Here is a 57,671-nt window from a genome sequence, read left to right as displayed (position 1 = left end):
CAGCGCGCTGGCCACGGACCGCATCGCGGCGTAGGGGCTCAAGACCGTGCACCACCGTAGAAGGCCTTGCTGTGCCAATTGCGCATCTTCGAGTTCCTTAAACCGCAGCGCGTGGACCTTGTTCGAATACGCATCGCGGAACAGGCGCCGTTTGGCGTTCGCGCCAAACGGCAGGTCTTCGAGGCGGGCCACCCGGTATTCGGCCAGCAGGTGTGCATCGAAAGCTCCGAGCCGCGCTGCGGCTGCGCCGTCTCCGGGCAGACCCTTCTCGATACTGTCGTGGATTCCCGACCAGAATTGTTCGCCCGTCGGGAGGGGGGCGATGTGCTCCACCCACGATGCCGCCAACCGGGGAACGATGAAGACAGCCGCGATCCAGAACGCGATCATGACCAGCAGCGCCGCGCGGGAGCTGGTGCAAAAAGCCGAGACGAGCACAGTGCCCGCGGCCCAGGTCGCGTAATAGGGCAAGAGGGCTGCACCAAGGGACGCCGCCGCCGCCATGCCACGCGGGTCCGCCATCATGCCCCAGGCACCCACAATCAGGGCCGGGGCGAGCACCAGGGCCAATCCGGCACACAACCCCAGCCACTTGCCCAGAAGCAACGGGGTCGCGCGTGCGCCACAGGCATGCAACATGCGCAGCGTGCCGAGTTCGCGCTCTTGCGTTACGGTGCTGTGCCCCAATACCGCGATGAGCAGCGGCACCAGCGCGAGCAGAACGAAGGCGGGCGTGAAGGCACCCAGTCCCAGCGCGGGCGCTGCATCGGCCGCAGGCGTGAACATCGCCATGTTGCGCTTGTGCGGCTCCAGCCACAGGGCCTGGCCTGTCTGTGCATCCACGCCCGGTTCTACGCTCGAAAGTGCGCTCCTGGGCTTGAACGCATAGAGGCCGAAATGGGCAGCGCGGTGCGGGTTCTTGTCGCCCTGGTGGTCCCACTGGTCGCGGACCGCATGTTCTACCGCGCTGCGCTCCTGTTCGGCCTTGTCGCGCCGATCGACTGCCGTGAACAGCATCGCGATGAAGAGCAGCGCCAACGTCAGGCCCAGGCTCCACAGCCGACCGTCCCGGAGCAGTGCCAGCGTTTCCTTGCGCGCGATCGAGGCCATCATCGCGCCATCGCTTCCGGCGTGCCCCGCGCATGCGCCAGGTAGATGCGCTCGAGTTCGGCGTGGGCGACATCTGCGGTTTCGAACTCTGCGACCAACCGACCCTCGCACAGGATGCCGATATGGTCGGCGACCTGGAGCGCGTTGAAGAGATCGTGCGTCGCCATCAAAATGGCCATGCCCCCTGCCTTGGCTGCAAGGATGCCTTGTGCGAACTCGTTGGATGCCGACGGGTCAAGGCCCGAGGTCGGCTCGTCGAGGAGCATCGCCGTGGCCCTGCGGGCCCGGGCAATGGCCAGGCCGACCTTTTGCCGCATGCCCTTGGAGTAAACCGCCACCCGGCGGTCGTGCGCGTCGCCGGCCAGGCCGCTGCCGTCGAGCAGGGCCCTGGCCTGCGGCTTGGTCAGCGCGATTTCCGACAGCGCGCAGAAATACCGCAGGTTCTCCACGCCTGACAGATAGGGATACAACGCGACGTTTTCGGGCAAGTACGCCAGGCGCGCACGCGCCGCTTCGGGGTGCTGCGACGCATCGATCCCGTCCACCAGAGCGCAGCCCTGCGATGCCGGAACAAAGCCCAGAAAGGCGTTCAGCGTCGTGGTCTTCCCTGCACCGTTGCCGCCGAGGAGCGCATACACGCGGCCTGCGGGAATGCGCAAGTCCAGCGCGACGAGCGTGTCTTTGCCACCCCGGCGAACGGTGAGCTTGCGCGCCTGAAGCGTCGCGTCCTCGCCCATCAGAAGAAATAACGCAGCGTGGCACCGACCGTGGTTTTCGGAACCGGCGAAACCAACAGCCCTGCCGCCGTGCCGTAGGCGATTTCCGATCCGTAACGTTGGGGTTGGAACGTCGCGTACAGCGAGAACTGGGCGGGACCGTAGTCGTAGGTCGACCTGACGTCGTAGCGTGTGTAGAGTGGCATGGTTCGCTCCTGCGTCGTGGGTGTACCGACGTAGTAGGGGATATCGTCGATCAGGTAGGCGTCGGCATTGAGCGTCATCTGGCCCGCGCCGAGGCCGAACTTGTGCTGGGCACCGGCCTTGAACTGCACGCCGGGAACGGAGAGCTTCGCACCGGTATTGGCGGCCGGATTGTTGACCTTGGCCTCCAGGATGCGGCCGACGCTCGCATACACGCTTGATGCGGTGCCGAGCTGCCAGCGCGTCTCCAGTTCCACACCCTTGCGCGTGGTATCGCCGACTGACCTGAACGAGCCGTCGGCCTGCGAGACGATCTCGTCGCTGTTGAGGATGTCGTAGGCGGATCCCGAAACCATCACGTCCGTCGTGGGATTCGCGGTGAATCCCATGTCGTAGGAACGCACCTTGCTCGGCTTGACCTGGCTGATGACGCCGCCGGACGCCCCGAGCGGTCCGGTCGCGCCGCTGCTGCTGATTTGCTCGGTGGCCGGCGACCGCATCCCCTCGGCGACGTTGGCGAAGAGCTCCAGCCGCGGCAGCACCGTCCAAGAAGCGCCCAGCTTGGGCGTCAAGACGCCTTTCCGGTACCCCGTGCTGGCCGCCGGAAGTTTCAGGTTGGCGATGTCGTAGTCGAAGCGGTCGTACCGGGCGCCGGCGCTCAGTTTGAGATCGCGTGTCGCCCTCCACTGCCCCTGCGCGAAAAAGCCGTAGGTGACCAAATCGAGGTCGACGTCGTTCGCGTAGTTCGCGGACGGCAGCCGGTTCACGTAGATGCGGCGGAAGGCGCTGCCCGAGTCTTTGCGCAGTTCCGTTCCCACCGCCAGGCTGGCGTCGCCGAAGACGGTGTTGTGGTAGACGCGGGCGCCATACATGTCGCGGTCGTCCTCGCCCAGGAGATGTCGGGTTGCACTCGTCGCGACGGCGCGCTGGCGGTAGAGGCTCTCGCCGTAGGCAGTCGCGTACCAGCCCTCTTCGCCGGCTGTCGGCGCCCGATTCACGACCACGCTGGTGCGCCGCGCGGCCCCGAAGCCCGGGTTGTTGAATTGGGTCGAACGCGGGTCCAGGCCTTTCTGCAGGTCGGAGAGCGCCAAGTAGCCAGCGGCCTGGAAATCGGACACATAGCGTGTCAGGCGCAGGCTGTATTTTCCGCTGTCCTGTTGCGTGGACAGCTTCCAGGAGAGGCTCTCCCGGTCGGTATTGGATGCATAGCGATAGCCATCGTTGCGGGACAGGTCGGCAACCAGGAGGGAGTCGACTTGCGAGAGCTTGTTGGACAGCACCAGGGCCGTGCGCCTGAGCCCGTAGCGCTCCGCGCTGACGCTCACGCTCGACGGGGTCGCGTCGCCGCCGTCGCGGGTACGGATGTCGACCGCGCCGGCCCGGTTCTGGTCGCCATAGAGTGCCGAGACGGGGCCCTTGATGACGTCGATGCCGCCGATTAGCTCGGGCGGCAGCCATTCGAGGAACACCGCGCCGTGGCTAGCGATGCTCTGGATCGACGGGATGTTCTGCGGAACACCATCCACGTACACGGCCGTGTCGGCTCCGTGCGTGCCCTGGGTCGCGAAGCCGCGCATCCGGAAACCGTTGCCGGTGTCCCCCTGGTCGATGTTGTTGGCCAGGACCCCCGGCACCCGGCGAAAGATATTCGAAACGTCGCGACCGACATTGGTGTTGGCGATGTCTTCCTGACCGATGTGCTGCACGGTGGTGGGCAGGGCCTGCGGGTTGAGGGTGATCTCTGAGCGGTCGCCGACTTGGCGGGAGTCGCTGTCGGAATCGCCGAGTACCCGCACCGAGGGCAGCGTGCTGGCCGACGCAGTGGTGGTCGATGGCGCGGTGGCACCCGCGCTCTGGGCGTGAGCAGTAAGAGCAGTGCCCATCGTCGCCGTCAACGCGGCGAAGGCGAGTAGGGGGCGGAACAACGGCTGCGGCGATGGGCTGTTAGCGAGGAAACTGTTTTTCATGGGATTATAAATAATTTGTCCTGCGGCCATTTTTATAAATGCCCGCGCAATTTAGTGACCAAGGTGACGGCAATTGCTACTGCAAGCCCGACTTTAAGAGTAAATCGGGAATATATGCACCACAAAAACCGTTTAATTATAAAGATTTCTGGCGACCTCAGCAACAACCTCAAACTGACCCACCGTGATCGCTCATCAGCAAATGAGTCGTCCCTGCAAAACCCCGCTACCCGGCATGAACACAGGGTAGCAGGGGCGCCGATCCCCCCACTTGGTCTATCAGCATCTGATTCCCTGGAGTTTTGCCGATGGTCCACACCCAGAACGCCGACTTCTTCCGCCCGCCATGGGCCGAAATGATCGATCCGCGCCACCGGCTGGCAGTGCTGGCCAGGCGGCTGCCCTGGGCGCAGATCCAAGCCGCTCTGGCGCTGCACGTTGTCCGCAAGGTGCGCGCAGGACGCTCTGTTCGGTCCCTCGGTGCAGGTCGCCGGCGTTGGTATTGCCGCTGCTGGTCGCCCACGCCTGATGGCCAGCCTGGCGTACATGAAGCACGCCGACAAGCTCAGCGGCGAGGAACGGGTGCAGCGCTTGGCCGAGAACGTGGTCTGGCAGCACGTCAGCGGCATGGTGTTCTATGCGCCGCGCCTGCCCTGCGATGCCATGCAGGTCGGGCGTTTTCGCGCTGCCATCGGTGAGGCCGGGGGCGAGGAATGGCTCAAGGCCACCATCGACACCGCGGTGTCCTCGCTGTCACTGGGGGCCGGGGTTTTTCAGGAGCGAATACTGCGCCTGCGCCAAGCCCAGCAGCAGGGTGGGATCGTCGCGATACAGGGAATCAGTGGCTGCGAGCGGCCATGGTGGGATTCTCAGCGGCCTTCGTAGGCGCCGTAGCTGCGCAGGCGCTCATAGCGCTGCTGCAACAAGGTCTCCAGTGGCACCTTCTCCAGCGCGTCGAGCTCGTTGAGCAGCACGGCCTTGAGCCGCTTGCCCATCTGCTGCGGATTGCGATGGGCGCCACCGGTGGGCTCGCGGATGACCTTGTCGACTAGGCTGAGATCCTTCAGACGGCGGGCGGTCAGTCCCAGTTGTTCGGCGGCGTCCTTGGCTTTGCCGGCGTCCTTCCACAGGATCGAGGCGCAGCCTTCCGGCGAGATCACCGAATAGGTGCCGTATTCCAGCATCAGGGTGCGGTCCCCCACGCCGATCGCCAGTGCGCCGCCGGAGCCGCCTTCGCCGATGACGGTGCAGATCACCGGAATTTTCAGCTCGGCCATTTCCAGCAGATTGCGCGCAATCGCCTCGGACTGGCCGCGCTCTTCGGCGCCGATGCCCGGGTAGGCGCCGGGGGTGTCGATAAAGGTCAGCAGCGGCAGCCGGAAGCGCTCGGCCAGCTTCATCAGGCGCAGCGCCTTGCGGTAACCCTCCGGGCGCGGCATCCCGAAGTTGCGCGCCACCTTGGTCTTGGTGTCGCGGCCCTTCTGGTGGCCGATGATCACCACCGGGCGGCCGTCGATACGGCCCAGGCCACCGACGATGGCCTTGTCGTCGGCATAGGCGCGGTCGCCGGCCAGCTCCTGGAATTCGTCGCAGATGGTGTTGATGTAGTCCAGCGTATACGGGCGTTGCGGATGGCGCGCAAGCTGGGAAACCTGCCAGGCCGACAGATCGCGGAAGATCTGCGCGGTGCGCACGCGCAGCTTGTCGCGCAGCGCACGCACTTCGGTCTCCACGTTGACCGCAGGCCCGGTACTGGCCTTGCGCAGTTCCTGGATCTTTGCTTCCAGATCGGCGATGGGTTGCTCGAAGTCGAGGTAGTTAGGATTCATGCAATGGCGTCGTCAACATAAGAAGGGGAGTGTAGCTGAAGCGGTGTGGCTGGCCCGTACGCAGCCGTGCGGTTGCACGGCAGGGATTGGGGATTCGCAACGGCGGTCTGTTGCAGCGTGAAGTCGCAGTGCTGCTTTTACGAATCCCTGATCCCGAATGCCCAATCCCGGCCCCTCACGCCCACGGTGGGCTGTACTTGATCTTCAACGTCCGCACCGCGGGGTCGGCGCGCAGGCTGTCCATGAGCTGCTGGTCGATGCGCACCGAGTGGCTGCCGTTGAGGTCGAGCATGCCGGCCACGCCACCGCTCTGGGCACGTAGCAACAGGTCCAGGCGCAAGGGAGTCTTGCCGGGGCGGTGCTTGGCCAGCAGCGCGTCGATGCGCTTGAAGGCCTGTTTTTCGCGCAGATCCAGACGCAGCGACAGGCGCTGCGCGTGGTCGGCGCAGATCTGCTCGTAGTCCCAGCACTGGCGGATGCGCAGGCTGTAGCCGCCGTTGAATTCGTCCTCGCGCAGGCCGCCCTTGACGATCAGGATGCGGTCGCGGGTCAGCAGGTGGCCGAACTCGGCCATCGCATCGGAGAACGCGCTGCATTCGACCCGGCCACGGCCGTCTTCCAATTGCACGAACACCTGGCTGTCGCCCTTGCGGCGCACGCCGATCACCTGGCCGGCAAGAATGGCGCTCACTTCAGGACGCCAGGCGCGTTTTTCGCCATCGCCGCCGCCCCCACCGGCGCCACGTTGTTGCGACGCGAGGATCTTTTCCAGCGCGCCCAGGTCGCAGCCGACCAGCTCGCGCACTTCTTCGCGGTGCGGGTCGAACGGGTGGCCGCTGAGGTAGAAGCCCAGCGTTTCGCGCTCGCTGGTGAGCAGCTGGCCCAGCGGCCATTCCTTGCTTTCGGGCAGGTCCAGGCGCATTGCCGGCGCGCTCGGGTCCGGACCGCCGAACAGCGAGTTCTGCCCCGAGGCGCGTTCGCGCGCCATCTGCTCGGTGGCCTTCATCACTTCGGGCAACTGCAGCATCAGCGAAGCGCGGTTCTTGCCCAGCCCATCCATCGCGCCGGCATTGATCATCGCTTCCAGCGTGCGCCGATTGAGCTTGGTGGTGCCCACGCGCGTGCAGAAATCCAGCAGCGTGGTGTAGGGGCCACCGCGCTGGCGTTCTTCGACGATCGCCTCGCACGCGCCCTGGCCGACGCCCTTGATCGCGCCCAGGCCGTATTGAATGGTGTCCGGGCTGGCCGCCTCGAACATGTAGGCCGATTCGTTGACGCGTGGCGGCTTGACGGTGAGGCCGAGGTTGCGTACCTCATCGAGAAAGCCGACCACCTTGTCGGTGTTGTCCATGTCCGAGGACAGCGTCGCGGCCATGAATTCGGCCGGGTAATGCCGTTTCAGCCATGCGGTCTGATAGCTGACCAGCGCATAGGCGGCCGCGTGCGACTTGTTGAAGCCGTAGCCGGCGAACTTCTCCATCAAGTCGAAGATTTCGTCGGCCTTGGCCGCGCTGACGCCGCCCTTGGCCGCACCTTCGCGGAAGATTTCGCGGTGCTTGGCCATTTCGGCCGGCACCTTCTTGCCCATTGCACGACGCAACAGGTCGGCGCCGCCCAGCGAGTAATCGCCGACGATCTGCGCCATCTGCATCACCTGCTCCTGATACACCATGATGCCGTAGGTGTCTTTCAGGATGACTTCGGTGCGCGGGTCGGGATAGACGATCTCCTGCTGGCCATGCTTGCGCGCGTTGAAGTCCGGGATCAGGTCCATCGGGCCGGGGCGGTACAGCGACACCAGCGCGATCAGGTCTTCGAAGCGGTCCGGGCGCGCGTCCTTGAGCAGGCGGCGCATGCCCGAGGATTCGAACTGGAACACCGCGCCGGTGTTGCCCAAGGCGAACACGCCCTTGTAGGTGGGCACGTCGTCGAGCGGAATGGTGGTGATGTCGACCGGGTCGATGCCGGCGCGTGCGTGGCGCACGTTGATCGCCTTGACCGCCCAATCGATGATGGTCAGCGTGCGCAGGCCGAGGAAGTCGAACTTCACCAGGCCCACCGCTTCGACGTCGTCCTTGTCGAACTGGGTGACCGGATTCTTGCCGCGGCCGTCTTCGTCGTGTTCGGCGAACAGCGGGCAGAATTCGCTCAGCGGCTCGGGCGCGATCACCACGCCGCCGGCGTGCTTGCCGGCGTTGCGGGTGAGGTCTTCGAGCTGGCGAGCCAGGTCCATCAGGTCGCGCACGTCGTCTTCGACCTGGTAGCGCTGGATCAGTTCCGGCGAGGCCATCTCCGAATCCTTGCCTTCGCCCATCGCATCCTTGAGCGTGATGCCCAGGATGTTGGGGATCAGCTTGGCGACGCTGTCGACCAGACCATAGGTGAAACCGAGTACGCGCCCGGCATCGCGCACCACCGCCTTGGCGGCCATGGTGCCGTAGGTGATGATCTGGCTGACGCGCTCGCGGCCGTACTTGCGTGCCACGTAGTCGATGACTTCGTCGCGGCGGTCCATGCAGAAGTCGATGTCGAAGTCGGGCATCGACACGCGCTCGGGGTTCAAGAAGCGCTCGAACAGCAGGTTGTACGGCAGCGGGTCCAGATCGGTGATCTGCAGCGCCCAGGCCACCAGCGAGCCGGCACCGGAGCCACGCCCTGGGCCGATCGGAATGCCCTGGTTCTTGCCCCACTGGATGAAGTCGGCCACGATCAGAAAGTAGCCAGGGAAGCCCATGTTGATGATGGTGTCCAGCTCGAATTCGAGCCGGTCCACGTAGTCCTGGCGCGTCTTGCCCGGTGCAATCGGGCTTTTTTCCAGACGTGCGGCCAGACCGTCGCGCGATTGGCTGCGGATCCAGCTGTCCAGCGTCTCGTCGTCCGGCACCGGGTAGGCGGGCAGGAAGTAGGTGCCCAGGCGCATCTCGATGTTGCAGCGTTGCGCCAGCGCGTGGGTGTTGTCGATCGCGTCGGGGATGTCGGCGAACAATGCCGCCATCTCCTCGCTGGATTTCAGGTACTGCTGGTCGCTGTAGTCGCGCGGGCGCTTGGGGTCGTCGAGCACGCGGCCCGAGGAAATGCACACGCGCGCTTCGTGTGCGTTGAAGTCGCTTGCATATAAAAACCGCACGTCATTACTGGCCACGACCGGCAGCCCGCGTACGCCCGCTGCGTTGAGCGCGAACTGGTTGAAGCGTTCTTCGCACTCGCGACCGGTGCGGGTGAGTTCCAGGTGCAGGCCGTCGCCGAACACGCGCTGCCAGTCGGCCAGTTGTTGCTCGGCCAGGTCGGCGCGGCCTTCGCTGAACAAACGCCCGGCCAAGCTGTCGCGGCCGGCCAGCGCAAACAGGTTGGCGTGGCCGGCCTGCAGCCATTCCGGATGGATCGCCACGCCGCCTTCCGGGCGGTGGCCTTCCATCCAGGCGCGGGTGAGCAGCCGCGACAGGCTCAGGTAGCCCTCCCGGTCGCGGCACAGCAGGGTCATGCGCCAGGGCGTCATGTCCGGTGTGGCGATCATCACGTCGGCGCCGGCGATCGGCTTGATGCCCACGCCTTCGGCGGCCTTGTAGAACTTGACCAGTGCGAACAGGTTGTTGAGGTCGGTGACCGCCAACGCGGGCATGTCGATTTCGACGGCCCGGCTCAGCAGGTTGGCCTGCTTGGCCTTTTTCGGGTCAGCCTGATCCGGTTTCTCGGGCACACGGATAGTGGAATCCGCCAGCGAGAACTCGGTGTGGACGTGCAGATGGACGAAGCGGGAAGTGGACATGCGAGACCGGAATAATGCGCTGTCAGGGTACCGGCGGGGGCGGGGACGGACAAGGCTTGACAGCTGGGGCGGCGGGAGCGGGCCGACACCCCGGAGCCGAGAGCGTGGTGCCAACATCTGGGTAAATCGCTTGACGCCCGGGCTCTGAGATACCGCTGTGGGCCTGCGTCCGGGCGTGTCTGTGAATGTCGGGCCGGTGCGGGTGGAACGGTGCGTGCCTTCAACGGCGCGGTGCCTTGCCCGACTTACGGCTGTTATCGCTCCCGACTGCAACAGGCAGTTTGCGGGGGGCAAGCGATCCGTTTTCGCCGGTCTTGGCGGATTGCGCGGCCGGCGGCCTTCTGCGTCCTGACAGGCAGGTCCGGTGCGCAACACTGCCTCGCAACGGTCTAACCAGCACCTTCAGCTGTCAGAGCCCGCCGGCAGCCAACCACTTCGAATAAGGACCCCGCGCGTTTTACAGCGGCGCAACCAGCTGCGCGACCTGCAACTGCTCTGGGTCGCCGATCGCGGCCGATCCCTGCTCACGGCCTTCCAGCGCCAAGCGGACCGGCGCAAAACTGCGTCGATGCTGCGGGCATGGCCCGTGGGTCTGCAATGCAGCCAGGTGCATCGGCGTGCTGTAGCCCTTGTGCTGGTCGAAGCGATACTCTGGATGTTGCGCGTGCAGTTCGTGCATCAGCCGGTCGCGGGTGACCTTGGCCACGATCGAGGCGGCCATGATGGCGCGGTCCAGCGCGTCGCCGCCGATCAGCGCCTCGGCCGGGCAGGGCAGCCCCTTGGGCACGCGGTTGCCATCGATGCGCGCGAATCCGGCCACATGCGCCACGCCTTCCACCGCGCGCCGCATGCCGAGCATGGTGGCCTGGTAGATATTGATGCGGTCGATCTCCTCGCTGTCGATCAACACCACCGACCACGACAGCGCCCGATCGACGATGCGCGCATACAACTGCTCGCGCCGCTCGGCGGTAAGCTGCTTGGAATCGTCCAGCCCATTGATGCGCGGCTTGTTCGGGTCGAACACCACGGCGGCGACGGCGACGGGGCCAGCGAGCGGCCCGCGGCCCGCTTCATCGACGCCGGCGACCAAGAGCCGGGATTCGGCATTCGGGATTGGGGATTGGCTGAACAAGAGCGACTGGCGCGCCTCGGTGTTGGAGCTATCGGCCTGGGCGTTCGCAGCGAGAATCTTCATATGTTTGCTCCTGACCAATCCCGGCCCTGAAGCAGCCCAGCCACCGCCTCCGCTGCCCGCGCCGACGCATCGCGGCGCAACGCTGCATGCAGTGCCAGATAACGCGGCTGCAGCGCAGCGACCTTGGCGGGATGCTTCAACCAGTCCAGCAGCGCCACGCACAGTCGCTCGGGCATGCAGTCGTCCTGCATCAGCTCGGGCGCGAGATCGTCATTGGCCAGGATATTGGGCAGGGCGTAGCGGTTGACCTTGATCAGCCCCAGCAGCTTGACGATGCGGTAGGTGAGCGGGGCGACCTTGTAGCCGACCACCATCGGGCGCTTGACCAGCATCGCTTCCAGCGTGGCGGTGCCGGAGGCCAACAGCACGACGTCGGCGGCCAACATCGCGGTGCGCGCCTGGCCGTTGATCAGGTGCGATCGCATCACTGGCAGCGACGAGCGCGAGAGCTGCTCGGCCAGCAGTTGCTTGCAGCCCGCGTTGGCTGCCGGTACCAGTACGTGCAGGTTAGGGATGTGTTCGCACACCAGCCAGGCAGCCTGGAGAAACGTGTCGCCGAGCCGGCTGATTTCGCCATGCCGGCTGCCGGGCAGCACTGCCAGCACGGTACTGGAGGCGGACAACCCCAGCGTGGCGCGCGCAGCATCGCGGTCGGCCTGGTAAGCGATATCGTCGGCCATCGGATGGCCGACGAAGCGCGCGTCCACGCCGTGTTTGGCGTAAATCGGCGGCTCCATCGGGAACAGGCACAACACCAGATCGGCGCTGACGGCGATCTTTTCGGCACGCTTCTCGCGCCACGCCCACACCGAGGGGCTGACGTAGTGCACGGTCTTGATCCCGCGCTGCTTGAGCCAGCGCTCCACCGGTAGATTGAAATCGGGTGCGTCGATGCCGATGAACACGTCCGGCTTCCACGCCAGCACGCGCTCGCGGAATGCGCTGCGCAGCTTGAGCAGGCGCGGCAAATGCCGCAGCACTTCGGTCAGACCCATCACCGCCAATTCGCTGGCATCGAACCAGGTCTGGCAACCGGCCCCACGCATCGCATCGCCACCGATACCGACGAATTCGGCATTCGGATAGCGCAGCCGCAATTGCGCAATCAACCCCGCGCCGAGGATGTCGCCAGAGGCCTCGCCGGCAATCAATGCGAAGCGGGGAGGGCGCGCATGCGCGCCGGGAATGGGGAGTGGGGAATGGGAAATCGGCAGAGCCGTGGGCTCGCCGTCTGCAGGCGCGCGATCATGCACGCCTGTCTCGATTCCCGACGTCTGATTCCCGATTCCCGTCATCGCAATAACGACCGTTCTGCAGCTTCGATGAACTCCAGCATCCCGCGCACATCGTCGCTGCTCTTGGCCTGTTCGGCCAGCTGCAGTTTGGCGTCGGTCAGCGGCAGGCCGGCGACGTACAGCGTGCGGTAGGCGCGCTTGATCGCGGTGATGCGTTCGGCGTCGAAACCGCGGCGCTTTAGCCCTTCGCTGTTGATGCCGCGCGGACGGCCCAGCGATTCCCTGCCGACCATGGTGAACGGCGGGACATCCCCGTTGGTCAGCGCGCCCATGCCCAGGAAGGCGTGCGCGCCGATCCGGCAGAACTGATGCGCGCCGGCAAAGCCGCTGATGATCACGTAGTCGCCCACGGTGACGTGGCCGGCCAACGTGGTGTTATTCGAAAACACGCAGTGGTTGCCCACATGGCAGTCGTGCGCCACATGCGTGTAGGCCAGCATCCAGTTGTCGTTGCCGACCGTGGTGATGCCGCCGCCACCGCGGGTGCCGCGGTTGATGGTGACGAATTCGCGAATCACGTTGTCGTCGCCGATCACCAGTTCGGTGCGCTCGCCGGCATACTTCTTGTCCTGCGGTTCGCCGCCGATTGCAGCGTGGCCGATGAAGCGGTTGTTGCGACCGATCCGGGTTGGGCCGTGGATCGAGCAATGCGGCCCCACCTCGGTGCCCGCGCCGATGTGCACATCGGCGCCGATCAGCGAGAAGGCGCCGACGCGCACGTCGCTGGCCAGTTGCGCCGACGGGTCGATGACGGCGGTGGGATGAATCAAGGGTGCTTGATCACGCATCGTGTCTCACCTCCAAAAGCGGGTTATTCCCTCGCGGCGGCGCACATGATTTCGGCACTGGCAACGATTTCGCCGTTGACCTTGGCCTCGCCGTAATAGCATCCCATGTTGCGGATCAGGCGCTTCATCTGCACCTCCAGGATCAGCACATCGCCCGGCACCACCTGCTTGTTGAAGCGGGCGTTGTCTACCTTGACCATGTAGAACAGCTTGGACAGCGCATCGCGGCCCAGACCGAGCTGGGTCATCACGCCGCCGGCCTGCGCCAGCGCTTCGATGATCAACACACCCGGCATCACCGGACGGGTCGGGAAGTGGCCCTGAAAGAACGGCTCGTTGATGCTGACGTTCTTCTGCCCGACGATGCGCTTGGCTTCCAGGTCCAGCTCGATGACCCGGTCGATCAACAGGAACGGATAGCGGTGCGGGATTAGCGCCTGGATCTGGTTGACGTCGATCGGCAGTTCGTAAGCGGGGTGGCTCATTCTTTTTCCTTGCCAACAGCCAGGATGCGCCTAGCGAGCACATCGAGCTGTTTGAAGCGCGCGGCATTCTTGCGCCACGTGCGATTGTCGGTGAGAGGGGTGCCGGACGAATACTCGCCCGGCTCATGGATGGAATTACGCACGACGGACTTGCCGGTGATCACCACCTTGTCGCAGATCTCCAGATGGCCGACCACGCCGACATGCCCGCCGAGCAGGCAGTAACGGCCGATCTTTGCGCTACCGGCAATGCCGGAGCAGCCGGCAATGGCACTGTGTGCGCCGATGCGGCAGTTGTGGGCGATCTGCACCAGGTTGTCCACGCGCACGTCTTCTTCCAGCACGGTGTCTTCCAGCGCGCCGCGGTCGATGCAGGTGTTGGCACCGATTTCGCAATCGTCGCCGATCACCACGCCGCCGAGCTGCGGCACCTTGATCCAGTGGCCGGCATCCATGGCCAGGCCGAAGCCGTCGGCGCCGATCACCGCGCCGGGGTGGATGCGCACGCGCTTGCCCAGCCGCACGCGGGTCACCAGGGTGACGCGGGCGAGCAGTTCGCTGCCGTCGTCCACCACGCAGTCCGCGCCGATGAGGCTGCCGGTGCCGATCACGCAGCCATCGCCCACGCGGCTACGCGCACCGATGCTGACGAACGGACCGACATGCGCGCCAGGCGACACCTGCGCGGTCGGGTCGATGACCGCAGACGGATGAATACCCGGTTCGCATACCGGCGCTACGTCGAACAGCGCGGCGATCTTGGCGAACGCGGTATACGGATCCTTGGCGACCAGCGCGGTGCCCTTGGCGGCTTCGGCATCGTCGGCACGCAACACCACCACTGCGGCCTGGGAGTCGGCCAGCTGCGGGCGATAGCGCGGGTTGGACAGAAAACTCAGCTGTCCCGCGCCGGCATGGGCCAGGGTGGCGACGCCGCTGACTTCGGTGCTGCCGTCACCAAGAACGGTCAACCCAAATTGTCCGGCAATCGCACTGGCGGTCAAGCGCATCAGGGTAAATCTCGCGTAAACGGTAAAGTGCTGATTTTATAGGAAAAACGTCGCAAAAAGTTGGCTAAACAGTCGGGCGTATTTCTTGCGGGGCCGCAACGACGCGGCGAACCGAAGGAAGAAGCCTATGAAAACTGTCCTCTCCATTTTCGGTGCGTGATCCTACTGGGGGCGATCACCATAGTGCATCGGCCGATGATTTCTCGCGCAACAGCGCGCCGACGCGCAGAGCTTCTGGGACCAGCAGGTGCAATGCGTCAACTCGTCCGACTGGGGCGCCACCGCCACCTGCCTGGGCAACGTCTGGAACACGTACTTCTAAGTCTGTTTCACACCAGGGTGTTCAAACAAACAATGGCGGCCCGAGTATCCGGGCCGCCATTGTGTTGTGTGCCAATCTTAGAACTGACTGCCGAAGGTGAACTGCAGACGCTCGATCTGGTCGTTGTCTTCCTTCTTCAGCGGGAACGCGTAGCTGATCGAAATCGGGCCGACCGGGGCGCGCCACAACAGCGCCACACCGGTGGACGCACGCAGCTCGTTGGCCTTGAAGTTGTCCACGCCGTTGTACACGTTACCGAAGTCGAAGAACGCCGAAATGCGCGCCGATGGGCTATCGAACAGCTTGGGGAAATACATTTCCACCGAGCCCACCGTCTTGAACGAACCACCCAGCGGCTGGCCGCGGCTGTAGTTGAGGTTGCGCTCCGAACGTGGACCTAAGGTGTTGTCTTCGAAGCCGCGCACCGAGTTGGTGCCGCCAGCGTAGAAGTTCTCGTAGAACGGCAGGCCGCTGGCGGTAACGGTCCGGGTCGAGCCATCCGGGTTGGTGAACACGCGGGTGGTGTCGCTGCCGTAGCTATCGCCATAGCCCAGCTCGAAGCGCGTGTTCAACACCAGCGCCGGGATGATCGGCCAGTACTTGGAGATCTGGTAGTTGAGCTTGTAGTACTCGACCGTGGAGCCGGGCAGGGTGGTTTCCAGGCCCACACGCTGGTAGATGCCGCGTGTTGGCATGAAGAAATCGTTGCGGGTGTCGCGCGCCCAGCCCAGCTCGGTGCGCCAGGCATGGAAGGTGCGCGAACCGACTGCATCGATGTAGTCGATGATCGATTGCGGGGTTTGGCCTTGGAACGTGTTGATCTGGTTGCTGTCGATGCCGACCATCGCCGAAACGGTATCGTTCTCGGTGATCGGCACGCCGAACAATACCTGCGCCGCTCCGTTCTTGCTGTTGTACTGGGCGGTGTTGAAGTTCGAATAATCCAGCGACCGCCAGGACAGGTTGTAGCCCAGCGACACGCCGTCGTCGGTAAAGAACGGGTTGGTGTAGGAGAACGCATAACGCTGCTGATAGCTGCTGCGCGAGGCCTCCACCGCCACCCGGTTACCACCGCCCAGGAAGTTGTTTTGCGACAACTGCACCGAGGTGGTCACACCGAAGCTCTGTGAGTAACCCAGGCCAACCACGAAGCTGCCGGAGGTGGTCTCCTTGACGTTGTAGACCACGTCGACCTGGTCGTTGCTGCCGGGCACCGCGGGCGTTTCCACCTCGACGCTTTCGAAGTAGCCCAGGCGCTGCAGACGGATCTTGGAACGGTCTATCGCCGCCTGCGAGTACCAGGTGTTTTCGAACTGGCGCATTTCGCGGCGCAAGACCTCGTCGGAGGTGCGGCTATTGCCCTTGTAGAGGATGCGGCGCACGGTCACGCGCGGGCCGGGCACCACCTGCAGGTTCACCGCCACGGTGCGGTCTTCGCGGTTCGGGGTCGGGATCGGATTGACCTTGGCGAACGCATAACCGACGTTGCTCAACGTGTTGGTGATCGCATCGGAGGTGTGCTCCAGCAGCGCACGCGAGAAGATGTCGCCGGCCTTGGGAATCACCAGACGCTCGATGTCGGCCTGCGGCAGCACGGTGTCGCCGGTGACCTTGATCTCGGAAATCTTGTATTGCTCGCCCTCGGTAACCCCGGCGCTGATGAACATGTCGCGCTTGTCGGGGCTGATCGACACCTGGGTGGAGTCGATGCTGAAGTCCACATAGCCGCGGTCCAGGTACCAGGAGTTGAGCTTCTCCAGGTCGCCGGACATCTTTTCCTTGGAGTACTGGTCGTCGCGGCGGTACCACGAGGCCCAGTTGTGTTCCTTGGATTCCCAGTTGTCCAGGATGTCCTCGTTGGCGAACTTTTCCGTACCGATCAGGTTGACGTGGCGGATCTTGGCCGCCTTGCCTTCCTTGATCGCGATGGCCACATCGACGCGGTTACGGTCCAGTGGGCTCACCGTCGGGGTGATTTCCACGTTGTACTTGCCGCGGTTGTTGTACTGGCGGGTCAATTCCTGGGTCACGCGGTCCAGGCTCAGGCGGTCGAAGGTACCGCCCTCGGTCAGGCCGATGTCGCCCAGGCCCTTGAGCAGTTCCTCGGACTTGATGTCCTTGTTGCCGGTCACGGTGAGCTTGTTGATCGCCGGGCGCTCCTTGACCGTGATCACCAGAATGTTGCCCTGGCGATCCAGTTGCACGTCCTCGAAGAAGCCGGTGCGGTAGAGCGCACGGATCGCGTCGGCCACCTTGGCATCGTCCACGGTGTCGCCGCGGTTCACCGGCAGATAGGTGAACACGGTGCCGGAGGCAATGCGCTGCAGGCCGTCGACGCGGATGTCGCTGGCAACGAACGGCTCGGCGGCCAGGGCAACGGCCGGCAGGCTGAGGCCGGCGGCAAGAGCGAGGGCAAGCAGGCGGCGAGTGGGAAGACGCGTCATGTCACATCCGGTTGGAGTCGTATTCGGGTATTGCTGGATGCCGGCGTATGACGACGACAACAGGCGGAAAGAGTGGAACAGCTTCATCGTGGAACCAGACCGAGGATGTCGTTGTAGAACGCCAGTCCCATCAACCCGGCCAGGACCGCCAGGCCGACGTATTGTCCGGCAATCATGGCCCGTTCGCTGATCGGGCTGCCCTTGATCAACTCGATAAGGTAATACAGCAGATGCCCCCCGTCCAAGATCGGGATGGGCATCAGGTTGAAGATCGCCAGGCTGAGCGACAGCAACCCCAGGAAATACAGGAACCAGTCGAGCCCGCGTTCGGCCGAGGCGTTGGCCGCGCGCGCAATGGTGACCGGGCCGGAGATGCTCTTGACCGAGGCCTGGCCGGTGAGCATGCGCTTCATCATGCCCAGCGAATCGGCCGTCATTCGGCCGGTTTCGCGGATCGCAGCCGGCACGGCGGCGAGCAGCCCGTATTGCTGACGGCTGTCGTATTCCGGGGCCGGCGCGGCGGCCGGGCGCACGCCGATCATCCACTGGCCTTGCGTCGATTTGCGCGGGGCGATTTCCAGGGCCAGACGGTCTTCACCGCGTGCCACCTCGATCATGCCCGGGCCGCCGTGCGCACCCAGCGCCTGCACCTGCGGAATGATGTCTTCTGCCGAGCGGATCGGCTGGCCGTCGATGGCCACGATGCGGTCGCCCGGCTTGAGCAGGCCGTCGGCCACCGAACCCTTCACCACTGCGGCAATCACCGGTGGCTGCAACATGAACTGCCAGCCGATGCCGGCCAGCGACGCCACCCGGCGTTCGTCGAAGCCGACCGGCAACTGCGACAGGCGCAAGGTATGTTCGCTGCTGCTCGCAGCGTCGGAGGCGGTCAGGACGCGGACATCGCGCTTGTCCATTGCCGCGATGGTGAGCTGCATGTTGGCATCGCTCCAGCTGCTGACGCTGCGGCCGTCGATGCGCACGATGCGCTCGCCCTGGGCGAGCCCGGCTTCGGCCGCCAGCCCATCGGCGCGGCCGACGGTGGCCGAATAATCCTGCTTGCCCACCACAAACATCGCCCACAGCATCGTCATGCACAGCAACAGGTTGGCGATGGGACCGGCCGCCACGATCGCGATGCGTTGCCACACGGTCTTGCGATTGAAGGCCTGGTCCAGCTCCACCGGAGGCACCTCGCCTTCGCGCTCGTCGAGCATCTTGACGTAGCCGCCTAGCGGGATCGCGGCCACTACGAACTCGGTGCCATGGCGGTCGCGGCGCATCCACAACGGTTTGCCGAAGCCCAGCGAAAAACGCAGCACCTTGACCCCGCAGCGTCGCGCGACCCAGAAATGCCCGAACTCATGGAAGGTCACCAACACGCCCAGGCTGACGATCATCCACCAGACCGAACCGATGAAGTCACCCATGTGTGCAGCTCGCGGACGTGGATCGATCAGGCATGAAGGGCGTGGTGGGCGAGGGCGCGTTCAGTGATTTGCCGGGCTTGCGCATCGGCAAAAAGCAGGGTGTCGAGGGTGTCGGCATTGTGCCGCGGGAGCGTTGTCAGTGCGTGTTCGACCAACGCAGGGATCGCTAGGAAACCCACCTGGCCCTGAAGAAACGCTGAAACAGCGACTTCGTTGGCCGCGTTCAGGATCGCCGGTGCGGTGCCACCGGCCCGTAATGCGTCCCAGGCCAGGCGCAGGCACGGGAATGCGGCGGTGTCCGGAGCCTCGAAATCCAGCCGGCCCTGGCTGAGCAGGTCCAGCCCGCCAACCCCGGATTCGACCCGCTCCGGCCAGGCCAAGCCCACCGCCAGAGTGGTGCGCATGTCCGGCAGGCCAAGCTGGGCCAGGGTGGAGCCGTCGACGAATTCGACCAGCGAATGCACCAGGCTTTGCGGGTGCACCAACACATCGATCTGCTCGCCCGGCAGGCCGAACAGGTGATGCGCCTCGATCACTTCCAGGCCCTTGTTCATCAGGGTGGCCGAATCCACCGAGATCTTCGGCCCCATCGACCACTTAGGATGCGCCACCGCCTGCGCAGGCGTGACTGCCGCAAGCCCTGCGCGGTCCCGGCCACGGAACGGGCCACCGGAGGCAGTCAGGATGACCCGGCGCACGCCGCGGCCAGCGTCGCAGGAGCGCAGGCACTGGAAGATGGCGCTGTGTTCGCTGTCGATCGGAATGATTTCAGCGCCGGCGGCGGTTGCGGTGCGGGTCAGCAACTCGCCGGCCAGCACCAGCGATTCCTTGTTGGCCAGCAACAGACGCTTTCCAGCGCGCGCCGCGGCCAGCGTAGACGGCAGCCCGGCCGCACCAACGATGGCCGCCACCACGGTGTCGCACGCGTCGCTGCCGGCCAGTGCGTCCAGCGCCTCGGCGCCAGCATGCGCCTGGGTCGCCAGCCCGAGCGCGCGCAGGCCATCGCGTAGCGCCGGGTACAGCGCTGCATCGGCGATCAGCGCATGCGCAGGCTGGTGCGCGGCGCACAGCGCCAGCAGGTCCTCGACCTTGCTGCCGGCCGACAGCACGCTGGCGCGCAGCCGCTCGGGGTGGCGCGCGATCACGTCCAGCGCCGATGCGCCGATCGAGCCGGTGGCGCCGAAGACGGCGACCTGACGGAGAGAAGAACCAGCCATGCCTAGAATCCGAGAATTTCCTTGCCGAGTGCAAACACCGGCAGGGCGGCGAGCACGCCATCGATACGGTCCAATACACCGCCGTGGCCGGGAATCAGCGTGCCTGAGTCCTTGGCACCGGCGTGGCGCTTGAGCAGGCTCTCGAACAGGTCGCCGAGCACCGATGCCAGCACCGCCAGCGCGGAAACCAGCATCAGCTGCGGCACATGCGCCAGCGTCAGCCCGGCCAGCCAGCCGAACGCGCAGGCCACCGCAATGCCGGCAAGCATCCCGCCGAGCAGGCCTTCGATGGTCTTGTTGGGGCTGACCCGCGGCGCCAGCTTGTGCTTGCCGAACGCGCGGCCGGCGAAGTACGCACCGGAGTCGGCCGCCCACACCGTGGTCAGCGATGTCAGCAGCCACAGGTTGCCTTTGTCCGGGCTGGCATGCAGCAGCACCAGCGCCGCCCAGGCCGGCAGGACCGCCAGGGTGCCGGCGGCCAGCTTGAGCGCACGTGCCTGGCCGTTGCAATGATCGGCGCCGAAGGTGAAAAAGCGCAGCCACAGCAGCGCCAGCAACCACCACGCCACGCCCACGAGCGACGCAATCTGAAACAGCACCATGGAGCCGGCCGAGGCCCATACCATCAGCACCATCAGCAGCAGGTTGAGCATCAGCAGCACGGTGCGCGGCAGGCTGTCGTCGATGCCGGAAAGCTTGAGCCATTCCCACAGGCCGGTCAGGAACAGGACCGCTGCCAGCGCTGCCAGCCATTGACTAGGCAGCAGCACGATCGCGCAAATCGCGAGCGGCGCCATGATCAGCGCGGCAATCACGCGAGTCTTGGTCATGCGGAGGACGTCTCCGTCGCCTTGTCGGCGATCTGTGCACTGGTCAGGCCGAAGCGGCGTTCGCGCCCGGCATAGTCGTCCAGCGCTTGCTGCATTACGCCGGCATCGAACTCCGGCCACAGGGTTTCGGTGAACCACAGTTCGGTGTAGGCCAGCTGCCACAGCAGGAAATTGCTGATGCGGGTGTCGCCACCGGTGCGGATGAACAGATCCGGCGCGGGCAGGTCGGCCAGGGCCACACGGCTGGACAGCAGCGCTTCGTCGATCTGCTCCGGCTGCAAACGGCCGGCAGCGACGTCTTCGGCCAATGCGCGGGCAGCCGTGGCGATGTCCTGGCGGCCGCCGTAACTGGCTGCGATGCTCAGCACCAGCCGCGCATTGGCGGCGGTGCTACGCTCGGCGCCGGCCATGCGATCGCGCAACGGTGCGGCGAAGCGGCTGCGGTCGCCGATGAAGCGCACCTGCACGCCACGCCGCTGCAGTTCTCCAACCTCGCGGTCGAGCGCATGCAGGAAGAGCTTCATCAGCGCATCGACCTCATCCTGCGGACGGCCCCAGTTTTCGCTGGAGAACGCGAACAGGGTGAGCGCCGACACGCCTTTTTCCAGGCAGAAATCGATCGTGCGATTGACCGCGCGCGCACCGGCGCGGTGGCCGATCACGCGCGGACGCCGCCGACGCTGCGCCCAACGTCCGTTGCCATCCATGATGATGGCAATGTGGCGCGGCACGTCTGCGACAGGAGGGACTGGATGCATGGCAGGCGATGCCACGATCAGACCGTCATCAATTCCTGTTCCTTGGCCTTGACGACCTCATCCACATCCTTGATGGCCTTGTCGGTGAGCTTCTGGATGTCGTCTTCGGCACCGCGGGCTTCGTCTTCGGTGACGGCCTTGTCCTTGAGCAGATCCTTGACCTGCTGGTTGGCATCGCGACGGATGTTGCGGATGGCCACCTTGCTGTCTTCGCCTTCGCCATGCACCGACTTGCTGAGCTCCTTGCGGCGCTCCTCGGTCAGCGGCGGCAGGTTCAGACGGATCACGGTGCCGACCACGGTCGGGGTCAGGCCCAGATCCGAGGCGTAGATGGCTTTTTCCACGTCCTTGATCATGCCCTTGTCGAACAGGCTGATGACCAGTGAGCGGCCTTCGGACACGCTGATGCTGGCGACCTGATTCAGGGGTGTGTCGGTGCCGTAGGCCTTGACCTTGATGCCGTCCAGCAGCGCCGGCGAGGCGCGGCCGGTGCGAACGGTGGTCAAGGAATGGCGCAGAGCATCGATGCTCTTGGTCATGCGCGTCTGCGCGTCTTGTTTGATCTGGGTGAGCATCGCCGGAATCCGTTTGGAGCTGAATCCATGGATTATAGCCGGGACTGAGGTTTCCGACTCGCAAGCCGTCAGGACCTGCGCAGCCGGTTCACAGCGGAGGTCGATCTCGATCAGCCATCAGCGCAGTGCGTCGCACCACGCTGTGACGAATCCCCAATCCCGACTCCCGCATCTCCAAACTCAGCTACGGCCCTGCACTAACGTGCCGATCTGTTCGCCGTGCAGGATGCGCAGCAGCACACCCGGCTCGCTCATGCCGAAGATGCGCAACGGCAGGTCGCTGTCGCGCGCCAGTGCGAAGGCGGCGGTGTCCATCACTTCCAGGTCCTGCATGATGACCTGATCGTAGGTCAGACTGTCGTAGCGCACCGCGTCGGTGTGCTTCTTCGGGTCCTTGTCGTACACGCCATCGACCTTGGTTGCCTTGAGCAACAAGTCGGCACCGATCTCGATCGCGCGCAGCGCTGCGCCCGAGTCGGTGGTGAAGAACGGGTTGCCGGTGCCGGCGGCGAAGATCGCAATGCGGCCTTTTTCCAGATGGCGGATCGCACGACGGCGGATGAAGTCTTCGCAGACGTCGTTGATCTTGATCGCGCTCATCACGCGCACCTTGGCGCCGAGTTTTTCCAGTGCGTCCTGCATCGCCAGCGCATTGATCACGGTGGCCAACATGCCCATGTGGTCGCCGGTGACGCGGTCCATGCCGCTTGCAGCCAGGCCGGCGCCGCGGAAGATGTTGCCGCCGCCGATCACCAGCGCTACCTGCGCGCCGGCCTGCTGGGCCTCGATCACTTCATGCGCCAGGCGATTGATCACCTTCGGGTCGATGCCGTAATCCCCGTCTCCCATCAGCGCCTCCCCGGAAAGTTTGAGAAGAATGCGGCGATAGGAAAGTTCGGACATGGGGGAGGCCTCGGGGTAGGGAATCTGCAAACCCCGGCAATTCTAGCGGAAGCCCGTCACCTGGCGTGGTAAAAATTCTTTTGTTGGCAGCGGCGTGACCTGTTGCTCAGTGCGCGCGCGGTCAATGCCATGTCCATGCCGATCACGTTGGCCGTGGTGGTCATGTCCACGTCCGGGTCCTGCGCAAGTTCGATGATGCGCAGCGCAATGCCGGGCGGCGATGGCAGGTTGCGGCAGTAATGCAGGGCGGCCTGGAGATCTGGTTGCATTGAGTCATCGCCGACAGTGACCGTAAGCATACAGCTGCGGTCGTTGGATGGGGCGCGCCATGCTGCGCCATCGCCGCGCGGTAAAATCGCCGCGCGGTAAAAACGTGCGCGATAGACGCCAAAAGCCTGGTCGCCATCGTGAAGTAACGGCAATGCCGACCGCATCTGTAGCGTTGCGGCCGCTTGCGCAGGTGGCGGATGCGTTCGTTTCAGATTTGCGACACGCTGCGGATGTGTGGCGTGCAGGTAAAAAAAGCCGCGGCATGCCGCGGCTTTTTCTGAGTGGTGAAGATCAGGCCAGGCCGGCCTGCTTCATCACTTCGGCGGCGTAGTCTTCCACCACCTTTTCGATGCCTTCGCCAACGGCCAGGCGCTGGAACCGGATCACTTCGGCGCCGGCGGCCTTGACGGCCTGCTCGACGGTCTGGTCGGTGTTCAGCACGTACGGCTGGCCGTACAGCGTCACTTCGTTGACGATCTTGCTGATCTTGCCGCTGATGATCTTTTCCAGGATATCGGCCGGCTTGGCCTTGTCCTTCTCAGACATCTTGGCCAGTTCGATTTCCTTTTCCTTGGCAACGAATTCGGCCGGAACGTCGGAGGCCTTGACGTGCGGCGGGTTCATCGCAGCGATGTGCATCGCGATGCCGCGCGCCAGCTCGATGTCGCCACCCTTCAGCTCGACCAGCACGCCGATACGGCCGCCGTGCACGTAGGCCGCTACGTTGTTGGCGCTGTCGATACGGACCAGGCGACGCACCTGCAGGTTTTCGCCGACCTTGGCGATCACCGCAGCGCGACGCTCTTCGATGGTCTCGCCGCTGTCGAGCTTGACGCTCTTGAGTGCTTCGGCATCGGCAGCATCCGAGTTCAGTGCGGCATTGGCTACAACCTCGGTGAAGGCCAGGAAGTTCTCGTCCTTGGCGACGAAGTCGGTCTCGGAGTTGACCTCGACCAGCACGGCCTTGCCGCCGGCCTGTGCGGTGGCGATGCGGCCTTCGGCGGCAACGCGGTCAGCCTTCTTGTCGGCCTTGGCCAGACCCGACTTGCGCAGCCACTCGGCCGCGGCGTCGATGTCGCCTGCGTTTTCGACGAGTGCCTTCTTGCACTCCATCATGCCGGCGCCGGTGCGCTCGCGCAGTTCCTTGACCAGGGAAGCAGTGATTTCCATGGAATTACCTCATATGGACAAATGCGTGCGGCGGAAGTGTTTCCGCCAGTAGAAGACGGTGCAGCGTGCCGCCGCCCCCGTAGATATCGTCAGTGGCCTCTGCGACGGGCCGCGAGGGCACCGTCGGGGATGCGGCCGCACAGCATGGTGCGGCCGCATTGCATGCCGATTACTCGGCAGCCGGAGCGTCGGCCTTTTTCTCGCCCTTCTTGGCCGGAGCGCGACGGCCCTTGCCTTCGTCGGCGGACTCAGCCGAGAACTCTTCTTCACGCACTGACGCCGAGTTCGGCGCAGCAGCCTTGCCTTCCAGCACGGCATCGGCAGCGGCACGTGCGTACAGCTGCACGGCGCGGATGGCGTCGTCGTTACCCGGGATGGCGTAGTCGACCAGGTTGGGGTTGTAGTTGGTGTCGACCACGGCGATCACCGGGATGCCGAGCTTCTTGGCTTCCTTGATGGCGATGTCTTCATGGCCGATGTCGATCACGAAGATCGCGTCGGGCAGACGGTTCATTTCCTTGATGCCCCCCAGCGAGGCGTCCAGCTTCTCGCGCTCGCGACGCAGGCTCAGCACTTCGTGCTTGACCAGCTTGTCGAAGGTGCCATCGGTCTCGGCCGCTTCCAGTTCCTTCAGACGGGCAACCGACTGCTTGACGGTGCGGAAGTTGGTCAGCGTGCCGCCCAGCCAGCGCTGGGTCATGAACGGCATGCCGCAACGCTCGGCCTCTTCCTTGATGGACGCACGCGCGCTGCGCTTGGTGCCCAGGAACAGGATGGTGCCGCGCTTCTGCGCGATCGAGGACAGATAGTTCATCGCATCGTTGAAAAGCGGAACCGTCTTTTCGAGGTTGATGATGTGAATCTTGCCGCGTGCGCCGAAGATGTACTGCGCCATGTTGGGGTGCCAGTAACGGCACTGGTGACCGAAGTGGACGCCGGCTTCCAGCATCTGACGCATGGTGACTTGGGGCATTGCAGGAACTCCTGAGAGCGGAATCGCCGTGCGCGGACTGGACTTTTGAAAAGTCCGCACATGGACGCGTGGGCTTGCGAGAGACGCGCACAGACACACGCAAAGATTCCGGGGTTGGGCTTCCCTGTTGCCTCCGCGACGAACCCTGTGTGAGGGCACCCCGGCGCGGATGGCGGCAGCAGGTGTGAATTCGTCGGTGACGTCCGACGTGAACGACGCAATGCGTGAAGACGCAAAACAGCGCGCGGAGTATAGAGGGCCTGGCGGCGTGGTGCAATTGGCCGGAATTGGGAATTGCAAGGTCCAGCTCGCCTGAGCGTTCACCAGTCCACAAAACGGTCAGCCACCGGAAGGCACTCTACCAATTCCCGATTCTCAGTTCCCGATGCCCGGCTCTAAAGCCAACGTGCTCTCGATATCGCTATTGATACGCGCCACGAAGCGGCCGCTGCCTGCGGGCAGGTTGCCGGGCAGGGCCCACTGGCGGGTCTGACCGGGCAGGACATAGCCGGCCAGGTCCTTGCAGATGCTGCGGCGGGTGCCATCCGCGTCGACGTAGGCCAGATCGGCCAGGCGTGCGTGGCTGACCCCGGGGTTGTGGATGCGCAGCATGCGGTCGCTGCCATGCCCGGCCAAGGTGGTCTGGAGTGCCGGCTGCGGTGCGCTGGCTTGGCTGGACTGTGCGAATACCGGCGTGGAATAGCGCAGCAAGTCGGTCTCGTTGCCGATGGCGTGCTGGGTCACGACGAGACGATAGCTGTCTTCGGCCTGCGTGGGGCTGGGGCCGAGGCGAATCACCCGCAGCAGCTGCCGGCCTTGCGACGGAATTTCGAAATGCGCCGGGCTGACGGTGGCGCCGCTGGCCGGCTCAAGCAGTTCGCGTTCGCCGTCCTGACGCCAGTGGTAGAGCTTGGCATCCGCACGCCACGGCTGCGCGGCCTGGTTGTAGAGCCAGACGGTGGCCTGGTCGCTGTCGGCCGGGATATGCGCGGTGGTGGGGGCGATGGCGATTTCGGCGGCGCGGGTGGTGCCGCTTGCTGTTGTACAGGCCATGACCAAGAGCGAGGTCAGCAGACTGTGAACATGATGGGAGGCGGCCATGCTCAAAACGCGATGGTGGTGAAGCGAGCGCTACTTGCGGGCGTCGGCCCGGCGAGTGCGCTGGCGTCCTGGCCGGTGCTGGCGACTGTAGGCGTTTCACTGCGGCTGGCAGGCTCGGCGATCGCCATCGGCGTGCCCCTGGAGCAACTGACGCGCGGTGGCGTGGTGCGCAGTTCGCAGCCGCTGAGCAGCCGCAGACCGATGTGCAGCGTGCAATTCTCCAGCCCGTGCGCAGCGGTTGCGCTCGCCATGGTAGAGGTTGCTGCGCAAGCGATAGCTGCCAGGGCCAGGCGCTTCAAGAGGGTGACCAGCGTCATGGAGGCAATCGTTTGCATTGGACGCAACAGATAGCGACGCCCCGGATGCGAACTTTATTAACTGTCAGTAAGTGATCGAGACGGTCACCGTGTCGGTGTAGGCGCCAGCAATGGGCAGTTGTGGAGCCGGCGCGCGGCCGTAGACCGTGACCGTCTGCGTCGTGCCGTTACCGGTGCCGGACAGCGTGTCCACCCCGGTGACGGTGCCCCACCGAGCACTCCGGCCAGCGTTGCTGTAGAGCTCGTAGGTAATGTAATTGGCGCTGCTGGCGTGGCGCATGCGCCGGACGTTGCCGGTGGCGTTGCTGCCGTTGTCCAGCCCGATATTCCAGGCGGTACGGTTGGTGCAGGCCAGGCTGATGGTGGACGTACGATCGATGGCGGTGTCGATGGTGCCGGCGATGCTGCCGAAATCCAGGTCCGTGGTGACATAGGTATTGCAGCGTGCCGGCACGTTGGCCGAGGCGGTGAACGGAAACGCGTTACTGGCAGTCTTGGAGCCGCTGCCGCCAGCTGTGCAGTTGCTCGGCGCCGGCGGCACACCAGTGATGCTTTCGTTGTAGGAATAGCGCAGCACGGTGTCGGCGCCGCCAAAAGTACTGGTGTGGTTGCCGACCGACAGGATCTGGCTGGCCGGAATTCGCCCATACACGGTAATGGTGGCCGTCTGTGAGCCGCCGATGATCACCGGGACGTTATAGGACAGTGTCAATGTGCGTGGCGAGGGCGCCGCTGACCCGGTGGCGCCCCAGATCTGCGTGCGCGTCGCCTCGCTGTATATCTGGAAGTCCAGCCCGTCGCTGGTGGAGTTGAGCATGCGGCGTGGTGCATAGATGCCGCTGCTGGCACTGCCCGGGCCAAGGTCCAGGCAAAGGCTGACTTGTGCATAGCCCAGCACGCTGAGCGCGGCAGTCGCGCAGGACACATTGAGCGTTGCCACTGCATCGGTGGTGCCGTTGACCGCCACGTTGCCAAATGCCAACGGAGTGCCAAGGGTGACGGTACACGTGGTGTCCGCGTGCGCACGCTCGCTGGGTGCGAGCCACACAATCGCGATCGTCAGCGCAAGTGCCAGGCGCCAAAGCGTGGACATGCTCATGGCGTTGTTTGCTCAAGCATGCACGGCAGTGGACCGACGCGCGGAATGCCGCCCGGGTCGACCGGATACGCGAACTGCGCGACGCAACGGCCTTGGGGCAGTTCCACCAGAATGCGATTGTCGCCTTGCAGATTGTCCAGGTAGGTTTCGCCGTCGTAGCCGACCACCACGCGTTCGGAACTGCCGTCGCGCCGCACCACGCTGCCAACTGGCAGCGGCGCGCCCTGCGCATCGTGCAGCACGATGATGGCGGCGCGCACGCGGGTGATGCCGAAGTGCACCGCCACACCGGATCGCTGGCGCGGCGTCACCGTCGTGTCGACACGGTCCACGCGCAGGTCCGCCGGCAGGGTCAAGGTATCGATGGATAACTGATTGCGCTGCCAGGACTGCAATGGTGTCACCAGCAGGGTGCCGTGCGCATCGGTGACCCCGATCAAGCGGTTCTCCAGCCGCACCGGAATGCCAGGCTGGCCGTCGGTGGAGACCACCGCGAACGCGTCCTGGATGTCGCGCGCGGCGAAGGTGCGGCCGTTCATCCACACCAGGCTGCCGCTGGCGCTGGCATAGCCGAAACTGTCGCCGTCCTGGGTTGCTGCGCCGAGGTTGTAACGGCCCACCCGATTCAACCAGCCCAGTTCGGCCAGCCCGCCGCTGGCATCGTCACCGGCACGGCCCTGCAGGCGCCAACCGATGCCACCCAGATCGCCATCACCGGGCAGTGGTTGGCTGATATCGGCCACAAAGCCGGTGCGGTTACCGTTGCGCTGCATCGAGGCGCTGGCCTGACGTAATCCGCCAAGCGTGGTCGACACCGACAGGTACAGGCTGCGATCGCTGGAGACATCCAGATTCTGATTGCCCGACAGATTGGCGGCCCAGTTGCGCCCGAAGTTGCGCGACCAGAACACGCTGGCATAGCGCGAGGTTTCGCCTTGCGGATAGCTCAGCCGCACATAACTTGTGCCGAGTGAACCGATCTGGCCGACGTTGACGCCGAGCGCTGCACGGTCGCTGACGCGCGCAGGCAATGCGCCCTGCAATGCGCCCAGGTCGCGGTAATCGCCATGGGTGCGCTGGGTGCCCAGATTGACGTTGAAACGCCGGTTGTTCCAGCCGTAGCCCAGCACGTACTGGCCGCCGCGCAGTGCGTCCATCCGGCTGTGCGCGTAGGCGGCGTTGAACACACCGCCCACGCCAAGCAACCACACGCCGCCTACGCCGGCATTGATCACGCTACCGCCGGTTTCGGCATGCGCTTCGATCATGAAATCGTCGCGCAGGCCGTTGCGGAAGGTGGCGGTTGCCACACGACGTGGATCGTAGGAAAACGAGCGCACACCGTATTCGCGGCGCAGATGGCCAATGCCGGCCGACCATTCGGAAATGCCGCGCGCCAGCAGCTGTGGTGTGCCATAGAAGGCGAAATCCAACCTACGCACGCGGCCGAATGCATCGGTCACCACGATCTGCGCCTGGCCAGTGCCGCTGATGCCCGGTTGCGCGGCCAGCTGAAACGGGCCGGCCGGCACCTGGCCGCTGTATTGGCGCAGCCCGTCCACGTACAGCTCCACGGTGGAAGGCACCGCCGCTTCGCCGAGAAAGCTCGGCGTCGGCGTCAGCACGCGATACGGCTGCAAGGCGTAATTGCGGCCGATCTGCACGCCGCCCAGGCGGATCGAGCGGCTCCAGTCGACAAAGCCGCTATAGAAATCGCCCACGCTGAGGCTGGTGGCGCTGTCCGGAAAATCCATCTGCCAGGCGCTGTCCAGGCGCACCGCTTCGGTCCGCCAGCGTTCGTCCTGCGGGCGGTCGTAAGCAAGAAAAATTGCAGTGGTGTCGACCATGCCGCGGCCGATGCCGAAGGCACGCAGTTCGGTCGCCAGCGACGCGCTGCTGGCGCCGGCATTGCGGGTGGCATACAGGTCGTAATTGAGCAGCAGGCCCGGCGAGGCAGTGGCGCTGGGCGGGGCCACTTGTTCGGTTTTCAACACCGTGGTGGACAACGACAGCTGTGCCAGTGGCACCTGCAGCGCAAGCCGCTGTAGCGCGGCGTCGTAACGCACTTCTACATCGGGCAGGCGGTCCAGATCGACCAACGCGCCAGGCGCGCGGTCGGCCAGAATAAAGCCGAGTTTGCGCAGGGTTTCCACCGAGCCGCGCAGCCGGCCATCGACAAGTTCGAACGGCGCCAGGCCGCGGTCGGCCTGATTCACGGTGACGTCCAGATACAGCGTTTGCGGCTGTGGCGTGGCGCCTGGCGGCGGCTGATCGGGGAGCGATGTCACATCGGCCAGATCGCCGGCTGCGGCGCTGCCCAGGCAGGTGGCGGTCGCAAGCAGCGTCATCGCCAGCCGAGCCGCATCACGGCGCCGTCGGCGCGGCCAACAAAGTGCGTTCGTCAGCCTCACCATTGATCCTTGCGATGATGGTGCCGCGGCCGAACTGCGCCAGCGGCGCACCCAGCGACCAACGCATGGTCTGGCCGGGCAGCACATAGCCAACCAAGCCATTCAATGTGGTCTTGGTCGCGCCATCGACTTGGTGCCGCAGGTCGGCGACCTGGGCATGTCCGTTGCCGGTATTACTGATCTGGATCTGCGCCTTGCCATCGCTGCCGGCAACCACGTGCGCTCTCAGCGTCGGTGCGGGTTCAGTGTTGCCGGGTGGCAGCAGGAAGATCGGCACCGAGTAACGCAGCACGAACTGCATGCCCTTGCGGTCGGTATCGGTGCTTGGCAGCTCGTCGACGATGATGCGGTAACACTGCTCCTGCCCGGTGGGCGCAGGTCCGGCGCGGATCACCCGAATCAACTGACGTTCGCCGGCGGCCAGGGTGCGCATCGGTGGGCTGACCAGCACGTCCTGGGTGGGCTCAAGCTGATCCTGCCCATCGCGCTGGTTCCAGCGATAGGCGCGGGTCTGCACTTGTACTGGCGCGCTGCCGCTATTGCTCAGCCACAAGCCGTCGGCGGTTTGCTGCGCGCTCAGGCTCAGCGAGGTCGGCGCCAACTGCAGGCTGGCCGCATGTGCCGGCGTCGGCGAGACGCCGTTGGCCACGACCAGCGTCATCGCCAGTCCGGCTGACATCAGCCAGGCGGGTAAATGCGGCAACGGGTGAAGATGCACAGGCATGCACGTGCTCAATAGACGATCGTGGCAGTTATCGTGTCCTGGTAGCTACCGGTCGCCGCATTGCTGGCCGCCGGGTTGGTCACGCGGCCGTAGACCGGGTAAACCTGGTTGATACCGGTGGCGGTACGGCTGAGCGTATTGGTGCCGGTGGTGCTGCCCCAGACCGTGCTGCGGGCGATGTCTTGGTAGAGCTGGTAGGCGATGAAGTTATTGGTGGTCACCAGCGGGTCGGTATTCTTCATGCGGCGGGTGGTGACGTCATTGGCGGTGGCGGCATTGTCGCCCGCGCTCAATGCGATGTTGTATGGGGTCAATGCGGTGCACTGCGCGGTGACGCTGCCGTTGGCGTCGACGTTGGCCGTGGAGGTCGAGAGTACCGAACCGAAGTCGACGTCCGTGGCGGACGCGGCGGTAATCGTGCAGGCCTTGGTGATCGCGATCTTGACGTTGAAGGTGGTGGTGTCTGCCGCGCTCGCCATGCCAATGGTCGAGAGGAGGCCGAGAGACAGCAGCACAGGGCGGACAGTACGCATGGACATTTCCTTGACCGGTCTGGTCATTGATGACGCGACGATTTGTCGCCTTCCCTGCAATGCATCAGCTGTGCCAACCATAACGCCGAATTCACAGGCTATCTACCTGTGTCGGCTGGTCTTTTTCGTGAAACTGCGATGTCCTGCGGATGACTTCGTCAATGCAGATTTTGACGCTTATTGCGCTGCGTCACACATGCATGGGCGGTCGCGACGGGATTTTGCTGCACCGTCCGCTTGGCGCTGCACCGCTAATGTTCTGCAAAAAACGTCGGCGTGGATCGTTCAGATTCATGCCGAATCGGCGATAATCGCGTTCATGAGCGTCAATCTAAAAACGAAAGAAGAAATCGAACTGATGCGCGTCGCCGGCCGCCTGGCCGCCGAAGTGCTCGATGTCGTGGCCCGCTATGTCCAGCCGGGCGTGACCACTGCCGAGCTGGACCGCATCTGCCATGACCACATCGTCAACGTGCAGGGCACCATTCCTGCCAACGTGGGCTACCGCGGCTTCCCCAAGAGCGTGTGTACTTCCGTCAACAACGTGATTTGTCACGGTATCCCGAGCGCCGCCAAGGTGTTGAAGGATGGCGACATCGTCAATATCGATGTCACCGTCATCAAGGATGGCTGGCACGGCGACACCAGCCGCATGTATTACGTCGGCACGCCGTCGGTGATGGCCAAGCGTTTGGTCGACACCACCTATGAAGCGATGTGGCGTGGGATCCGCGCGGTCAAGCCGGGCGCTACGCTGGGCGATGTGGGTCACGCCATCCAGAAGTTCGCCGAGTCCGAGCGTTTCAGCGTGGTGCGCGATTACTGCGGCCATGGCATCGGCAAGGTCTACCACGACGAGCCGCAGGTGATGCATTACGGCCGTCCAGGCGAAGGGCTGGTGCTCAAGCCGGGCATGACCTTCACCATCGAGCCGATGATCAACGAAGGCACCTATCACCATAAGACCCTGCCCGACGGCTGGACGGTGGTCACCAAGGACCGCAAGTTGTCCGCACAGTGGGAACACATGGTGGCGGTGACCGAAGACGGCGTGGATGTGCTGACGCTGTCGGCCAATTCGCCCGCGCCGGTATGACGGACGCGCCGGCGGAGCGACCCGACCCAAGCGTCGCCGGCGACGCGGACTGGGCCGCACAGGCCCGTCCGCTGCTGGTGCATGCGGACATGCGGTTGCGCAAACGCTTCGACCAAGGCGAACCGATCGAGCGGCTGGTGGCGCTGCGCGCACGCGCGGTCGATCAATTGATGCGCAACGCCTGGACCCGCTGCATCCCGGCCGACAGTGGCCTGTCGCTGCACGCGGTGGGCGGCTACGGGCGCGGTGAGCTATTCCCGCGCTCGGACGTGGACGTGTTGGTGCTGGGCGATAGCGTGGCCCAGCAACGGCATGAGCAACACCTGTCGCGCTTGTTCGCGTTGCTGTGGGATGTGGGGCTGCCGATCAGCCACGCGGTGCGCTCGCCGACGCAGTGCATGGTGGCGGCGGCCGATCAGACCGTGCTTACCGCCTTGATCGAATCGCGGGCCCTGGTGGCCGATGCCGCTGCGCGCGCTGCATTGGCGGCGGCCATCGCGCCGCAACGCGTATGGCCGCCGCGCGATTTCTTCCAGGCCAAGCGCGAGGAATTGCTGGCGCGCCACCAACGCTTCGGCGACACCGCGGACAATCTCGAACCCGACATCAAGGACGGCCCAGGCGGTTTGCGCGATTTGCAGACATTGGGTTGTATGGCCTTGCGTGCGTTCGGAGTCAAGGACGTGGAGGCATTGGTCGGGCTGGGCCATGTCGGCTGCGACGAAGCCGCCGCGTTGCGTCGCGAGCGCGAAGAACTGGCCCGCCTGCGGTTTGGTCTGCACATCGTGGCCAACCGGCCGGAAGAGCGCCTGCGTTTCGATTATCAAAAGACCCTCGCCGAACGGCTGGGGTTTGCCGACGACCTGGAAAGCCTGGGCGTGGAAAAAATGATGCAGCGCTTTTATCGCAGCGCTGCGTTGATCCGCCGCATCAGCGACCGTCTGCTACAGCGCTTTGAAGAACAGTTCGATGGCGAAGCGACACCGGAATCGCTGGGTGGCGGCTTCAGCCTACGTCGCGGCTATCTGGCTGCCGACTCGGACAGCTGGCCGGGCGACGATGTGTTGCAGGTGTTTGCACTGTTCGTGCACTGGGCGGCACATCGCGAGGTGCGCGGCCTGCATTCGTTGACTGCGCGCGCGCTGGCCGAGGTGCTGCGCGAGTTTCCGGCGTACGACGTTGCCGATGCCACCGCCCGCGAGCTCTTCATGGCGCTGCTGCGCGGCACGCGTGCGGTGGAAACGCTTAATCGCATGGCGCGGCTGGGCGTGTTGGGCCAGTGGATTCCGGCATTCGCCAGCGTCTCCGGGCGCATGCAGTTCGACCTGTTCCATGTCTATACGGTGGATCAGCACACATTGATGGTGTTGCGGAACATCGCGCTGTTTGCCGCTGGCCGCGCCGATGAGCGTTTCTCGATTGCGCATGAAGTCTGGCCGCGTCTGCGCAAGCCGGAACTGCTACTGCTGGCCGGGCTGTTTCACGATATCGCCAAGGGCCGTGGCGGCGATCATTCCGAATTGGGTGCGGTGGATACGCGCGCGTTCTGCCTGGCGCATCGCCTGAGCGAAGGCGATACCGAACTGGTCACCTGGCTGGTGGAGCAGCACCTGCGCATGTCGGTCACCGCGCAGAAGCAGGACATCTCCGACCCGGAAGTGATCCACCGTTTCGCCACGTTGGTCGGCACACGCGAGCGTCTGGATTATCTGTATCTGCTGACCTGCGCCGACATCGCCGGCACCAGTCCCAAGTTGTGGAATGCATGGAAAGACCGCTTGTTGGCGGATCTGTATTTCGCCGCGCGTCGCGCCTTGCGCGAAGGGGTGGAACATCCGCCGCCGCGCGAGGAGCGCCTGCGCGAAGCGCGCGAATCCGCGCGTGCGCTGATGCAGGCGCAAGGGCATGACGATGCCACCATCGACCGGCAATTCGCCGGCATGCCGGACGAGAACTTCCTGCGCTTCCGTCCCGAGCAACTGGCCTGGCAGGCGGCGTCGCTGATCGAAGTGGAGATCGCCCAGACCCTGGTCAAGGCACGGCGCGCGGTGCCTGACAACGATGCACTGGAAGTGTTCGTGTATTCGCCCGACCGCGATGGGCTGTTTGCGGCCATCGTCGCCACTCTCGATCGCAAGGGCTACGGTATTCACCGTGCACGCGTGCTGGACGCGCCACACGATGCGATCTTCGACGTGTTCGAAGTGCTGCCGCGGGACACCTACGCCGATGGCGACCCGCAGCGGCTGGCAGCAACGCTGCGCCAGGTGCTGGCCGGCGACCTGCAGCAGGTGCGGCCGGCACGGCGTGCAGTGCCGGGCCAGTTGCGGCATTTCCGCTTCGCACCGCGGGTGGAATTCAGCGAAAGCGCCGATGGCCGACGCACCCGCATCAGCCTGGTCGCACCCGATCGCCCCGGCCTGCTGGCCGATGTGGCGCACGTATTGCGCGTGCAGCACCTGCGCGTGCACGACGCGCGCATCGCCACCTTCGGCGAGCGTGCCGAAGACCAGTTCCAGATCACCGACGAGCACGACCGCCCGTTGTCCGAATCCGCCCGGCAGGCCCTGCGCGATGCACTGTGCGCCTGCCTCGACCCTGTCTAGCACTCCGGAGACCCCCATGGCCACCAGCAAGAAGACCGCGCCCAAGCAGAGCGCGACCACCAACAAGGCAACGTCCAAGCCCACGCGCGCAACGCGTGGCAAGGCTGCCAAGGCGCCGGTTGCCGCCTCCAAGCCGCTTGCTGGCGTCGGCAAAAAGAGCGCTGCTGCCGGTGCTATCGGCAGCAAGGCCGCTGCACCGAGCGCTGCAGGCCACACACCTGCCGCAAAGAAGGCAGCCAGCAAGCAAGCGTCTTCTACTGCACCGCGCGTGGCCAAGCAGCCGACCAAGGTGGTTTCTGCACCGGCCGCAGAGAAAGCTGCTGCGGCAAAGAAACTGCCGATTGCCGAGCAGGCCGTGCACAGCGCCGCAACGCAGGTGGGCAGCGATGAACTCAAATTCGGTATCGAAAGCGCGTTCGAACGGCGCGCCACGCTGACCATGGACGAGATCGACGGCTCCACGCGCGCAATGGTCACGCGCGTGATCGACGGCCTGGAAAGCGGCGAATTTCGCGTCGCCGAGCCGGACGGGCAGGGCGGCTGGGCCGTCAACGCGTGGTTGAAAAAAGCCGTGCTGCTGTATTTCCGCGTCAACGAGATGGCGGTGATCGATGCACAGCCGGCGCCGTTCTGGGACAAGGTGGAATCGCGCTTTGCCGGCTTCCATGAAGCGCAATTCCGCAAGGCCGGCGTGCGCGTGGTGCCGGGCGCGGTGGCGCGGCGCGGCAGTTACTTCGGCAAGGACGTGGTGCTGATGCCGAGCTTCACCAACATCGGTGCGTATGTCGGCGAAGGCACCATGGTCGACACCTGGGCCACGGTGGGTTCGTGCGCGCAGATCGGCAAGCATTGCCATCTGTCCGGCGGCGCCGGCATCGGCGGCGTGCTCGAACCGCTGCAGGCCAGTCCCACCATCATCGAAGATCACTGCTTCATCGGCGCACGTTCGGAAGTGGTGGAGGGTGTGGTCATCGGCCACCACAGCGTGATCGGCATGGGCGTGTTCATCGGCCAGAGCACGCGCATCTACAACCGCGCCACCGGCGAGATTTCCTATGGATACGTGCCGCCGTACAGCGTGGTGGTGTCCGGCCAGCTGCCCTCCAAAGACGGCTCGCACTCGCTGTATTGCGCGGTGATCGTCAAGCAGGTCGATGCCAGGACGCGCAGCAAGACCAGCGTCAACGAGTTGCTGCGCGGTCTGGCCGATTGAGTGCCACGCAGCCCGTCGGCGCCATGCTGTCGCGTTCGCCCAGTGGCTGGATCCGTTGGCGCCTCCCGGCCCTGTGGTTGGGATGGGTGCGGTCTACGTTGCCGGCTCGCCGATGCGCGATGGCGTTTCGCAGCAGTTGGACATGCTGCGTTGGCTGGCGCCTGCATTCATGCGGGTGCGGACCTTGCGTCTGGCATGGGCGTCCAGGCGGTGGGCACAGGTCTGCGATGCGGGCGATGCGCGGGAGATCGTCCAACAAGGACGGTCCCAGCGCGTGGATCTTGCCGAGCTGCGCCGCGTCGATGTCGCAGGGCTGGTTCCGCCGCTGCGGATGGCGCTGGAATTCCATGGAGAACGCGCCGATGTGGTGTTCCTGCCGGCACGCTGCCTTGAATACCATTAATTGGCAAACACCCTGTCGCCACGCGCAAGCGCGCGCCGCGCAGTCGAAAAGGGCACACCATGACCACGCTGTACGGATTGAAGAAGTGCGACACCTGCAAGAAGGCGACCAAGTGGCTGGACCGCTTTGGCGTGGCCTACACCTTCGTCGATTACCGCGAGCACAAACCCGAGCCGGAAACGCTGGTCGCCTGGGCCGACCAGGCCGGCGGATTCGATGCCTTGATCAACAAGTCCTCGACCACCTGGCGCCAGTTGCCGGACAACAAAAAGACGCCTGGCTCGCAGGCCGAATGGAAGCTGTTGCTGCGCGAATATCCGCAGCTGATCCGACGGCCCTTGGTCGTCACCGACGACGGCGCGTTGAGCCAGGGATTCTCCGACAACGGTTTCAAGAAGCGGTTTGGCATCGAGTGAACGTGCGGCCGTACCAGTGCGAGGACTGGCACCAGCTGTGTGCCGTGCACGACGCGGCGCGGCGGCAAGCGCTGCGGGCGGCCGGCTTGCCCGAAGCGTTGTTGCCCCTGCCGGTTGCCGCCGAGCGTGAATCACTGTTCGACTACACGCTGCGCGTGGCCGAGCTCGACGGACGCGTGATGGGAGTCGTGGCCTACGATGCGCAGAAGCTCGCCTGGCTGTACGTGGCGCCGGACGCGCAACGGCGCGGCGTTGGCGCCGCGTTGGTTGCAGCGGTCCAGCAGGATCGTCCGAACGGCCTGTCGTTGGAATTGCTGGAAGCAACTGACGCGGTACAGGCGTTCTACCAACGTTGCGGCTTTGTCGTCACCGGCAGCTACGGCGGCCGCATTCCGGGAAATGAGCGTTTTGCGCTGCGCGCGCAGGCGATGCGCTGGCATGGCCCCGATGCTGCTCCAGCGATGCATAAATCAACCGTGTTATCACACAAGGCCTGACGACATGAACGATGTGCTGGATCTGACCTGCGATCTGATTGCACGCGCCTCGGTGACTCCCGAGGATGCTGGCTGCCAGGCACTGCTTGCAGGGCGCTTGACTGCCGCGGGCTTCGCCTGCGAACACCTGCGCCTGGGCGAGGTCGACAATCTGTGGGCAACGCATGGCAGCGGCGCGCCGGTGCTGGTGTTGCTGGGGCATACCGATGTGGTACCGCCGGGCCCGCGCGAGGCCTGGACCAGCGATCCGTTCGATCCGCAGATCCGCGACGGCGTGCTGTACGGTCGTGGCGTGGCTGATATGAAAGGCAGCGTCGCCGCGTTCGTCGTCGCCGCGGAGCAGTTCGTCGCCGCGCATCGAGCGCATGCCGGCACGCTGGCAGTGTTGCTGACTTCGGACGAGGAGGGCGATGCCATCGATGGCGTGCGCCGGGTCGCCAACCTCTTTCTCGAACGCGGACAGGCGATCGATTGGTGCATTACCGGCGAGCCATCGTCCACCGAGCGCTTGGGCGATCTGTTGCGCGTTGGACGTCGCGGCAGCTTGTCCGGCACGCTCACCGTCAAGGGGGTGCAGGGGCATGTGGCGTACCCACACAAGGCGCGCAACCCGATCCATCTGGCAGCGCCTGCGCTGGCCGAACTGGTCGCGCGGCAATGGGACGATGGCTTCGAAAGCTTCCCGCCGACCAGTCTGCAAGTCTCCAATATCCATGCCGGCACTGGCGCCAATAACGTGATTCCCGGCGAGCTGCAGGTGGCCTTCAATCTGCGCTATACGCCGCACTGGGACGCGCCGCGCCTGGAGGCGGAAATCACCGCGCTGCTCGATCGGCATGCGCTGGACTACGCGCTGCGCTGGCACCGCAGCGGCGAGCCGTTCTACACCCCGGAAGGGCGCTTGCGTAGCGTCGCGCGTGAGGTGTTGGGCGCGTTTGCCGGTGCGCCACCGGAAGAGAGCACCGGCGGCGGCACCTCCGACGCGCGCTTCATCGCGCCATTGGGCGCGCAGTGCATCGAAGTCGGCCCGGTCAACGCCAGCATTCATCAGGTCGACGAGCATGTGCGCGTTGCCGATCTGCAAGCACTGCCAGCGCTGTATCGCACACTGATCGAGCGCTTGCTGATCGAGTGAGCGGGTCGCGTGCACACCGTCGTTGCCACTGAAACAGTTGCACCGGTGAAAACGAACGGTTAGCGTCAGCGACATGGTCATTCGCCTTGCCAACCTCAATAACGCCAACCGCAACAATCTGCGCGCGAATAATCGTACGCGGCCGATGCGGGTCTGCGACTAGGCGACGTCCACCAAACGCCCAGGAATCAGAAAACCCGCATCGGCCGATGCGGGTTTTTTTATGGGTGTCATTTTCATGCAGCACGCTCTCTCACCGGCCGCCAACCCCAGCAGTTATTCAGGAGTGTTTCCATGTGTTCCATCTTTGGTATTTTCGGCCTGCAACCCGGTGACGACTTGCAGGCGCTACGCCGGCAGGCACTGGAATGTTCGCAGCGGCAGCGCCATCGCGGGCCGGACTGGAGCGGCGTCTACGTCGATGCCGGGGCCATCCTGGTGCACGAGCGCCTGGCCATCGTCGACCCGGCCGGCGGCTCGCAGCCGTTGCTGTCCGAAGACGGGCAGCTGGCGCTGGCGGTCAATGGCGAGATCTACAACCATCGCGAACTCAAGGCCGAACTGCTGCAGCCGTACGCCTTCCAGACCGGCTCCGATTGCGAGGTGATCAATGCGCTGTATCGCGAAGATGTGCCGGCCTTGTATCTCAATCGCCTCAACGGCATCTTTGCGTTTGCGCTGTGGGATAAGACGGAAGGACGGGTGATCATCGCACGCGACCCGATCGGTGTGGTGCCGCTGTACTGGGGGCACGACCGCGAAGGCCGTCTGCGGGTGGCGTCGGAATTGAAATCGCTGGTGGACGATTGCGCCGATGCGGCGCAGTTCCCTCCGGGCCATTGGTACGACAGCGCCACCGGCGCGCTGAGCCGTTATTACGAGCGCGCCTGGCGCGAATATGCCGAGGTGGAAGGTGTGCAGGTGCAACTGCAGGAATTGCGCGAAGCCTTCGAGCGTGCGGTGCATCGTCAACTGATGACCGACGTGCCGTACGGCGTGTTGTTGTCGGGCGGGCTGGATTCCTCGTTGGTTGCAGCAGTTGCCGCGCGCTACGCCCGTCACCGCGTCGAAGAGAACGATACCACCGAAGCGTGGTGGCCACGCCTGCATTCCTTCGCGATTGGCTTGAAGGGCTCGCCCGATTTGGCAGCAGCGGAAGTGGCCGCCGCTGCGCTGGGCACCGTGCACCACGGCTTCGAATACACCTTCGAAGAGGGGCTGGATGCGTTGCCTGACGTCATTCGCCACATCGAAACCTACGACGTCACCACCATTCGCGCTTCCACACCGATGTTCTTATTGGCGCGGCGTATCAAGGCGATGGGCGTCAAGATGGTGCTCTCCGGCGAAGGCAGCGACGAGATCTTCGGCGGCTACCTGTATTTCCATAAGGCACCGAACGCGCGCGAATTCCATGAAGAGCTGGTGCGCAAGCTCGACGCGCTCAACAACTACGATTGCCTGCGCGCGAACAAGTCGATGATGGCCTGGGGCGTGGAGCCGCGCGTGCCGTTCCTGGATCGCGAGTTCCTCGATGTGGCGATGCGCATGGACGCCAGTTTCAAAATGATCGACAAGACCAGCAGCGGCGCGGCGCGCATGGAAAAAGGCGTGCTGCGCGAAGCATTCGCAGGCTATCTGCCCGAGTCGATTCTGTGGCGTCAGAAGGAGCAGTTCAGCGACGGCGTGGGCTATGGCTGGATCGACGGGCTGAAGGCGCATGCCGCAGCGAACGTCAGCGAACGCGAGCTCGCCGCTGCCGACCGACGCTACCCGGTCAACCCGCCGCAGACCAAGGAAGCGTATTTCTATCGCACCTTGTTCGAGCAGTTTTTCCCCGGACAGTCGGCTGCGGAAACCGTGCCGGGAGGCAAGTCGATCGCGTGCTCGTCGCCAACCGCGATCGCCTGGGATGCGAGTTTTGCCGCGATGGCAGACCCATCGGGCCGCGCCATTGCCGGCGTCCACGCGCAGGCAATGGACTCGTAAGGCTGCCGTAACTGCAGCGGCCGGCGTGCATTGCTGCACGGCCGGCCGCTGCGCTTGGTGCGCGTGTCTTATTGCTCCTGGCGCACGCAATAGCCATAGCGTTGCGGGTCGATATCCACGCCGGGCATATCGGCCTGGTTGTTGCGCCACAGGTTCGGCTTGAAGTCGGTCGCGGTGCAGTTGGCCGCACGGTCCACGCCGATGGTGTAGGTAAATGGCGTGTTGGCGAAGCGGTTGTTCTCGAACACATTGTCCTGGCTCACGCTGTTATCCCAGCACAGGATTTCCGGCGTGCGGTACCGCACCGCACAGGCCAGGAATACACCGGCCACCTTGTTGCCATCGAACTGATTGTTGCTGAAGCGATTACGCCGCGCATCCGAGAGATAGATGCCTTGGCTGCCATTGCGCTCGAAGCGGTTGTTGCGGATCTCGCTGTCTTCCAGGTGTTCGGTGGTTAAACCAGCAGCCACGTTGTCGTGGATGTAATTATTGACCATCGTGACCTTCGCTGTGCGGTTGAACGACACGCCGTCCCAGATTGCACCGGACACATCGTTGTTTTCGATGGTGATCTCGCGGGTGTCGTACTCGCTCAGCAGGCATGCGCTGCGGCACTTGTTGACCTGCAGGCCGGCCAGCCGAATGCCTTGCCCGGACCGCACTACCACCGCGCTATTGCTCAGGTAGGGGCGCTCGGGCATGAACTCTTTGTCGCCAGTGCTGGCGACGATCTGCATGTCTTCGATGCTGACATTGCGGATCACGCCCGTAGGCTGCTGGTTTTCGTAATCGCCGACCACCAGGACCGGCTGCTGCACGCCATCGGCCATGCGCACCACGGTGCTGGGGCCCTGGCCGCGCAGAGTGAAATTGCCGCGGTGGATCGACACCATGCCATTGAGCGGAAACTCGCCTTTTTCCAGGCACAGCACCGCCGGCTTGTCGCTTTGCGGCAGTTTGTCGATGGCTTTTTGCAGGTCCTGTCCAGGACGTACTTTGGCGGTGCAGGCAGTCACAGGCGCATCCGGCGGGCCGGATTTGGCTGGCGGCGCGGCCGAGCAGGCCGTCGCAAACATCAGTGGCAACAGGGCGGAAACGGAGCGGGCAAGCAAAGGCATGCGGATTCCGATCAGTGGGGGGAAGAGGGCGATGCGTGGAGCAGGGCTCCACATCGCGATGTGCTCTAGTGTGTCCCACCGGACGTTAAGTTCCAGCCCATGCGTAGCCGCGCGATTCGGCGCAGGTTCATCACCTTGTCGCGGTTGAGGCTGCATTCGCTGTGCATATGGTTGCAACGTCTGACGTGCGTCACATTGCGGAGGGAACAAAATGACTAGCGCGATCGTCTATCGAACAGCGGTGCGCGCGGTCGTAGTGCAGTGTTTGCATGCCGTTTGCGGATGCGTGTGCATGCGACCAGCTGCAGACCGTGTGTTATTGAACGCTCGAAGCGAGCGTCATGCCGGTGCTGCGTGCGTATCGCACGCGTGATGCGCGCCGACATCGCATGTGCCGACGGACGCAGCGCATACAGCAGCTGCGCCACCGTCAGAAACGATAAGCCAGCTGCGCGTAGATGCGACGCGGCTCGCCGGGGAAATGCCCGGCGCGGGTGTTGAATCCGCTCACCGCATAGACCTTGTCGAACAGGTTTTTGATGTTGATCTGCAGTTTCCAGGCGTCCCAATGCGTCTGCCAGCTGATGTCGTAAATGGCATAGGGTTTGACGCGCTGCCCGTCCAGGCTGACGCGTTCGCCCACGTAGTCGGCACCAAAGGCGATTGCCGAGCGCCATGCCGGCAGGTCATAGCGTGTCCATAGACCGAAGGTGTTGCGCGGTGCATTGGCGAAGCGATTGCCGGACGCATTGGTGATGCCATTGGTGCCCGCATCGAGCACGCGTGCATCGTTGTAAGCGTAGGTGAGGTTAAGTACCCAGCGCTCGGTGAGATCGGTCAGCACGTCGACTTCCATGCCCTCGCTGCGTACCAGACCAAGCGCAGAAAGTTGATTGACACCATCGACGATGCGGCCGTTGGCCTGCAAGATGTTGCTGCGCTCGATGCGATACAGCGCCGTGTTGAAGGTCAGCCCGCCATCGTTGAGTGCCGTCTTCAGGCCCACTTCCCATTGCGTGCTGCGTTCTGGTGCGAACGGACCACCTGCGCTGCTGTCCTGATTGGCGGCATCCTGCGGCAAGAAACCGCTGGCGTAACTTGCATATGCGTTGATGCCCTCGCGCAACACGACGGTGCTGCCGACACGCCAACTGAGATCGTTGCCGGTGACGCGCGAGCCGTCCAGCAGGTTGTCGTCCTTGAAGCCGTCCCAGCGCAGCCCGGCCATCGCATACCAGCCCGAGGTCAGCGTGAGTTCGTCCTGCAGATACGTACCATAGCGTTGGCTACGCGTGCTGGTAGCGCGCCAGGGAAGGCTATGGAGACCGTAATCGTAGAAGCCGCTGCGCCCGTACACGGGGTTGAACAGATCGATGCCCGGCACCGGGCCACGTACGCGTCCGGTATCTGCGGTATTGGCGGTTTGCGCGCGGAAATTGGCGTCAAGGCGGTAGGAGTCCGCGCCCATCAGCAGCGTGTGCTCGATCGTGCCGGTGCTGGTGCGGAACACCGCGTTGACGTTGCTGGAGATTGCATCGTTGTCGCGGTATTGATTGCGCAACTGTCGGGTCATCCACTCGGCAGTGCCATCGCGATCGCGGTCGATCAAGCCCATCGGCTCGTGATAGATCTGATGCTCGTCGTTCTTGAACCAGCGCAGCGCCATGTCCACACTCCACGCGCTGGACGGCGCAAACCGGTACTGCGCGAACGCCACTTTGGCGCGCATGTCCAGGAAGTCGGGGGGTTCGTTGTGGTTCCAGCGCCGGTCGGTGAGGAAGTTGCCGGCGTTATCCACCGGCACGCCACGTAGGCGGTTGCCGCCCAGGTTTTGGGTGATGTCGGTGTATTGCAGGGTGAGTTCGCCGGTGTTGCCGATATCGAAGGCCACCGACGCATCGCCAATCTGGCTCTGGCTATCGGTGTTCCAGCGAAAGCCGTCTTCGCCATCGGCATAGGCGCCGATGCGGTAGCGGATGCGGCCATCTTCGCGCACCGGCCCGGTGGCTTCGAACGAGGCGGCACCGAAGGATTGATTGCCGACCTGCAGCTCCACGCGCCGCGCCGCCTGATGGCCGGGTTTTTGCGTGACATAGTTGATCACACCACCCGGTTCGCCGCCGCCGTACAGCGCACCGGCCGGGCCCTTGAGCACTTCCACGCGCTCGATGTTGAACAGCTGCGGCACCGAGAAGCCGGCATACGGGTCGCTGCGCAGGCCGTCGTACAGCACGTTTTCCTGGCGGAAACCGCGCAATGTCACCCCGGCATAGCTGAAGAAGCTGATGCCGCTGATGCTGCGATACAGATCGGTGATCTGCCGCGCAGCCTGGTCGTCGATCAACTCGCGCGGCAGCACCTGCACCGACTGCGGCACCAGCGCCAGCGGCGTATCGGTGCGCGTGGCGACGGCGGCGTCTTCGGATTTGTAGAGCGTCTGCGCACGGCCGACAACATCCACGCCATCCAGCGCGGTCACGGCGGGTGCGGTGGTCTGTTGAGCGAAAGCAGGCAGGGTATGCAGAGCGAGCGTGGTGACAAGAAGCGTGTGGCGCATTGATCAATAATGGGAATGGTTATCAAATGCATCTTAGCATGATGTGTTTGCCGGATTGCAGAGGTCGCTGCGGCGCTGCGCAAAAAGGGCTTGCTAGCTGATGTGCGATTTGCTTTGGTGCAAATGCAGGTGCCCGCGCGTAAGGACACACGCGAGACGCGAAGTCGCAGAAGCCAGGAATGCAGGCAAGGCAGGTAAGGCAGTCAAATGAGGCAAAGCAGAACGTATGAGAGCGAGGTCTCCCTTCTCCCGCGAGGAGAAGGTGCCCGAAGGGCGAATGAGGGGACGTGCGAAGCCTCGTGCGCTTGTGTGCCTGAGCGTTTTTGAATGGCTAAGGGCAGGGCCACATTGCGCACTCATCCAATACCGCGTGATGGCCGTACCCTCACCCCAACCCCCGCGCCCGCAGCGCGGGCGCTCCAAGGCACGCGCGCCAGTGGCGCGCAATCCGTGCCTCGTCGCCCCCTAGGGGAGAGGGGCGTTGTGGAGCGGCGATGCTTGATCGTTCTTCGTTCTTGTTTTTCTTTCCCTGGCCACTACGCAGCAGCGTTGCTAGTCGCTATTACTGCGGGCGCAATTGCAGCGTGTAACGCGTGGCAGTGGGCAGAAACGGTGTGGGTCTTCCATGCACCCAATCGTCGTGGCCTGCGCCCCAGAACGGCGATAGCGGGTGTCCGCTCTGGCCGCCGGGCATATGCACGATGCCGTCCTGTTCGTGGCCTGGCGAGACCACCATGCGTTCGGACGCGCCAAAGGCCGGGCCTTGCACGCGCGGCATGTCGCGGTCGCCCGGCAGCTGGTCGGGCGGCATGCACAGCCAGCGCTTGGCCAGGGCGGGCAGTGCACGCGCGATGGGGTGGCAGATGGCGGCGGTATTGCGCTGGCCCCAGCTGTGTTGGCCGCCCGGTTTGCCCTGCGCGTCTTCTGCGATCACGCTTGACTGCGCGCTGCGCGCGGCATCGCTGAGCAACTGGTCCCAACTTGCGAACGTTGGCGGTAACAGGTTGGCTGGGCGCTGTTGCAGTAACGGCCAGACGATGCCTTCCAGCTGCGCGCGAGGTGGCGGCAAGAAGTCCTCGCCGAGTGCGGCATGGGCGGGTGCCAACAGGCCGCCTTCCACGGCATCGATGGTCTTGCTGCGGAACTCGCGCACGATGCGGTAGCTGGTCGAAGTGGTGGAGGCATGACCATCCCAATCGCGCATGGCAAGTGCGATCTGTTGCAGTGCCGGATCCTTGCTGTCGGCGACGATGCTGCGCAACAACTGCCACCAGCGCGTGAGCAGCACGGCGCGGTCGTCAAGCTGGATGGCGAGCAGATCGCGTTCGTTGAAGCGCTGCTTTGCGAAGAGCGCGTTGCGAATCTGCTGTGCACGCGCGCCTAGGTCGTAACCGGCATTGCCAAGCGTGGCCAGTTGCTGCGCATCGACGATGCGGTTGTTGGCGGTCCAGAGCCGATGCGACGGCGGGTCGACCAGCGCAGGCGCATTGTCGCTGCGCAGCGACCACGGCAGGCAAGCGCTGGGCGTCGAAGGTGTTGCAGCTGCAGCTGCAGGTGCGCTTGATGCTGCGTTTGGTGCGGGCGCCGAGGTTGCGAGTTCGGCAATTCCACTTGGGCCGCAGCCTGCATTGCGTTCCGGGCGCGCGCCGATCAGGCGCCAGGCGATACGCCCGCTGCGATCGGCCAGCAGCAGGTTCTGCGCCGGAATGCCGGAGCGGTCTGCCACCGCAAACGCCGCCTGAAGATCGCCCGCTGTGCTCATTTGCGCGAAGTCCAACCGAATCGCGCCCGGAAGCTGCGCGGCCCAGCGCAACGCCAGCACGCTGCCGTCGGCGTTGGTGTGCAGCACTGGCCCCCACGCCGCTTCGCGCACCTCCAGACGCACCGGCGCTGCACCGGCCACGCGGATGGTTTCCACATGCGTGGTCAGTGCCTGCGGGTGGCCCGGCGTGGGCGCAGGAATGCGTGCGAAATCCGCGGTGTCGATATAGCTGTTGGTAAACGCCCAGGCCACATGCCCGTTGCTGCCCACCACCACCGCCGGCAGGCCGGGCAGGGTGAATCCGGTGACATCTACTTTGCCATCGGGCGCGTTGCTGTCTGCATAGCGCAGGCGTGCGCGGAACCAGATATTGGGCGGGCGCAGGTCCAGGTGCATGTCGTCGGCAACGATGGCGCGGCCGTCGGTGGTGAGGCTGCCGTCTACTGCGAAGTTATTGCTGCCTGGTATCGGCGTTTCCGCGTGCGGTGCGGTCGCCGGATGCGGTAGACGCCGTAGGTCCAGCGTGGTCGCATCCGGCAAACTGGCATCGCCCAGCGGCGGACCGAACAACGGCGCATCCCAGCTGGAGCCCTGGTGGTCAAGCAACGCCGCCAGCGCGGGCGGCACCACGGCGCGGATGCGCGCGGCGGCTAGCTCGGTCTGGTTGCTGCTGTCCTGCAGGTCTGTGTACATCGCCAGGCCGGTGAGGATGGAGTCGTCCAGTGTCCATGCGCGCGGTGTCTGGCGCAGCAGCAGATAGGGCCAGGGCCGCACCCGCAGCGCGGCCAGCCCGGCGTTGACGCCGTCGGTATACGCCTGCAATGCAGCGCGTTGGCTGCCGGCGGCGATGTCCAGGCTGGCATGCACGCGGGCCCGCAGGCGGTGCACGCGGTTGCGCTTGTCCAGGTCTACGGCCTTGGCGCCGAACAGCTCGGACAACTCGCCGGCCGGTGCGCGGCGCATCAAATCCATTTCGAAATAGCGCTCCTGCGCGTGTACGTAGCCGAGCGCACGCATCGCATCGAGCTGATTTGTGGCATCAATGGTGACCACGCCGAGCCCATCGCGCTGCACGCTGACCGGCGCAGCCAGGCCGCTGAGGGCGCCCTCGCCATCCAGCTGCGGCAAGCTGCCGCGCATCAATAGATAGAGCGCCAGGCTGGCCGTCAGGGCCAGCAGTACGATTCCCAGCAGCAGCCGGCCCAGCCATTTACGCATTGTCGGTTCCTTGAGCTTGGTTGACGTGCGGTCGGCGGACATGACCGTGGCGGGTCTGGCCGCAAGCGCAACTGAAAGTGATTCCGATTAGATCATTGCACGCCTGCTTAGGGCACCATGCGCGCATTGCGTCGTTGGAGCACACCATGAAAGGCCATCCCGAAGTCGTCGATTACCTCAAGCAGCTGCTACGCGGCGAATTGGCGGCGCGCGATCAATATTTCCTGCATTCACGCCGCTACGAGGATCAGGGGCTGATGGCGCTGTACGAGCGCATCAACCATGAGATGGAAGAAGAAACCGAGCACGCCGACGCGTTGTTGCGGCGCATCCTGTTCCTGGAAGGCGACCCGGACATGCGACCAGCCGAGTTTGCGCCCGGCAAGACCGTGGTGGAGATGCTCGAGCGCGATCTGGTCGTCGAATACGAAGTGCGCGCCGCGCTCGCCGCCGGCATGAAGCTGTGCGAAGACCACGGCGATTACGTTAGCCGCGACATATTGCTCAAGCAGCTGCAGGACACCGAAGAAGATCATGCGTGGTGGCTGGAGCAGCAGCTTGGCCTGATCAAGCGCATCGGTCTGGAGCTGTACCAGACCTCGAAGATCGACAAGGGCCACGCTGCCGGTTGAGCCGGCAGCCCACGCTGCGCAGTCGTCTGGCTGACGCAGCGTGGGTATCGGCTCGGCATGGAGTACGAGTGCCTTGCCATTCGCGACGATTTGCTGATGAAAGCCGGTCTGTCCGAGCTGCCAACGTTCCAACCAGAAGTTCGTGTCCATGCGTCGCCTTGTCAGTGGCTGTCTCCACTGTGTTCATTCGAAATGGCGGGTCACGCGCGCTCTGATGCAGTGCTCAGCGTTGACGGTAAGTTCAGCGCTTGCATCTGTTACACCTAGAAGAGCGGGTGATGCAATGCCGGCGCTGCAGCAGTTTTATTTCCTGAAACGCGACACGTGCTGCCGCGCCTCAGGTCCTTTGAGGCGTACAAAAATGCCGGTCTTGCTGCCGCGCGCCGGAAAAGTAAGCAGCCTGAGGCGACCGCAGTTTCAATCGCGCCGCTGCGCGCCAAGTGAGTGAGCAATAGTTACTGCACCTCCAATCCATCCACCTTTTGCCACCCGCGCGGCAACAGCGCCCCGCGGCTCGCACGCGCACCCACATACGTGTCCAGGTCCTTGAACGACAGGCTCATCGTGCGAGCGCCGCTGCGCACCAGCAGCGTGTTGCCGGGTGCTACCGCGACCACTGCCACCACGCGTTCGGTACCGAGCTTGGCCTTGGGGATCTCGATGATCTTGTTGCCTTTGCCCTTGTCCAGTTCGGGCACCTCCGTGGCCGGCACCGCGAGCAGGTTGCCGGCGCTGGTCACGGCGACGATGCGATCGGTTTGCGGGTTGCTCACCTGGGCCGGCGTCAGCACATGCGAGCCGGTGGTCAGGTTGAGCATCGCCTTGCCGGCCTTGTTGCGGCCAGTAAGATTTTCGAAGCGGGTGACAAAGCCGTAGCCGTGCGAGGACGCCAGCACGAAGCGGGTGGCGTTGTCGGCACTGGCCATGACCTGGAACGCTGCGCCCGACGCCGGCGAGAACCGCCCGGTCAAGGGTTCGCCGTTGCCACGCGCCGAGGGCAGGGTGTGCACGGCGGTGGAATAGGCGCGGCCTTCCGAATCCAGGAACGCCACCTGGTGCGTGCTGCGGCTACGCACCGCCGCCAGCAGGCCGTCGCCATCGCGGTAGGACATGCCGGCCGGATCCACCTCATGCCCCTTGGCCGCGCGCACCCAGCCCTTTTCCGACAGCACCACCGTCATCGGTTCGCTGGCGACCATCTCGGTTTCGTCGATGGCCTGCGCGGCGCCACGCTGCACCAGCGGCGAAAGGCGCGCGTCGCCGAACTTCTTGGCATCGGCAGTGAGTTCGTCCTTGATCAGCTTCTTCAGCTTGGTCTTGCTTTCCAGGATCGCCATGATCTGCGCGCGTTCCTTGGCAAGTGCTTCCTGCTCGCCGCGGATCTTCATTTCTTCCAGGCGCGCCAGTTGGCGCAGCTTGGTTTCCAGGATGTATTCGGCCTGTTCCTCGCTCAACGCAAAGCGCGAGATCAGCACCGGCTTGGGTTCGTCCTCGCTGCGGACGATGCGGATCACTTCGTCCAGGTTGAGGAAGGCGATCAACAAGCCTTCCAACAGGTGCAGGCGACGCTCGACCTTTTGCAGTCGATGGTCGAGGCGGCGGGTGACGGTGTCGCTACGGAAGGTCAGCCATTCGCTCAGCAACTGGCGTAGATTCTTCACCTGCGGGCGGCCATCCAGGCCGATGACGTTGAGATTGCAGCGGTAGCTGCGCTCCAGATCGGTGGTGACGAACAGGTGGCCCATCAGCTGTTCGGCATCGACGCGATTGGAACGCGGCACCAGCACCACCCGCACCGGGCTGGTGTGGTCGGATTCGTCGCGGATGTCTTCCAGCCACGGCAGCTTCTTGGCGCGCATCTGCTGGGCGATCTGCTCGATCACCTTGGACGGCGACACTTGGTACGGCAGCGCGTCGATGACGATGTTGGCGTGTTCTTTCTTGTATGTGGCCCGTGCGCGCACGCTGCCGTGGCCGGTTTCGTAAATCGCACGCAGGTCGGCGGCCGGGGTGATGATTTCAGCGGTGGTCGGATAGTCCGGCCCGAGCACGTGTTCGCACAGTTCGGCAACCGTGGCATCGGGGTTGTCGAGCAGCCGCAGCAGCGCGCTGACGATCTCATTGAGGTTGTGCGGCGGAACGTCGGTGGCCATACCCACGGCAATGCCGGTGGTGCCGTTGAGCAGCAGGTGCGGCAGGCGTGCCGGCAGCCAGGTGGGCTCTTCCAGGGTGCCGTCGAAGTTGGGTGCCCAGTCGGTGGTGCCTTGGGCGAGTTCGCCCAGTAGCACTTCGGCGATCGGGGTCAGCTTGGATTCGGTGTAGCGCATCGCCGCGAACGACTTGGGGTCGTCGGTGGAGCCGAAGTTGCCCTGGCCTTCGATCAGCGGGTAGCGGTACGAGAACGGCTGCGCCATCAGCACGAGTGCCTCGTAGCAGGCGCTGTCGCCGTGCGGGTGGTACTTACCGATCACATCGCCCACGGTGCGCGCAGATTTCTTCGGCTTGGCAGCGGCATTCAGGCCCAGCTCGCTCATGGCGAAGATGATGCGCCGCTGCACCGGCTTCAGGCCGTCGCCCAGGAACGGCAGGGCGCGGTCGAGCACCACGTACATCGAATAGTCGAGATAGGCGCGTTCGGCGTACTCGCGCAGCGGCAGCTGTTCGAAGCCGTGGAAGGTGGGGCGGGTCAGATCGGTCATGTAAAGCCAGGTCCTGCGTGGGAGGAGTCCGCACCGGGGCGTGGACTCGAAGAGCGCCGATTATCCGGATGCGGCGGTGGATGCCAAGCCGCGCGCGTGGGAGCTGGCGAAATAACGCGCCGGCGGGGCGCCGAAATGGCGGTGGAACACACTGACGAAGGCGCTGGGGCTGCTGTAGCCGAGTTGGTCGGCCACCTGCGCCACTGCGTTGCCCTGGCTCAGCCGCCGCAAGCCTTCCGCCAGCCGGGCCTGCTGTCGCCACTGCGCAAAACTCAGGCCGGTCTCGTTGCGGAAATGCCGGCTCAGGCTGCGCGGCGACAGTCCGCCCCAGTCGGCCCATTGCTCCAGTGAACGCGGGTCGGCGGGGGTGTCGAGCAGCTGGCGGGCGATCCGCAGCAGCCGGCGGTCGGCCGGCATCGGCAGGTGCAGGTGGTCGATCTGCACCTGCCGCAGCTCCTCCAGCAACACCGCGGCTAGGCGTTGCTGGGCGGCATCCAACGGCTGATCCAGCGGCCAGCTGGCGGCCCGCATGATGGCCTCGCGGGCCAAGCCGGTCAGTCGGATCACCCGGCCTTGCGCAGGCAGGGTGACGCAGGCATCGGGCCGCACCCCCACGCCCCAGCCGCGCATGGGCCCGGCCGGCTCGACCGTGTGCTGCCGTCCGGGCGGCAACCAGCCCGCGCAGCCTGGCGGCAGCGACAAGGTGCCTTGTTCGGTATGCACGGTGAGCATGCCGTGTTCCACATACATCAGCTGGCCGCGGACATGCGCGTGCCAAACGGTTTCTGGCGCCCAGACCTCGCGCAACTCGGCCAGGAACGCGATCAGCACCGGGCCATCGGCCTTTTCGAAGCTGGTGCGCACGCCCGGTGGCAATGCGTCGATCCGGGTTGGCGAGTTTTCGATACTCATTGGCCGAATTGTATTACCACGCCAGTACGCACGCCGCGTGAGGTGGAGATCCTTGCGGGCGGTTTAATCCCCAGTGGTATAATTGCTTTTACAAATATATTTTTCGGAAAAAATGCAGTGCATGAATGTGCCGTCCACCGCCGCGCCGTCGTTCGGCCTGCTGCTGCGTCAGGTACGTGATGCGCTAATGCGCCAGCTCGATGCCGAGATGAAGGGCGAACTGCCCGATTTCGGCTTCAGCCACTACGTGGGCCTGAAGGTTCTGGCGGTGCGCTCGCCGTGCACAGCCAACGAACTGGCGCTGGCGCTGGACCAGACCCCGAGCGCGGTGACCCGCCTGCTCGACAAGCTTGAAGCGCTGGGCGCGGTACGGCGCGAGCCGCACGCGCAGGACCGACGCGCACTGCAGATTGTCATGACCGAACAGGGCGTGGCGCTCTGGGAGCGGCTGCGCTTGCGCGGCGAACGCGCCATCGAGCACGGCCTGCGCGATCTGTCTGCGCCCGAGCGCGAACTTCTTACCTCACTTCTCATCCGTGTCCGCGATGCACTCAACGCATGAACGCTGCTAGTTCCCCGACCCAGACGTTGCGCCCGCGCTCGATGCGCTTGGCGCGGCCGTTCGTTATCACTGCCCTTGCGCTGGCGCTGGCCGCCTGTGCCAGCAGCCGTGGCCTAACCCCGCAGGGTAGCGTGCTGGATCCCAGCAGGCTGCATGCGGAGCGCACCCTGGCGCAGCAAACCACGCTGAGCCCGGCCGCGTGGCCGGCCAGCTATTGGTGGCGCGCCCTGGGCGATGCGCAGCTGGACGCGCTGATTGCCGAGGGCCTGCAGCACAGCCCCAGCCTTGCGGCGGCCGACGCGCGCTTGCATCGGGTGCAGGCCCGTATCGACACTGCGCAGGCCAATCGTGGCCCCAGCTTGTCGGTGTCCGGTGGCTACACCGGCCTGCAGCTGCCCGAATCCTTGGTCGGCGAAGAGATCGGTGGCAAATACGGCGGTAGTGCGCAGCTCGCGTTGGAGTTCCGCTACGGCGTCGATCTGTGGGGCGGCAAGCGCAGCGCGTGGGAAGCGGCGGTCGATCAGGCGCATGCAGCCGAAGTGGATGCGCAGGCGGCGCGGTTGAATCTGTCGTCGGCGATTGCCGAAGGCTATGCGCAGCTTGCTTACGCATGGAGTTTGCATGACCTGGCCAATGACGAATTAGGCCGCGCGCAGAAGCTGCTGGAATTGACCCGGCAACGCCGCAGCGCCGGCATCGACAGCGAGTTGCAGGTGCGTCAGGCGCAGGCGCGCGTGCCGGCTGCGCAGCAGCAGCTGCAGTCCGCGCAGCAGCAGATCGACGAAGCCCGCACTGCGCTGGCGGCGTTGGTCGGGCAGGGCCCGGATCGCGGCTTGGACATCGCCCGCCCGGTGCTGGGCGGGGGCATTGCCACCCAGTTGCCGAGCATGCTGCCGGCCGATCTGCTCGGCCGTCGTCCCGACGTGGTCGCCGCGCGCTGGCGCGTGGAGGCGGCCGACAAGGACATCGCGGTCGCCAAGACCCGCTTCTATCCCAGCCTCAACCTCACTGCGCTGGGCGGTGTGATCAACCCGGATGTCGGCAAGTTGCTGGACAGTGGCTCGGTGTTCGGTCTGGTCGCGCCGGCGCTGAGCCTGCCGATCTTCGACGGCGGCAAGCTGCGCGCCAACCTGGCCGGCAGCGATGCGCAATACGACCTGGCCGTGGCCGACTACAACCAGAAAGTGATCTCTGCGCTGCGCGAAGTGGCCGACCAGGTCACCGCCGTGCGCTCGCTGCAGCAACGCGCGCAGGCGCAGAACGACGCCGTGCAGACCGCCATGGCGGCCTTCGATCTGGCCCAGCAGCGCTACCGCGCCGGCATCGGCAGCTATCTGGAAGTGCTTCGCGTGCAGGAGCAGGTGCTCGTCGCACGCCAACGCATGGCTGGGCTGCAGTCTCAACAACTTCTGGCCTCGGTGAGGTTGCAGCGTGCGCTGGGCGGCGAATTCACGCCGGAGCCCGCGCGCGATACCGCACACACCGCGCCCACTTCCGCACAACCGAATTCCTGAGACATCGACGATGAGCCAGACGACTTCAACTTCTCCTCAACCCGCACCAGCCGCGCCCAGCAAGCGCCGCGCTGCGCTGCGTATCGTGGCCATTGTGGCGATCCTGGCGATCATCGGCCTGGTGGTGTGGTACTTCCTGGTCGGCCGTTGGCACGAAGACACCGACGACGCGTACGTACAGGGCAACCAGGTGCAGATCACCCCGATGGTGGGCGGCACTGTGGTGAGTATCGGCGCCGAAGACGGCATGCGCGTGGAGCGCGGCCAGTTGCTGGTGCAACTGGACCCGGCCGACACCGAGGGCGCGGTGCAGCAGGCCGAAGCCAATCTTGCCAAGACCGTGCGTCAGGTGCGCGGTCTGTATCGCAGTGTTGAAGGTGCACAGGCCGAATTGTCCGCACGCGAGGTCGCGCTGCGCAGTGCGCGCTCAGACTTCGCACGGCGTAAGGATCTGGCTTCCACCGGCGCGATCTCCAACGAAGAACTCGCGCATGCCCGCGACGAACTGGCCGTGGCCGAAGCGGCCGTGAGCGGCTCGCGCGAGAGCTTTGAGCGTAACCGTGCGTTGGTGGACGACAGCGCGGTGGCCAACCAGCCGGACGTGCAGGCCGCCGCCGCGCAGCTGCGTCAGGCGTATCTGAATCATGCGCGCACCGGCGTGGTGGCGCCCGTGTCGGGTTATGTCGCACGGCGCGCGGCACAAGTTGGCCAGCGTGTGCAGCCGGGCAGCGTGCTGATGCTGGTGGTGCCGCTGGAGCAGGTGTGGGTGGAAGCCAACTTCAAGGAGACCCAGCTCAAGCACATGCGTCTGGGCCAGGAAGTGGAACTGCATTCGGATCTGTACGGCGGCGGCGTGAGCTACACCGGCCGTATCCAGAGCCTGGGTCTGGGCACCGGCAGCGCGTTCTCGCTGTTGCCTGCGCAGAACGCCAGCGGTAACTGGATCAAGATCGTACAGCGCGTGCCGGTACGCATTGCAGTGGATTCCAAGCAGCTGGCCAGCAATCCGCTGCGGATCGGGTTGTCGATGAAGGTCGAAGTCAAGCTGCACGATCAGCAGGGCAGCGTGTTGCCGACCAAGCTCGCCAACGCTGCGGTGTTCTCCACCGACGTGTATGCGCAGCAGCTCAAGGCTGCCGACGCCGACGTCCAACGCATCATCCAGGACAACCTGCCGTCGCAGGCTGCCAGCAAGGCGGGCTAAGCCATCATGTCTTCGCAAGCTCCCACCGCGCCCGGCGGCCCGGCGGCGCCGGCGCCCGCGGCGGGTTTTCGACCGGCCAGCGTGGCGTTGTGCACCGTGGGCCTGGCCATGGCCTCGTTCATGCAGGTGCTGGACACCACCATCGCCAACGTCTCGCTGCCCACCATCGCCGGCAACCTCGGCGCCAGTTCGCAGCAGGCCACCTGGGTGATCACTTCGTTCGCGGTCAGCACCGCGATCGCGTTGCCGTTGACCGGTTGGTTGAGCCGGCGCTTCGGCGAAACCAAATTATTCGTGTGGTCCACGCTGGCATTCACCATTGCCTCGCTGCTGTGCGGGCTTGCGCAGAGCATGGGCATGCTGGTGGTGGCGCGTGCGTTGCAGGGCGTTGTCGCCGGGCCGATGTATCCCATCACCCAGAGTCTGCTGGTGTCGATCTATCCGCGCGAAAAACGCGGGCAGGCGCTGGCGTTGCTGGGGATGATCACCGTGGTGGCGCCGATTGCCGGGCCAATTCTCGGTGGCTGGATCACCGACGACTACAGCTGGGAATGGATCTTCTTGATCAACGTGCCGCTGGGCATCATCGCCAGCAGTATCGTGGGTTCGCAGTTGCGGCATCGCCCCGAACAGCTCGAAAAGCCGCGCATGGATTACATCGGCCTGATCCTGCTGGTGGCCGGTGTGGGTGCGCTGCAGTTGGTGCTGGACCTGGGCAATGACGAGGACTGGTTCTCTTCCGACAAGATCGTGGTGCTGGCCTGCGTCGCTGCGGTGGCGCTGGTGGTGTTCGTGATCTGGGAGCTGACCGACAAGGACCCCATCGTCGATCTCAAGCTGTTCCGGCATCGCAACTTCCGCACCGGCACGTTGGCGATGGTGGTGGCGTATGCCGCGTTCTTCAGCGTGAGCCTGCTGATCCCGCAATGGCTGCAGCGCGACATGGGTTACACCGCGATCTGGGCCGGCCTTGCGACTGCGCCGATCGGCATCCTGCCGGTGCTGATGACGCCGTTCGTGGGCAAATACGCGCTGCGCTTCGACCTGCGCCTGCTGGCTACCATCGCCTTTATCTTCATGTCATTCACCAGCTTCTTCCGTTCCAACTTCAACCTGCAGGTGGACTTCAGCCATGTGGCGACCATCCAGCTGGTGATGGGCGTGGGCGTGGCGCTGTTCTTCATGCCGGTGCTGCAGATCCTGCTGTCGGATCTGGATGGGCGCGAAATCGCTGCAGGTTCTGGTCTGGCCACCTTCCTGCGTACGTTGGGCGGAAGCTTCGCCGCATCGTTGAGCACCTACCTGTGGGCACACCGTACCCAGGTGCATCACGCGCACATCACCGAACACATTTCGGTGTACACGCCCGGCATGCAGGAACGACTGGCTGCGATGGGGCAGGGCGACCTGAAGCGTGGCGCTGCATCGCTCAACAACATGATCAACCACCAGGCGTCGCAGATGGGCTTCAACGACATCTTCTATCTGCTTGGTTGGACCTTTCTGGCAATCATCTTCTTCCTGTGGCTGGCCAAGCGGCCGTTCGGCGCCGGTGCCGGGAGTGCAGCGGCGGCAGCGGGGCACTGAGCCCCTGTTGAGGGGCTGCTAGACTTGCGCCGTCAACGCAGGAGCGGGCGATGGGCATGTGGTCGGCAGCGATGGTATGCAGGCAAATGGATCTGCTCGATGGCAGGTCACCAGTGCAGCATCAAGTGCAATCTCGTCGATTGCGTCAGCCGTCCAAACGTCTGCTGTGCTGGCTTGCCGCTGCGGGGATGCTTGTCGCGCAGGTGTGCTGTTTTCCGGCGATCGCCGCGCCTGCGTCGCTTGAGGACGCGTTGACCCAACAGCTGCATGTCAACCGTCAGCGTTGCGGCATTGTCGGGCAGGCGGTGTCTGTTGTGCACAACGGCAAGCCGCTATTTGGCGGCGTCGATGGGCTTGCTGGTATGGACATGAAGCAGCCGGTAACGCCAGAGCAGATCTTTCCTGCGTTTTCGGTGAGCAAGCTGTTTGTGAGCACGCTGATCATGCAACTGATCGATCCGGGTCAGCCGGCAAGACAGTATTTGCCCGGATTGCTGCAGCGCTGGGAACACATCAGCCTTGCGCAACTGCTCAAGCATACCTCTGGCCTGCCAGCGTATTTCGAGCCGTCGCAGATGAGCGGCACGGATAAAGCCAGCGCTTCATTTCCAGCAACTGCGCAAGCGCTGTTAGAAGTGTTGGTTGCGAGACCGTTGCTTTGTGTGCCTGGCAGCGAAACGCGCTATGTCAACACCAACGACGTCGTTCTTGCGCAGCTCTTGCAGGCGCATGACCGCATGCCCTGTGCACAGGTGGCATCAGAGCGAATCATTAGGGCCTGTTAACACATTCGAAGCCCATCAACGACCAGAACGAAGCTGAGGAAGCCAAGGAACATGACATCCAGCTGCTCGAAGCGCGTGAAAATCCGTCGGTAGCCCTTCAAGCGACGGAACAGCCTCTCCACTTCGTTGCGCCGTTTGTACATTTCCTTGTCGTACTCCCAAGGATCGACCCGATTGGACTTGGGTGGAACCACCGGCACGAAGCCAAGATCGAGCGCCAACTGGCGGGTTTCATTGCCTTCGTAAGCGCGATCCATCAGCAGATGAACCGGCCGCTCCACTGGCCCCAGGTGTTCAAGCAACGCGCGGCCTGCGGGT

45 protein-coding genes and 3 pseudogenes (1 of these 48 running past the window's edge) are annotated in these 57,671 nt (G+C 64.6%); 16 read left to right on the top strand and 32 right to left on the bottom strand.

Going from position 1 to position 57,671, the window contains the following annotated elements; translation table 11 throughout:
* The 3 genes in view from WJW29_RS11610 to WJW29_RS11600 are tightly spaced (each overlapping or abutting the next) and all read right to left on the bottom strand, a layout consistent with a single transcriptional unit that may run on beyond the window.
* On the bottom strand, positions 1-1,113 hold the 5' portion of the coding sequence (locus WJW29_RS11610; RefSeq protein WP_011258681.1) for a DUF3526 domain-containing protein. 300 nt of this gene lie to the left of the window's left edge; 1,113 of the gene's 1,413 nt are visible here — the first part of the coding sequence; it begins with the start codon at positions 1,111-1,113; its stop codon lies beyond the left edge, outside the window.
* Complete coding sequence (locus WJW29_RS11605; protein WP_011258682.1) at positions 1,110-1,847, bottom strand: ABC transporter ATP-binding protein; 738 nt, start codon at positions 1,845-1,847, stop codon at positions 1,110-1,112. The genes WJW29_RS11610 and WJW29_RS11605 overlap by 4 nt, the downstream gene beginning before the upstream one ends.
* A complete protein-coding gene (locus WJW29_RS11600; RefSeq protein WP_113014035.1) occupies positions 1,847-3,997 on the bottom strand; it encodes a TonB-dependent receptor in 2,151 nt (716 codons plus the stop codon). Before WJW29_RS11600 ends, WJW29_RS11605 begins: the two co-directional genes overlap by 1 nt.
* 308 nt (positions 3,998-4,305) lie before the next feature.
* Here WJW29_RS11600 and WJW29_RS11595 point away from each other — a divergent pair.
* Positions 4,306-4,756: pseudogene (locus tag WJW29_RS11595) on the top strand (transposase); the annotation flags it as partial.
* Positions 4,757-4,866: 110 nt separating this feature from the next.
* Here the strand turns inward: WJW29_RS11595 and WJW29_RS11590 are convergent.
* The 7 genes from WJW29_RS11590 to lpxD form a co-directional block, all read right to left on the bottom strand.
* Positions 4,867-5,826 (bottom strand): acetyl-CoA carboxylase carboxyltransferase subunit alpha, encoded by a 960-nt coding sequence (locus WJW29_RS11590; RefSeq protein WP_011258685.1) that lies wholly within the window; start codon positions 5,824-5,826, stop codon positions 4,867-4,869.
* A gap of 175 nt (positions 5,827-6,001) precedes the next feature.
* A complete protein-coding gene (dnaE, locus tag WJW29_RS11585; protein ID WP_011258686.1) occupies positions 6,002-9,592 on the bottom strand; it encodes a DNA polymerase III subunit alpha in 3,591 nt (1,196 codons plus the stop codon).
* A gap of 457 nt (positions 9,593-10,049) precedes the next feature.
* Complete coding sequence (locus WJW29_RS11580) at positions 10,050-10,790, bottom strand: ribonuclease HII (protein WP_041182085.1); 741 nt, start codon at positions 10,788-10,790, stop codon at positions 10,050-10,052.
* Positions 10,787-12,085 (bottom strand): lipid-A-disaccharide synthase, encoded by a 1,299-nt coding sequence (gene lpxB / locus WJW29_RS11575; protein ID WP_011258688.1) that lies wholly within the window; start codon positions 12,083-12,085, stop codon positions 10,787-10,789. The genes WJW29_RS11580 and lpxB overlap by 4 nt, the downstream gene beginning before the upstream one ends.
* Entirely contained in the window at positions 12,082-12,873 is a 792-nt protein-coding gene (gene lpxA / locus WJW29_RS11570) for an acyl-ACP--UDP-N-acetylglucosamine O-acyltransferase (RefSeq protein ID WP_011258689.1), read from the bottom strand. Before lpxA ends, lpxB begins: the two co-directional genes overlap by 4 nt.
* A 23-nt stretch (positions 12,874-12,896) precedes the next feature.
* The gene (gene fabZ, locus WJW29_RS11565; RefSeq protein WP_011258690.1) at positions 12,897-13,358 is read right to left on the bottom strand and encodes a 3-hydroxyacyl-ACP dehydratase FabZ; all 462 of its coding nucleotides are present in this window, start codon (positions 13,356-13,358) and stop codon (positions 12,897-12,899) included.
* A complete protein-coding gene (lpxD, locus tag WJW29_RS11560; protein WP_011258691.1) occupies positions 13,355-14,368 on the bottom strand; it encodes a UDP-3-O-(3-hydroxymyristoyl)glucosamine N-acyltransferase in 1,014 nt (337 codons plus the stop codon). Before lpxD ends, fabZ begins: the two co-directional genes overlap by 4 nt.
* 127 nt (positions 14,369-14,495) lie before the next feature.
* Here lpxD and WJW29_RS11555 point away from each other — a divergent pair.
* Positions 14,496-14,690: pseudogene (locus WJW29_RS11555) on the top strand (hypothetical protein).
* 77 nt (positions 14,691-14,767) lie between these two features.
* On the opposite strand, the gene bamA reads toward WJW29_RS11555, so the two are convergent.
* The 16 genes and pseudogenes from bamA to WJW29_RS11475 form a co-directional block, all read right to left on the bottom strand.
* On the bottom strand, positions 14,768-17,134 hold the full coding sequence (gene bamA / locus WJW29_RS11550; RefSeq protein ID WP_012445188.1) for an outer membrane protein assembly factor BamA: 2,367 nt from the start codon (positions 17,132-17,134) through the stop codon (positions 14,768-14,770).
* Positions 17,135-17,217: 83 nt separating this feature from the next.
* Positions 17,218-18,564 (bottom strand): RIP metalloprotease RseP, encoded by a 1,347-nt coding sequence (rseP, locus tag WJW29_RS11545; RefSeq protein WP_011408324.1) that lies wholly within the window; start codon positions 18,562-18,564, stop codon positions 17,218-17,220.
* A 26-nt stretch (positions 18,565-18,590) separates the two neighbouring features.
* A complete protein-coding gene (locus tag WJW29_RS11540) occupies positions 18,591-19,781 on the bottom strand; it encodes a 1-deoxy-D-xylulose-5-phosphate reductoisomerase (RefSeq protein ID WP_011258694.1) in 1,191 nt (396 codons plus the stop codon).
* Between the two features lie 2 nt (positions 19,782-19,783).
* A complete protein-coding gene (locus tag WJW29_RS11535) occupies positions 19,784-20,611 on the bottom strand; it encodes a phosphatidate cytidylyltransferase (protein WP_011258695.1) in 828 nt (275 codons plus the stop codon).
* Positions 20,608-21,369: a polyprenyl diphosphate synthase gene (gene uppS / locus WJW29_RS11530; RefSeq protein WP_027703358.1), complete on the bottom strand. Its 762-nt coding sequence runs from the start codon at positions 21,367-21,369 to the stop codon at positions 20,608-20,610. Before uppS ends, WJW29_RS11535 begins: the two co-directional genes overlap by 4 nt.
* Positions 21,370-21,386: 17 nt before the next feature.
* Positions 21,387-21,944: a ribosome recycling factor gene (frr, locus tag WJW29_RS11525; RefSeq protein WP_011258697.1), complete on the bottom strand. Its 558-nt coding sequence runs from the start codon at positions 21,942-21,944 to the stop codon at positions 21,387-21,389.
* Positions 21,945-22,124: 180 nt separating this feature from the next.
* Positions 22,125-22,847 (bottom strand): UMP kinase, encoded by a 723-nt coding sequence (gene pyrH, locus WJW29_RS11520; RefSeq protein ID WP_011258698.1) that lies wholly within the window; start codon positions 22,845-22,847, stop codon positions 22,125-22,127.
* 113 nt (positions 22,848-22,960) lie between these two features.
* Positions 22,961-23,146 (bottom strand): annotated as a pseudogene (locus WJW29_RS11515) (HDOD domain-containing protein); the annotation flags it as partial.
* A gap of 262 nt (positions 23,147-23,408) precedes the next feature.
* Positions 23,409-24,287, bottom strand: a complete 879-nt coding sequence (gene tsf, locus WJW29_RS11510; RefSeq protein WP_011258700.1) for a translation elongation factor Ts — start codon at positions 24,285-24,287, stop codon at positions 23,409-23,411.
* A gap of 169 nt (positions 24,288-24,456) precedes the next feature.
* Positions 24,457-25,260 (bottom strand): 30S ribosomal protein S2, encoded by an 804-nt coding sequence (rpsB, locus tag WJW29_RS11505; RefSeq protein ID WP_011258701.1) that lies wholly within the window; start codon positions 25,258-25,260, stop codon positions 24,457-24,459.
* Positions 25,261-25,635: 375 nt separating this feature from the next.
* A complete protein-coding gene (locus WJW29_RS11500) occupies positions 25,636-26,361 on the bottom strand; it encodes a fimbria/pilus periplasmic chaperone (RefSeq protein ID WP_011408326.1) in 726 nt (241 codons plus the stop codon).
* A 2-nt stretch (positions 26,362-26,363) separates the two neighbouring features.
* Positions 26,364-26,696 (bottom strand): hypothetical protein, encoded by a 333-nt coding sequence (locus WJW29_RS11495; protein WP_041182086.1) that lies wholly within the window; start codon positions 26,694-26,696, stop codon positions 26,364-26,366.
* A gap of 46 nt (positions 26,697-26,742) precedes the next feature.
* Positions 26,743-27,777 (bottom strand): spore coat U domain-containing protein, encoded by a 1,035-nt coding sequence (locus WJW29_RS11490; RefSeq protein ID WP_011258703.1) that lies wholly within the window; start codon positions 27,775-27,777, stop codon positions 26,743-26,745.
* The gene (locus tag WJW29_RS11485) at positions 27,774-30,125 is read right to left on the bottom strand and encodes a fimbria/pilus outer membrane usher protein (RefSeq protein ID WP_011258704.1); all 2,352 of its coding nucleotides are present in this window, start codon (positions 30,123-30,125) and stop codon (positions 27,774-27,776) included. The genes WJW29_RS11490 and WJW29_RS11485 overlap by 4 nt, the downstream gene beginning before the upstream one ends.
* Before the next feature lie 16 nt (positions 30,126-30,141).
* Positions 30,142-30,912 carry a molecular chaperone gene (locus WJW29_RS11480; protein WP_011408330.1) on the bottom strand — a complete coding sequence of 257 codons (771 nt, stop codon included), beginning with the start codon at positions 30,910-30,912 and terminating at the stop codon, positions 30,142-30,144.
* An 8-nt stretch (positions 30,913-30,920) separates the two neighbouring features.
* Positions 30,921-31,472: a spore coat U domain-containing protein gene (locus tag WJW29_RS11475; protein WP_099051284.1), complete on the bottom strand. Its 552-nt coding sequence runs from the start codon at positions 31,470-31,472 to the stop codon at positions 30,921-30,923.
* Positions 31,473-31,764: 292 nt separating this feature from the next.
* Between WJW29_RS11475 and map the strand changes: the two genes are divergently transcribed.
* The 8 genes from map to asnB all read left to right on the top strand — a co-directional run bounded on the left by map (position 31,765) and on the right by asnB (position 40,800).
* Positions 31,765-32,541 (top strand): type I methionyl aminopeptidase, encoded by a 777-nt coding sequence (map, locus tag WJW29_RS11470; RefSeq protein ID WP_011258707.1) that lies wholly within the window; start codon positions 31,765-31,767, stop codon positions 32,539-32,541.
* Entirely contained in the window at positions 32,538-35,147 is a 2,610-nt protein-coding gene (locus WJW29_RS11465; RefSeq protein WP_011408332.1) for a [protein-PII] uridylyltransferase, read from the top strand. The genes map and WJW29_RS11465 overlap by 4 nt, the downstream gene beginning before the upstream one ends.
* Positions 35,148-35,163: 16 nt before the next feature.
* Entirely contained in the window at positions 35,164-36,360 is a 1,197-nt protein-coding gene (gene dapD, locus WJW29_RS11460) for a 2,3,4,5-tetrahydropyridine-2,6-dicarboxylate N-succinyltransferase (protein ID WP_012445174.1), read from the top strand.
* 82 nt (positions 36,361-36,442) lie between these two features.
* Positions 36,443-36,763 (top strand): hypothetical protein, encoded by a 321-nt coding sequence (locus tag WJW29_RS11455; protein ID WP_011408333.1) that lies wholly within the window; start codon positions 36,443-36,445, stop codon positions 36,761-36,763.
* 59 nt (positions 36,764-36,822) lie between these two features.
* Positions 36,823-37,179 (top strand): Spx/MgsR family RNA polymerase-binding regulatory protein, encoded by a 357-nt coding sequence (locus WJW29_RS11450; RefSeq protein WP_011408334.1) that lies wholly within the window; start codon positions 36,823-36,825, stop codon positions 37,177-37,179.
* Positions 37,176-37,676, top strand: coding sequence for a GNAT family N-acetyltransferase (locus WJW29_RS11445; protein ID WP_011408335.1), 501 nt, complete (start codon positions 37,176-37,178; stop codon positions 37,674-37,676). Before WJW29_RS11450 ends, WJW29_RS11445 begins: the two co-directional genes overlap by 4 nt.
* Before the next feature lie 4 nt (positions 37,677-37,680).
* A complete protein-coding gene (gene dapE / locus WJW29_RS11440) occupies positions 37,681-38,811 on the top strand; it encodes a succinyl-diaminopimelate desuccinylase (protein WP_011408336.1) in 1,131 nt (376 codons plus the stop codon).
* Positions 38,812-39,105: 294 nt separating this feature from the next.
* Positions 39,106-40,800, top strand: a complete 1,695-nt coding sequence (asnB, locus tag WJW29_RS11435) for an asparagine synthase B (RefSeq protein ID WP_011258712.1) — start codon at positions 39,106-39,108, stop codon at positions 40,798-40,800.
* 68 nt (positions 40,801-40,868) lie between these two features.
* Here the strand turns inward: asnB and hpaM are convergent, their stop codons facing one another.
* The 3 genes from hpaM to WJW29_RS11420 form a co-directional block, all read right to left on the bottom strand.
* Positions 40,869-41,921: a type III secretion-associated outer membrane-bound protein HpaM gene (hpaM, locus tag WJW29_RS11430; protein WP_041182087.1), complete on the bottom strand. Its 1,053-nt coding sequence runs from the start codon at positions 41,919-41,921 to the stop codon at positions 40,869-40,871.
* 430 nt (positions 41,922-42,351) lie between these two features.
* Positions 42,352-44,478, bottom strand: a complete 2,127-nt coding sequence (locus WJW29_RS11425) for a TonB-dependent siderophore receptor (protein WP_011258714.1) — start codon at positions 44,476-44,478, stop codon at positions 42,352-42,354.
* Between the two features lie 562 nt (positions 44,479-45,040).
* Positions 45,041-47,458: a penicillin acylase family protein gene (locus WJW29_RS11420; protein ID WP_012445169.1), complete on the bottom strand. Its 2,418-nt coding sequence runs from the start codon at positions 47,456-47,458 to the stop codon at positions 45,041-45,043.
* Positions 47,459-47,604: 146 nt separating this feature from the next.
* On the opposite strand from WJW29_RS11420, the gene bfr reads away from it, so the two are divergent.
* Positions 47,605-48,090: a bacterioferritin gene (bfr, locus tag WJW29_RS11415; RefSeq protein ID WP_011408338.1), complete on the top strand. Its 486-nt coding sequence runs from the start codon at positions 47,605-47,607 to the stop codon at positions 48,088-48,090.
* 455 nt (positions 48,091-48,545) lie between these two features.
* Here the strand turns inward: bfr and parC are convergent, their stop codons facing one another.
* Both parC and WJW29_RS11405 read right to left on the bottom strand, forming a co-directional pair.
* A complete protein-coding gene (gene parC, locus WJW29_RS11410; protein ID WP_011258717.1) occupies positions 48,546-50,789 on the bottom strand; it encodes a DNA topoisomerase IV subunit A in 2,244 nt (747 codons plus the stop codon).
* Positions 50,790-50,849: 60 nt separating this feature from the next.
* A complete protein-coding gene (locus tag WJW29_RS11405) occupies positions 50,850-51,701 on the bottom strand; it encodes a helix-turn-helix transcriptional regulator (RefSeq protein ID WP_011258718.1) in 852 nt (283 codons plus the stop codon).
* A gap of 121 nt (positions 51,702-51,822) precedes the next feature.
* On the opposite strand from WJW29_RS11405, the gene WJW29_RS11400 reads away from it, so the two are divergent.
* From WJW29_RS11400 to WJW29_RS11380, 5 genes are read left to right on the top strand one after another with little or no spacing between them, the layout of a single operon-like run.
* Positions 51,823-52,263, top strand: a complete 441-nt coding sequence (locus WJW29_RS11400) for a MarR family transcriptional regulator (RefSeq protein WP_012445167.1) — start codon at positions 51,823-51,825, stop codon at positions 52,261-52,263.
* On the top strand, positions 52,260-53,777 hold the full coding sequence (locus WJW29_RS11395) for an AdeC/AdeK/OprM family multidrug efflux complex outer membrane factor (RefSeq protein WP_011258720.1): 1,518 nt from the start codon (positions 52,260-52,262) through the stop codon (positions 53,775-53,777). The genes WJW29_RS11400 and WJW29_RS11395 overlap by 4 nt, the downstream gene beginning before the upstream one ends.
* Positions 53,778-53,787: 10 nt before the next feature.
* Positions 53,788-54,981, top strand: coding sequence for an efflux RND transporter periplasmic adaptor subunit (locus WJW29_RS11390; RefSeq protein WP_027703877.1), 1,194 nt, complete (start codon positions 53,788-53,790; stop codon positions 54,979-54,981).
* Between the two features lie 6 nt (positions 54,982-54,987).
* Positions 54,988-56,568, top strand: a complete 1,581-nt coding sequence (locus tag WJW29_RS11385; protein ID WP_011258722.1) for a DHA2 family efflux MFS transporter permease subunit — start codon at positions 54,988-54,990, stop codon at positions 56,566-56,568.
* Positions 56,569-56,618: 50 nt separating this feature from the next.
* Complete coding sequence (locus tag WJW29_RS11380) at positions 56,619-57,353, top strand: serine hydrolase domain-containing protein (RefSeq protein ID WP_011258723.1); 735 nt, start codon at positions 56,619-56,621, stop codon at positions 57,351-57,353.
* Here the strand turns inward: WJW29_RS11380 and WJW29_RS11375 are convergent.
* The coding region (locus WJW29_RS11375; protein WP_146770797.1) for a transposase at positions 57,350-57,671 on the bottom strand (322 nt) is incomplete at its 5' end. The two genes, WJW29_RS11380 and WJW29_RS11375, sit on opposite strands and share 4 nt — an antisense overlap.

This window comes from Xanthomonas sp. JL1 (assembly GCF_038405005.1).
The sequence above is the reverse complement of the archived record's forward strand: the minus strand, read 5'-3'. Positions and strand labels throughout refer to the sequence as shown.

Coding starts and splice junctions, on each gene's coding strand:
- lpxB (WP_011258688.1), bottom strand. CDS start 12,085: ATGACGGGAATCGGGAATCAGACGTCGGGAATCGAGACAGGCGTGCAT.
- WJW29_RS11535 (WP_011258695.1), bottom strand. CDS start 20,611: ATGACCAAGACTCGCGTGATTGCCGCGCTGATCATGGCGCCGCTCGCG.
- bamA (WP_012445188.1), bottom strand. CDS start 17,134: ATGACGCGTCTTCCCACTCGCCGCCTGCTTGCCCTCGCTCTTGCCGCC.
- WJW29_RS11390 (WP_027703877.1), top strand. CDS start 53,788: ATGAGCCAGACGACTTCAACTTCTCCTCAACCCGCACCAGCCGCGCCC.
- WJW29_RS11540 (WP_011258694.1), bottom strand. CDS start 19,781: ATGGCTGGTTCTTCTCTCCGTCAGGTCGCCGTCTTCGGCGCCACCGGC.
- dapD (WP_012445174.1), top strand. CDS start 35,164: ATGGCCACCAGCAAGAAGACCGCGCCCAAGCAGAGCGCGACCACCAAC.
- fabZ (WP_011258690.1), bottom strand. CDS start 13,358: ATGAGCCACCCCGCTTACGAACTGCCGATCGACGTCAACCAGATCCAG.
- WJW29_RS11485 (WP_011258704.1), bottom strand. CDS start 30,125: ATGACGCTGCTTGCGACCGCCACCTGCCTGGGCAGCGCCGCAGCCGGC.
- WJW29_RS11600 (WP_113014035.1), bottom strand. CDS start 3,997: ATGAAAAACAGTTTCCTCGCTAACAGCCCATCGCCGCAGCCGTTGTTC.
- WJW29_RS11475 (WP_099051284.1), bottom strand. CDS start 31,472: ATGACCAGACCGGTCAAGGAAATGTCCATGCGTACTGTCCGCCCTGTG.
- WJW29_RS11605 (WP_011258682.1), bottom strand. CDS start 1,847: ATGGGCGAGGACGCGACGCTTCAGGCGCGCAAGCTCACCGTTCGCCGG.
- lpxA (WP_011258689.1), bottom strand. CDS start 12,873: ATGCGTGATCAAGCACCCTTGATTCATCCCACCGCCGTCATCGACCCG.
- WJW29_RS11500 (WP_011408326.1), bottom strand. CDS start 26,361: ATGGCCGCCTCCCATCATGTTCACAGTCTGCTGACCTCGCTCTTGGTC.
- uppS (WP_027703358.1), bottom strand. CDS start 21,369: ATGCATCCAGTCCCTCCTGTCGCAGACGTGCCGCGCCACATTGCCATC.
- bfr (WP_011408338.1), top strand. CDS start 47,605: ATGAAAGGCCATCCCGAAGTCGTCGATTACCTCAAGCAGCTGCTACGC.
- parC (WP_011258717.1), bottom strand. CDS start 50,789: ATGACCGATCTGACCCGCCCCACCTTCCACGGCTTCGAACAGCTGCCG.
- WJW29_RS11580 (WP_041182085.1), bottom strand. CDS start 10,790: ATGAAGATTCTCGCTGCGAACGCCCAGGCCGATAGCTCCAACACCGAG.
- frr (WP_011258697.1), bottom strand. CDS start 21,944: ATGCTCACCCAGATCAAACAAGACGCGCAGACGCGCATGACCAAGAGC.
- map (WP_011258707.1), top strand. CDS start 31,765: ATGAGCGTCAATCTAAAAACGAAAGAAGAAATCGAACTGATGCGCGTC.
- rseP (WP_011408324.1), bottom strand. CDS start 18,564: ATGGGTGACTTCATCGGTTCGGTCTGGTGGATGATCGTCAGCCTGGGC.
- lpxD (WP_011258691.1), bottom strand. CDS start 14,368: ATGCGCTTGACCGCCAGTGCGATTGCCGGACAATTTGGGTTGACCGTT.
- WJW29_RS11380 (WP_011258723.1), top strand. CDS start 56,619: ATGGGCATGTGGTCGGCAGCGATGGTATGCAGGCAAATGGATCTGCTC.
- WJW29_RS11480 (WP_011408330.1), bottom strand. CDS start 30,912: ATGCCTGTGCATCTTCACCCGTTGCCGCATTTACCCGCCTGGCTGATG.
- dnaE (WP_011258686.1), bottom strand. CDS start 9,592: ATGTCCACTTCCCGCTTCGTCCATCTGCACGTCCACACCGAGTTCTCG.
- WJW29_RS11450 (WP_011408334.1), top strand. CDS start 36,823: ATGACCACGCTGTACGGATTGAAGAAGTGCGACACCTGCAAGAAGGCG.
- WJW29_RS11490 (WP_011258703.1), bottom strand. CDS start 27,777: ATGAGCATGTCCACGCTTTGGCGCCTGGCACTTGCGCTGACGATCGCG.
- WJW29_RS11400 (WP_012445167.1), top strand. CDS start 51,823: ATGAATGTGCCGTCCACCGCCGCGCCGTCGTTCGGCCTGCTGCTGCGT.
- rpsB (WP_011258701.1), bottom strand. CDS start 25,260: ATGCCCCAAGTCACCATGCGTCAGATGCTGGAAGCCGGCGTCCACTTC.
- pyrH (WP_011258698.1), bottom strand. CDS start 22,847: ATGTCCGAACTTTCCTATCGCCGCATTCTTCTCAAACTTTCCGGGGAG.
- asnB (WP_011258712.1), top strand. CDS start 39,106: ATGTGTTCCATCTTTGGTATTTTCGGCCTGCAACCCGGTGACGACTTG.
- tsf (WP_011258700.1), bottom strand. CDS start 24,287: ATGGAAATCACTGCTTCCCTGGTCAAGGAACTGCGCGAGCGCACCGGC.
- WJW29_RS11395 (WP_011258720.1), top strand. CDS start 52,260: ATGAACGCTGCTAGTTCCCCGACCCAGACGTTGCGCCCGCGCTCGATG.
- WJW29_RS11405 (WP_011258718.1), bottom strand. CDS start 51,701: ATGAGTATCGAAAACTCGCCAACCCGGATCGACGCATTGCCACCGGGC.
- hpaM (WP_041182087.1), bottom strand. CDS start 41,921: ATGCCTTTGCTTGCCCGCTCCGTTTCCGCCCTGTTGCCACTGATGTTT.
- WJW29_RS11455 (WP_011408333.1), top strand. CDS start 36,443: ATGGGTGCGGTCTACGTTGCCGGCTCGCCGATGCGCGATGGCGTTTCG.
- WJW29_RS11420 (WP_012445169.1), bottom strand. CDS start 47,458: ATGCGTAAATGGCTGGGCCGGCTGCTGCTGGGAATCGTACTGCTGGCC.
- WJW29_RS11590 (WP_011258685.1), bottom strand. CDS start 5,826: ATGAATCCTAACTACCTCGACTTCGAGCAACCCATCGCCGATCTGGAA.
- WJW29_RS11465 (WP_011408332.1), top strand. CDS start 32,538: ATGACGGACGCGCCGGCGGAGCGACCCGACCCAAGCGTCGCCGGCGAC.
- WJW29_RS11425 (WP_011258714.1), bottom strand. CDS start 44,478: ATGCGCCACACGCTTCTTGTCACCACGCTCGCTCTGCATACCCTGCCT.
- WJW29_RS11385 (WP_011258722.1), top strand. CDS start 54,988: ATGTCTTCGCAAGCTCCCACCGCGCCCGGCGGCCCGGCGGCGCCGGCG.
- dapE (WP_011408336.1), top strand. CDS start 37,681: ATGAACGATGTGCTGGATCTGACCTGCGATCTGATTGCACGCGCCTCG.
- WJW29_RS11495 (WP_041182086.1), bottom strand. CDS start 26,696: ATGCAAACGATTGCCTCCATGACGCTGGTCACCCTCTTGAAGCGCCTG.